The organism is uncultured Anaerofustis sp. (assembly GCF_938029165.1).
Classification (GTDB): Bacteria; Bacillota; Clostridia; order Eubacteriales; family Anaerofustaceae; genus Anaerofustis.
Window position 1 is genome coordinate 1 of sequence record NZ_CALHFB010000041.1, and the last position, 57,671, is coordinate 57,671.

Consider the following 57,671-nt stretch of genomic DNA (forward strand, 5'->3'; position numbering starts at 1 on the left):
TTTGAGATATACGATTGAAGGAAGTAATACCGAATTCAGATGAGAAGGATATTCGAGTCTCTCCTTCACGACCTCGGCGGGTAGTTACCAATATCACACCATTTGCTCCTCGTACACCGTATACGGCAGTTGCGGAAGCATCTTTTAGCACAGAGATGGTTTCAATATCATCAGGATCGATTTGTGCCATAGGCCGTTCTACTCCGTCAATCAGTACCAAAGGACTAGAATCATTCAATGAAGCGCGTCCACGAATAAACATAGTAGCCTGATCACCTCCGGGACGTCCGCTTTCCTGACGGGTTACCAATCCTGGAATACGGCCTCCTAAGGCATTTGTAACACTTGATACAGGCATACTTTTTAAGTCTTCAGTACCAACATTAGAAATAGAACCGGTCAGAGAGACCTTTTTTTGTGTTCCATATCCCACAACAACGACCTCATCCAATTGTGCAATATCTTCTTCCAAAGTGATATTGATAAAAGGATGATTCTTTTTTATGGCAATAGATTGTTCTATAAAGCCGATCATTGAGATAAGAAGTGTTTGCTCTGCTTTGTTGGACAATGTAAGAGTAAATTTGCCATCTAAACCAGTCACTATTCCATTATTAGTCCCTTTCTGAAGGACAGTAGCACCAATCATCTCCATTCCTTGGGCATCTTTAACAATTCCGCTAACTTTGGTTTGGGTACAGACATGCCAGATGGAGGAGGTTAAGCATATGAATAATATTATTATCTTTTTCATGTTTTCTATCTATTAAATAGTTTTGATACCCGTTACCAACCCGGATTCTGTTGGATGGAAGGGCTTTCCTTGATTACTTTCAGAGGAATAGGATGATAATACATGTAATCTTTAAAATTGCGTGCTTCATCTACTGTAATGCGTGTATAATGAAGCCCGGAAGCATTTTCTTCTACTTTCATTCCGATAATAGGTTCTCTTAGTTGATTGCCATCCATCCAACGTCGCAAATCAAAGTAACGATGTTCTTCAAAACAGAGTTCGATACGACGTTCTTGCTTTACCTTTTCCATGAAGTTATCATCTGTTACTCCATTAAGAAATTTATCATCTGTTCCGAATCCGGCTCTGGAACGTATTTTCTGTACGGCTTCTGCTGCTGTCAAACCATAGCCTTCAGGGTCCGCATTCATGCCGTAAGCGTGATGCATGGCTTCTGCGTAGGAAAGCAGGATGTCAGATAAGCGAATCATCGGGAATAAGTGGAAAACGGTACTCACATTGGCCTGTCCGAAGTTCAGTGTTTTGTCCAGGAATTTAGCTAAATAATATCCCGTATTGGATTTGTCGCCTTTTTTAATCTTTGATAGATGTTTAAATGATAGATCTATCAAAGTCGGATATACGAGAGAAGGTGTAGTCGAAGCCGAAGAAAAATATCTGTCTTTAACCGTTGCATTTAAGTTTTCTCCCAAAGCTTCTTTTTGTATATATTCAAACAATGCAAAAACTCTTCCCAGCAAATATGCTCCTTTTATTTCCTTGTTTAAACTCACTTTAAATTCCTCCTCTTTTTTTAAATTCCTGTTTTTTCTATTCAAATAACCCTTTATGATTGCGGCTCTCGCCTGAGTAATATTTCTCTCATTGTTTACTCTGCTGATGACTTCATAGTATAAGCCGATCGGATAATCACGTCCCGTCAGTATAGATCTCATCAAAGCACCTGCGAGTAAGGGATTTACTTTACTGTTTGATGCATTCTGATTTTTTATAGCATATAAAAGCCTATGTATACTCATTGGCTTACCTTCATCAAGTTTACTTCCCTTTATCGAAACATCATCATAATGCTGTTTTAAAACATCCATAAAGAACCCAAAAGTATTAAACAAAAAGTATCTTACAGAAACTCTGCCTGCATTGGGAGATAACCCCAATATATAAAATTTACTTTTTAAATCAATGTTTATATCAGGCATACTTTTATTATAAAGACCATTTCTGCCTTCTTTAAGGATAATATTTACTGCATTTTCTATATTTTTATCTTTTTTAGTCATGTTTTCTTCATGCTCTTCACTATTATGACGAAATGAACGAGCATATATTGCTTCATTATCACAATCCTTTTTTTCTGACCAAAAGACAATAGTGTCTTCACCCAAGACCATTTTTTGTTCTCGGCTTGAGAGAAGATATTTTAAAGCCTGAGCGTATTTAAAAGATGCTTCCACAGAAACATTGGAATTAAAAGACTGATTTAATCCGTAAGATAAATCCGAATCTTTATTAAAACAAACCAAAGATGTACCCGTAGCATTTGCTCCTTTTATTCCCTGAAACTGTTCATGTAGAAGTGCTATTTCGCTTACCTCTCCGGTAATACCGCACTGCGATATCCTTTTTTCTTTATCTTCGTTTTCTCTTTTATTTTCTTCTAACCATACATTTACTATTTCTGTATTTTCATGAAGATAATTGCTTTCTCCTACTAATCTTATTACGATATTTCCCGGAAGCGCATCACCTTTAGAACGTACAGCACTTAAAATATGTTCTTCTTCCCATGCTTTATTTATATCCCATTTTCTAAAATAATTCTTTATTGCTTCAGCTTCTTTAGAATGACAATCTTTTAATATTTGAAGATGAAAACTTTTCGCTGTTTCAAATTTCTTTTCTTCTGTTTTTTGTTTATCAAGACTTCCGGACAGTCCAAATATATATCCCGCATTATCGCATACCAAAGCTGCTTTTATCTTACTGGACTTCCCTCTGGTAGGCATAATAAAATTTCTTTTCTTTGATTTACCTTCGGAGTCGTCTGTAAACTCTGTCAAATTCACTATATTACCGTCTTCATCCAAAACAAGTTCATAATTAGCACCTACTTTTTCATAACCGAAGGGAGGTACTTCACCGAGTTTCAAAAGCTCATCATAATAACTGCAAAGTGCATTTAAAATCATTCCGCCACCTCATCTCTGATTTTCCTAAAATCAAGAATGCCATCATTTAATATCGCTCTTATATATTTAGGTGATACTTCACTTCTTTTTTTATCTTCACTTAATTTGTAATCCAAATCGTATAACATATACCCAAGGTCTTTTTCCCCCTCTAAATGACTTTTGGGTATATCTTTTTCGCCCTCGATAAGTTCGAAATTAGCTCCGAATTCTCTAGTCCCCAAAAACGGAGCGGAGAAATATTGTCCTTTTTTTAGTCTGCGTACAGCAATATTATAATGTTTTTCCTTTGTATCGGTTTCTCCGCATTTATCTAAATTCAATTCAAAATGAGCCCTAATTACGTACTCAACATCTGTAAGTATCATCGAAGCTCTTTGATGTCTTTTCCCAGGAGCATCTATATATAAAGGTACATTCCGGTTCATCGCGCCTTTTACTTGTGAAAGCTTTAGGACTTCGCTTACTTCGTTCCTTCTTACATTGGTAAATTTTATTTCATTTATCACATGAATTTCATCGATTATCCAGCGTATGGCGGGCTTCCAGTATACGCTCTCCAATATCCCCTTCGCGGCAGATGCAGTCATCATATCATAACTTACTTTTTCTACCTTAAGTTCAGGTCTTGTAAAACAGGCATAGTCTCCCCATACTCTAAATGTTACTCCGTATCCCATTTAATCACCTTCCTTCTTAACTATACATTTATAGCCTCTGCATTTTTGTTTTCATTACTGAATATATCAAGCCCTAAATCTTTATCATAATATTTATCGTTATTTAAAATATATATCCCAAATCTAGTTTGAATTAAAACATTATCCTTTAAAAGCCTATTAAATTCAGTTTCATAAATATTTACTATGTATTTATTCATCTTTCTAAAATCACTTTTAGTCAAAATACTATTTTTAATATTATCATTTTCTAATAAAATCAATTTATCTCTTAGGCTCTTGCTTTCATCAATATCATTATTTTTCTCATCGTTTTTCCTATTTGAACTATCCTTTTCTTCACTTTTTACAGAAACAAAAATTGAATATGTATTATCCTCAATTAGCTTAAATTTATCATTTACATATTTATAATCAAACCCAAGATATTGACCGTTTAATTTAAGACTTCCAAGAATATCTTCTTTATCAAGCAATTGTTTCTGTTCTTTATTTAAACCGGAAATATCTGTATTATAAAATTGATATACCATTTTAAAATACTTTTCAACACCATCAAGTCCAAAAGAGCTATCTTTTAATAAGCCAATAATTTCCCTTGATTTATCCGCTTTGGGTTTTATACTGCTTGGACATTTTCCTTCCTTAGAAGTAGATTCAAACACATATACCTTGCCTTTGATTAAATTACCGTTTTTATCTGTAAGCTTTCCTTCTCTGTTTGCTCTTCCCCCGGACTGGACGATACTGTCTATTCCGGCAACGGCTCTAAATACTACAGGGAAATCAACATCTACTCCGCACTCGATAAGCTGTGTCGAAATAACTATAACATCTTCATTATTTTTTAAAAGTTTCTTTATTTCTTCTATTTTTTTTAGTCGGTCATAAGGTCTTAGTAATGTTGAAAGGACAAATACTTTTTTATCTTTTAATACTTTATCTTTTATCATATCGTATAACTTATATGCATGTCTTCTGCTATTCACAATTACTAAAGCACTTTTATTTTCAGTTATCATACCAACGATTTCTTCATCATCTTTTTTATCTATATACTTATAATCTACCCTGTTCAATTTTTCAAAAAGCTCATTTGTATTTGATACGATTTCCGTGATTGGCATATCTTTATATTTATAATTATCAATGACCGGCTTTGTCGCACTGCAAAGGACAGCACTGGAACCATAGTTTTTAATAAGCTCACAAATCGCATAAACGCATGGAGATAAGAAATCAATAGGCAGCATCTGTGCCTCATCAAAGATAATCACACTTCTACTCATATTATGCACTTTTCTCGACTTTGAAGTTTTATTTGAAAATAATGATTCAAAAAATTGGACATTCGTAGTTATAGTTATTGGTATATCCCAGTTTTCGCTCGCCCATCTCATTTTTTCGTCATCTTCTTTGATTTCGGCATTCATATGATGCTCCAAAACAAATTCTTCACCGATAATGTCCTTGATAACTTTTGCATTCTGCTCAATGATAGAAGTGTATGGAATGACATATATTATCCTCTTCATTCCGTTTTCCTTGGCATGTTTTACGGCAAACGCAAGCGATGATATGGTTTTACCTCCTCCTGTCGGAACACATAAAGAAAATAATCCTTTAGGAGATTTTGCTTTTTTTATACATTCATCCAAAATCATATTTCTGATTTTATTTATTTCTTCATCTTTACCCTCTTTATTTCTCAGTTCATTTAAATATGTATCCAAAGTGCTATTTAATTTTTCCATTGAAGCATGTGTGGTTTCTCTTTTTACATTATTACAAAATTCCTCGGTATCTCTCCAGTCAGCATCCACAAGACATGAAAATAACATTCTTATATAAAAGGATATCCCGAAATCATTTACAGTAAAAGGCGCATAAAGCTTTTGAGGATTTGGAAAAGCAATATTTAAATTTTCAAAAAATCTTGATACTTCAAATTCTTTACAACTTCCGTAAAAAGTCCCGCTTCCACCACCATCTTTATTACCGCTGTCTTTAAGTCCGGTATGATGACAACATATAGGATAAGCTAAATAGCTGTAATAGGCGTCCTTATTTTCTTCGCCTTTATCTAACAGCATTTTAGCGCCGAAAGCTGCATGTTTGACCTTGATTTTGCTTTCTCCTCTTATATAATCCTGAAATCCGTCCTGAATCTTACCAAGATCATGAAGAAGTCCGATATATTTACCCATATATCCCGCTGAAAAATCACTTGCATATTCCTCACAGTATTTACTTACCTTTAATAAATGGTCAATAAGATATTGATATTTGATTTCTCCAGTGTCTTTATTTTCTCTTGTATGAGCGATATATTCTTTATATTTCCCCATCATATCACTTCCTTAATTTTTTTATTATATAGACGGTAACAAAAAGCGATAAAAATTAAAACGTTTACTATAATATGTAATTATACTCTTATTTACATATTTTGACAATTAAGAACACTAATATCTTACAAAGTAGTATGGATGTGTAATATAACAAGGATTTACTGATGACATCCTTGTTATATTATCCTCTATCCTTTTGTACATACAATTCTCAATTAAACAAATTAAAATGATAAGTCTAAATCTTAAAATATTAAGTCATACTAATTACCCTCCTATTTATTTTTTTACTTTGTAATATTTAATAGTTGTTGTAATATGTTGCTTTTGCCATGTCAATATACAAACGATAAAAACACGAAAAAAGAGTGTTATCAAAAAACACTCTTTTAATTCGCCCCAAAAAATTTACTGGGGACTCATAATTAACTAATAAATTTTATAGTTTCAACCCTACATACCAGTTCTCAGGTACGACCAATTTTTAAAATTATATCACTGATTATCAATAATTACAACATTTTAGTAAGATATAATACTACTAAATATGATATAAATCTATACAAAATATTACTAATCAATAATATATAATACATATTTTAACTTAAATATTTTATAAAAAAACTACCTCCACAGAGATAGTTACCTTTTAATAAAATGGAGCTGATGATAGGACTTGAACCTACAACCTGCTGATTACAAATCAGCTGCTCTACCGATTGAGCCACATCAGCACCTGCCTATATAATATACTAAATAGGATAAAAAATGTCAAGAACTTTTTTCATATTTTACACTAAATTTTTATTTTATAAATATAATTACTTTTATAATATAAAATGCTATAAAATACTATAAAAATTAATAATTGTCAATAATTAGTATTAAATAAACAACTAAATAATAAGTATCTAATATATAAAGTTTCAATCCATGATATTTTACAAAATCATTTAAATCAATAATCTAAATAACTGTAAAGAAGTGATATATAAATTATTTTTTGCTATTTCTTTTTTCATAAGATTTGACAAATCCATAGGTTTATTTATTATGGAAAAGTAGCCGTCCACAAATTCGGATTTAATTTCCTTATCATCAACACTTCCAGCTAAAATGATCGTCTTTACATTATTATTATGCTCTTTAGCTAATTTGCAAATACTTATAGGAGCTTTACCCATCAAAGATTGCTCATCAAATTTCCCCTCTCCGGTAATTAAATAATCGGCATTAACCAGCTCATTATCAAAATTTAAGGACTGAAAAATAATATCTATCCCTCTTCTCAACTTAGCATTTAGAAATGACATTAATCCAAAGCCAAGTCCACCGGCAGCCCCTGCACCCTTTTTATTTCTATGATCTATATTATATTTTTTACTTACTATATCAGCAAAACAATTTAAATTATGCTCCAAAGTTCTTACCATTATATCATCTGCACCCTTTTGCGGTGCATAAATATAACTTGCACCGTTACTTCCCAAAAGAGGATTATTTACATCACAAGCAACATTAAAAATACATTTATTTAACCCTTTTATTACATTGCTTTCATCTATATACTTTATTTTATTTAAGTGACCTCCGCTTTCTGGAACTTCTTTATTATCTTTATCTAAAAATCTATATCCAAGAGCTTTAAGCATACCTGTACCACAGTCATTAGTAGCACTTCCGCCTATAAATATAACAAACTTTTTTATACCGATTGTAACGGCATCTTCTATCATCTGCCCCAATCCGTAAGTAGAGGTATTCATAGGATTTAGTTCTTCATGCTTCAGTAATTCCAGTCCACAGGTTTTCGCCATTTCTATTATGGCAGTATTATTTTTTATTCCATAATAAGTTTCAATATCTCTGCCCAAAGGATCCTTAGTTACTATTAATTTTTTTTCTATTCTTTTATCACAAAGCATAGCATCAAGACTTCCTTCACCGCCGTCAGCAAGTGGTTTAACTATTACATCGATATTACGATTTGCATTTAATATACCTTCTTTTACAGCATTACCTGCCTCATAAGAAGTCAAGCACCCCTTAAATGAATCCAAAGCTACTATTACTTTCATTTTTTTACCTTATATTTAATTTATTTTACAAATGCGATTTAACACATTCGATTTTACTTATCTCTCCGTTAAAAATATTTAAAAATCCTTCGATAAGTACATTCTTTTTATCGTTACTCTTTAAATAATAAATTATCCTGTCATCAGGAGGTTCGGTAATATTTAAAATCTTTATTGTACTATTTTCATTTATCTTTCGTGCTACGGACATAGGAACTACTGCCCATGTATCTTTTATTGTCAAAAACTCTTCAAGTAAACTCATCTGATCCAAAAATATTTTATAATTTGGAATGTTCCCAAACCAATACTCATGCCATAAATCGAATTCCGGGTTCCATGGAAGCCTTATTTCATTTTTGATGCTAAGCTGTTTGGGATCGATATCCCCTTCATAAACGCTCATTTTACTGCAAACAAATACCATAGGTTCCGAAAACAACGGTATAGTACTGACATTTTTTAAATACATATCATCGGAAATAATAGCTATATCGACAAGTCCTTTTTCTACATATTCATAAGACTCATGAGAATGATAATTATGAAAACTTACTCGTTTATTGGGGTTAGATTTCATAAATTTCACAAATACTTCGGGAAGTATATAAGTGCTTATACTGCCAATCGAAGCAATATTCAAGACTGAGTCGTAATCTATATCACTAAGTCCTTTTGCTTCCTCACATACGCTTATCCACTTCTTGGCTATGGGAATAAAAGATTTACCTTCATTTGTAAGTTCAATATTCCTTATTCCTTTTTTCCTTTTTATTAACTTATATCCCAGTTCTTCTTCCAATGCACTTATCCTCCTGCTTAGTGCAGGCTGAGTTATATGAAGCATTTCAGCCGCCAAAGATAAATTTCCATTTTTTATTACCATTAAAAATGCTTCTATTTCAAATTCTGTCATAATCCCCTCTTAATATAAATATTTATTTATATTTTATCAAATAAATAAGCATTTTACAATCATTTAAATATCAAATATACTTTTATAAGGAGGCAAAATATGAATACTGAAAACTTAACCTACGGAAATATAAAATATCAATTAATCGGTCTTACATTGCCTCTTATACTTTCTAACATACTTCAGGAACTATATAACACCATAGATACATATATGGTAGGGAGTTTTATAAATGATAATGCATTTGCCTCAATAGGGATATCGGGAAGCATTATGAATTTATTTATTTTTATAATAATAGGTGCAAACAATGGTATATCACTGATACTTGCAAGATATTACGGGGAAAAGAATTATAAAAAATTTAGAAAATCAATATTTACATCTATCATAATAGGAGGTGGTATTACAGTTATTTTAAGTATCACATCTATTTTGATTTTAAATTTTATTCTCAATATCATAAATACACCTATGGAACTAAAATCATATGTAATGGAGTATCTAAATATAATCCTAATCGGACTTATATCATGCTTTTTATATAATCTTTGTTCTTCGGTGCTAAGAAGCGTCGGAAACTCAAAAACATCATTATATATACTTTTACTTTCAACTATAGCAAATATAATCATGGACTATATATTTATTAAGATTTTTGGTTTGGGAATTCAAGGAGCGGCTATTGCTACAGTTCTATCTCAAATTTTTTCTGCTGTCATAGCAGTAATTTATATAAATAAAAAATATCCCTATTTGATTTGCAAAAGAGCAGATTTTAAATTGGATATAAAAAATATAAAATCAATATTAGATTACATGACTATGTCCTCTCTTCATCAGTCGAGTTTATATATAGGTAAACTTTTAATCCAAGGTGCGGTAAACGCACTTGGGACAAATTCCATAATCGCATTTACCGCTTCAAGCAGAATAGAAGCTTTCCCAAACTCATTCGCAGAAAGCGGAGGAACTGCGATATCAATATTCATATCACAAAATAAAGGTGCAGAAAAGAATGGGAGAATAAAAAAAGGATTTAAAACAGGACTTAAATTAATGCTCCTTATGGGCATGATTATAATATCTATAGCATTTATATTATCAAAACCTTTATCCGGTATGTTTATCGAAAACAACATCAACGCTGTAAATGAAGCAGCATCTTATTTAAAAGTAATATCAATTTTCTATATCTTCTGCTTTATAGGAAGCTCATTCGTAGGATATTATAAAGGGGTGGGAATGATGAATATCCCGGTAGTAGGTACTATATTACATATTTCTATAAGAACGATACTTTCATATATTCTAATATATAAGTTGTCTTTATCTGCGGTAGCCGTTTCAACGGGATTAGGCTGGATAGCGGTAAATATAATGCAGATGATTATATTTTTTAAAAGGAATTCTGATATAAAAAAAGATGCATATTAATGCATCTTTTTTACATTTTACTTTATCTCATCCAATATCTTCTCTATGTATTTTTTAACTATTTCTTCTTTAGGTGAAGCAGTCATGTTCTTTTTATTCATTCCGGTCGTAACATGCAGTACTTCATATATATCATCTTCAAAAAGCCCGCTTTGTTCTTTAAATTCATTCAAAGATAAATCCTGTAGAAATTTATCTTCATTCACACATTTTCCTACAAGGTTTCCTACGATAAAATGAGCGTCTCTGAATGGACAGCCTTTTTTAACAAGATATTCTGCAACGTCCGTAGCGTTCATAAAACTGTTGACACATGCTTCTTTTAAAACATCTTTATTCACCGTGATAGTAGATATCATTCCCGTAAAAATACTTATACACTGTTTTACTGTATTTACGCTGTCGAATGTAGTTTCTTTATCTTCCTGCATATCTTTATTGTAAGCAAGAGGTATCCCTTTCATCACGGTAAGCATTGCCATCAAGTTTCCGTAAACCCTCCCTGTTTTACCTCTTATAAGTTCAGCAACATCGGGATTTTTCTTTTGAGGCATCATAGATGAACCGGTAGAATATTTATCGGAAACCACAATGAATTTAAATTCATCACTTGCCCAATAAATTATTTCTTCACTGAAACGAGATAAATGCATCATTATTATAGCTAAGTCATTTAAAAGTTCTATTACGTAATCCCTGTCGGAAACCGTATCGAGAGAATTCAAAGTAATGCTGTCAAAATCAAGCAGTTCAGCCACGTAGTCTCTGTCTATATCAAAAGTTGAACAAGCAAGAGCTCCTGCACCCAGAGGCATAACGTTTGTTCTTTTATATGTATCCTGAAGTCTATCTATATCTCTTCTGAACATTTCACTATAAGCACATAAATGATGTGCAAAGGTAACCGTTTGGGCTCTTTGCATATGAGTATACCCCGGCATAATGGTCTTTGTATTATCCTTTGCCATTTCAAGAAGAGTGTATAAAAGGTCTTTAAGAAGTGATATGACCTCTTTGATTTCCTCTTTGACGTACATTTTCATGTCCAGTGCAACCTGATCGTTTCTGCTCCTGCAAGTATGTATCCTCTTTGCACTGTCACCTATCCTATCGGTTAGTATACTTTCAACAGCCATATGTATATCTTCATATTCTTCATTAAAAATAACTTTTCCCTCATCTATATCTTTCATTAAATCATTCAAAGATTTAACTAATTTTTCCTCATCATCTTTAGAAATGATATTTTGCTTGGAAAGCATTTTTACATGTGCTATACTTCCTAAAATATCATATTTATATAAAACTTTATCAAAGTGAAGAGAGTTATTGAATATATCCACTTCCTTTGCATTCTGTTCCGAAAATCTTCCTGCCCACATCTTCATAATAAATTTCTCCTATATTTAAAACATTTATTCTACGCTTTATACAATACCATATTATCCATTTTGTGACAATATTTTAATTATCTAAAAAGATTATACAACCCCAATTAAACTAATTAAAAGCCTTAAAATTAATTTTACTTTTATTCATATATCGAAAATTAAACAGTACAAAATTGCTATATTAAATCAAATTTGGCATTATTTAAAATTTATCAAAAATCCTCTTTAAAATATCAAATATAATTCTTTATATAATATTTTTAATTCTGTTATAAATTGTTATTTATCAACGATGTCTTAAATTATCATCAAGCTATTTTTTATAAACGTTGTAAAAATTAATTTTATTTTATTTTAAATTTTAATTTACTATTTACAATCAATCATTCATATTGAATAAAAAACGTAATAGATACTATAAAGCTTCTACCGTTCCAAAGAATATCAATGCTTCCGCATCATTTTTCTTAAAATATTTTGCCGCCACCAAAGAATCCTTCTTAAGTTTTTCATCATAACATGAATCTTTAAGAAGAGAAAAAATATACATATTTTCTTTTATTATATAATCAAAAGACCTTACCCATATTTTCTCCACGTAACCTTCCTTATAAGGAATAACGATTTCTACATCATCGGGATAAGCCCTGCTTCTTAAATTATCTATCTCTATTCTGTCTCTGACTTTTTCAATATGAGGTTCGCTAAAATTTTCCTTATAATGTTCTTCGATAGCTTTTAACCGCGGGATGTCTTCTATGATTTTTATATCGAAATCCTCTATCAAATCATACCTTACAAGAGATATTTTTTCTTTTATATACTTTTCATGAGCTTCATTTTCAATATTGCCGAGAAGCCTAAAAGTAACTCCTTTATTTGTATCTATATACATATATCCCATAAAAGGCTCCGTAACATCTCCTGCACCCATTTTTGAAAGTACATTTCCTGAATTTGAAACCTCTACAATTTTTTTTTCATATTCTCTGAAATGATGATCTCTTAATTTCATTTTTTTCCTTTCTATTTGACTTTTTACAAATAATAATTTCCAAGTAATTTTATAATAACAATGTTAATTAAACATTGGTTACCTTCATTTATCAATTCTTAATATCCGTTCAAATAATAATCAATATTTTAATCTTATCCTATATATAATATTCAAAGATTTATTATTTCCCTTTATATCAATAATCAATACCAGCCGAACAAACTCTTTTTTGTATCCAATTTTTCTATTCTTTCAATATCTTCTCTGCTTAATTTAAAATCAAAGATATCTATATTTTCCCTTAGTCTATCTTTATTGAAGGATTTTGGTATTACAATGATACCCCTCTCCACAAAATATCTAAGACTTACCTGAGCGGAAGTCTTACCGTATTTAGCTCCTATGGATAATAATATTTCATTTTTAAATATATCTTCTTTACCCGCAGCAAAAGGACTCCATGCATTCATTACGGTACCATGTTCTTCCATTACTTCCTGAAGCCCTCTTTGCTGATGGAATACATGTGCTTCGACCTGATTTACAGCTGGTATTATATCACATTTATCTATAAAGCTTAAATATTCATCCGCATTAAAATTAGATATCCCGATACTTCTTACTGATCCCTCATCATAAGCTTCTTTCAAAGCCCTATACATTTCAACGGCTTCTTTATAAGGCTCATGAATAAGCATTAAATCAATATAATCAGTATTTAAATTTTTAAGGGACTCTTTTATCCCTTCCTTTGCAAGCTTATAACTTCTGCTGGGAGAAAATAATTTCGTTGTTATAAATAAATCTTCTCTTTTTATAATTGAATTTTCCTCCGCACTTTTTACTGCGTCTGCAAGTATATGCTCATTATTATACATCTGTGCGGTATCAAACAAAGTATAACCAAGATTTATCGCTTGCTTTATCGCTTCACATCCTTTTCTACCCTGCAACCGATATATTCCAAGTCCAAGTATTGGCATTTTAACACCGTTATTTAACGTTACTTCTTTCATTTTAATCCCTTTTATAAAATATTTTTCTATATTTACCGATTATACTATAAAACCCTTTAAATCCCAATATATAAAAACACTCCCCATTGTAGAGGAGTGTAAGAAAAATAGAAAGATAAAAATTATTTTAAAACCACCTATTATTTATCTTCAGTGTTTTGTTTCATAAACGCTCTGATTTTTAGAGGAAGACCATAAAGTTTGATAAATCCTGCTGCGTCATTATGGTCATATAATTCACCGGTATCGAATGAAGCAATTTCTTCATTGTATACAGAATATGGACTTTCAATGCCTTTTGTGATCTTGTTTCCTTTATATAATCTAAGTGAAACTTTACCGGTAACAGTTTCCTGAGTCTTGTCAACAAAAGCATCAAGAGCTTCTCTAAGTGGAGAGAACCACATTCCGGAATACACAAGGTCGGCATATTTGACAGCAACGGTCCTCTTATATGCTTGAGTTTCTCTGTCCAAACAAAGCTGTTCAAGTTCATTGTGTGCATAATATAAAATACTTCCTCCGGGAGTTTCATAAATACCTCTGGATTTCATACCTACAACTCTGTTTTCAACCATGTCTATTACACCTATGCCGTGCTTACCGCCAAGCTCGTTTAGTTTGGTAAGAAGTGTAACTCCGTCCATCTTTTCACCGTTAAGGCTTACAGGGATACCTTTTTCAAATTCGATTGAAATTTCTTCTGCTTCATCGGGAGCGTCTTCGACATATGTAGTCATTTGAAGAAGATTTCTATAGTCGGGCATGTTTGCAGGGTCTTCAAGCTCAAGTCCCTCATGAGATAAATGCCAGATATTCATATCTCTTGAATAACTTTCTTCAGCAGACATATTAAGTTTGATATCGTGTTGTATACAGTAATCAAGTGCATCCTGTCTTGATTTTATATCCCAAAGTCTCCAAGGTGCGATTATCTTGATATCGGGAGCAAGCGCCATAATAGTAAGCTCAAAACGAACCTGGTCATTACCTTTACCCGTAGCACCGTGGCAAATACAATTTGCACCCAGTTCTCTTGCTTTATCAACCAAAATTTTAGATATCAGCGGTCTTGCAATTGAAGTACCTAGTAAATATTTGTTTTCATATTTACCCCCTGACTTAAGCATTGGGAATATGTAATCATTAACAAGCTCTTCTGTAGCATCTATTATATCTATACTGTCAGCACCGTACTCAATAGCTCTTTTTTCCAGATCAGGTTTTTCATTATCATCAACCTGTCCTACATCTACACACACTGCATGCACTTCGCAGTCATAATTATTTTTAAGCCAAGGAACTATTGTTGACGTATCAAGTCCTCCGGAATAAGCTAAAACTATTTTATCTTTCATTATATATATACCTCCAAAATAAATCTCTGATTTAAAATACTGACTAATTATACATAAAAATGTATAATTAGTCAACACTTAAATTATATATTTTACTAATTTATCAGTGTATATTTAAGTTTTTAAATCAATTAATTTTTACATAAGTATAAATTACCATATTTTAATAATTATTAATAGTCTTTTATGTTGATATTTTTACTATTTAATCATATAATATATATGACCTTAAAAGGAATGCTGTTATTTTGAACCTACACTTTTATACAGGGATACTGAGTCTTTATGTGGATGTCATGCCTCTATAAGTGGACGGCAGAAGCGGTAAGCAGGTAACCCACCTATCTTTTTAGATAGGATCAAAATTCTAGCACCTTTAAGGTCTTTTTTATTTTACATCTAATTTTGCTCTAAAAACAATCTCTTTATTTTACAATAATTTGATTATTATGACTTATTTCTTACATTATATTCTTAGGTTATACTAATAAATTTAAGTTGAATTTTATCTCATGTCATTATATATATTTAAATAGTAATATATTACTGATAAAATCCCTAAATATTTCTATACAATTATAACCATCACGTTATTATCTTTATTTGACATTTTACAATTATAGCTCTAAAATTTGATTATGGCTGGATTGGCTATAATCAAATCAAATAAAAAACAAATTTACAAAGGAGCTTTATAAATGGGATTTTTCTTACTTATACCTTTTTTCCTTATTCGTTTCACGCTTTTATCCATATTAAATAAAGAAGCAGTAAAACGTGCAGCTTATTTTGCACCATTATTTAACAAAGAAAAAACTGCTTATTATATATATCAAATTTCAAATATTTTAATTATAATATACTTATTTTTTCTTAAAGTAAAAACTACACCGGAGCGGTTATTTTTTCTTGGGATATTTATTTATGCCCTCGGCTCTGTACTCCTTATCATATCTGTAATAAATTTTGCGTATCCTTCCCAAAATGGAATAAATCAAAACGGTATTTATAAAATCTCAAGAAATCCTATGTATTTGTCATACTTTATATTTTTTATCGGCTGTGTTTTTATTACTCAATCATTACTGCTTCTTATATTTGTAATATTATTTATAATAACTTCTCATGTAATAATTATCAGCGAAGAAAGATGGTGTATAAATGAATTCGGCAAAGAATATCTTGATTATATGAAAAAAGTAAGGCGATATTTTTAGCTGGGTTTTTATAAATTATTAATAAAATATCATAAATATATTTATTTAAAATACTTATATTCTATTTCATATAAGTAATAATAAATATCTTTATAAAAGTTAAAAAAACACAAAACCTATCTTTTTTTATTAAATAAGATACATTACTACCAAAAGTTACAATTTAAAAATATTTCCATATTTTCGTAAAAAAATTAAATAAAAGACTTGACTTTTAAATTAGAATGGTTATAATTTAAATATACTTAATTAAAAGGAGAAACGAAAAATGTTAGATAAAAAAGTTGCCGAACTATTAAACGATCAAATAAATAAAGAATTATACTCTGCTTATATCTATTTAGATATGGCAAATTTCTATGCTGATTACGGCTTAGACGGATTTGAAAATTGGTTTTATATCCAAGCTCAGGAAGAAAGAGATCATGCTATGTTAATTAGAGATTATCTAAAAGACAACAGTCATAAAATTACTTCTGAAGCAATCGAAAAACCTGAGTATACATACAGCGACATCAAAGATCCTCTTGATGTAACACTTAAACATGAAAGAATTGTTACAGGTTTAATCAACAACATCTATGCAGCAGCTCATGATGTTAAAGATTACAGAACAATGCACTTCTTAGATTGGTTTGTAAATGAACAAATGGAAGAAGAAAAGAACGCTGAAGATAATATCAGAAAATTTGAATTATTCGCTTCAGATCCAAAAGGTTTATATTTATTAGACCAAGAATTCCTAGGAAGAGCTTATGCAGCTCCTAGTATCGCTGCTGAATAATTACTTTACCAACAAATTTATATTAAATATAACCTAACAATAACCTTACGTATTAAACAAAAAGCACCTTATTAACCTTGGTGCTTTTTTGTTATATTATTAAAGCCATTCATATTCTCTCTTCAAAATCTCTATGACTTCTTTTTTAGATATAACCTTTCCGTAACATACAACTTTCTTATCTAAGACCAATGCAGGTGTAGACATCACACCATATGAAGCAATCTGTACAAAATCGGTAATATGCTCTATTTCATCATTGATATTTAATTCTTTTAAAGCTTCTCTAACATTATTTTCAAGTTCATTGCATTTTGTACACCCTGCCCCCAGTACCTTAATAAAAGCTTCTTCTTTTTGTTTTGCTTTGACATCAGACGTTCCGTCAGATGAAATATCCATAAAAGAACAACAGAAGTTTCTATCCTTATTCTTTTTATATGTTGACATTTTATTTCCTCCTATATTTTATATAAATAAAAATCCTAACAAATTAAACAAGTATCCAATTATAATTATCCCTACAGTCACGATAGTGATAAATATTACAAGTAACTTAAGTTTTACAGCCTTTTTAAGCATTATCATCGACGGCAAAGATAATGCTGTGACTCCCATCATAAAAGATAATACTGTTCCAAGCCCTGCACCTTTGAAAAACAAACTTTCAGCTATCGGTATAGTCCCGAATATATCGGCATACATAGGAACTCCGACAAAAGCAGCCAAAGGAACAGAGTACCATCTATCAGCACCCAGTATATTTTGTACAAAAGCTTCGGGAATAAAGTTATGTATAAATGCTCCTATTGCAACACCCACAAAAATATATGGTGCTACTTTTTTTACAGTTTCAAAAACTTGCTCCTTTGCATAAATAACTCTATCTTTCCTGCTTAATTCAGGAACATCAATATCTATAGCCGAGGCATTCTTTATGAAACTTTCCACATACTTCTCTAACTTTAATTTTTCAATTAAAGTTCCCCCTGCAATAGCAAGAACCAATCCGACAACTACATAAGCAACGGCAATCTTAGCGCCGAAAATACTTATAAGTAATACTAGAGAGCCTATATCAACAAGCGGAGAAGAAATCAAAAAAGAAAAAGTAACTCCCAGTGGTAAACCTGCACTTGTAAATCCCATAAATAACGGTATTGATGAGCAGGAGCAAAAAGGTGTCACAGTTCCAAGTAGTGCAGAGAGAGTATTAGCCCAAAGCCCATGAAACTTCCCCAGGATTTTTTTTGTCCTCTCGGGAGGAAAGTAGCTTTGAATGTATGAAATCATAAAAATCAATACCGATAATAAGATAAAAATTTTTATAGTATCATATATAAAAAATTGTAAACTTCCCCCCAAACGAGTAGTTAAGTCAAATCCAAGTTTTTTTAAAATCTCTCCCAAAAGTATATTTAACCATTGCATTCCAAGAATTTGATCTTGTATAAATAACCAAATATTTTCAATTGCAATCATAAAATCTTCCTTTCATATTTATAAATTTACAAGTATCGATATATAAGTCTTTTAAAAACCATCTAAATGATGGCATTATTACTTAATTATTTAAAAAAACAGATATTTCCCAAAAAATCAATTATATTTTTTACTCCGTCTTCATTGATACGATAATGCATCCACTTACCTTCTTTTCTAAATATAACCAAGCCTGCATCGCACAATATTTTCATATGATGTGATAAAGTTGATTGACTTATATTTAATTCATCCAATAATTTGCATGCACATTTTTCACTATTTTTAAGAGAATGTAAAATTGTTAATCTATTTTCATCGCTTAGTGCTTTAAATTTTTTGATTTTATCTTGAAACATTTCAATACCTCATATTCATACTTGTCAATATAATTATATTTTATATATTGATAGATGTCAATGTATAAAATATAATTTGCTTAAATTAAAAGCACCGTGGAGATCCTTTATTTTATCTTATTTATAAAATTTTCCAAACTCTGTCCGTAATTCATTCTAACTCTATTTAATAATAGAGGGTCGTCTCCGGGATAAACTTTTCCGTAAATGGTTGTTACCGCACATAACACCCCTGCATTTCTTAATGCATTTTCGCAGCTTTCACTGTAATCGCCAAATGGATAAGCAAATGCATCGCTATGTCCGCATATTTTAAAAGAAGTTTTCAAATCTCGTATTATATCTTCTTCGGTGAGTGCAGTCATAATTCCGCCGTGACCTATTGTACCACCAGATCTATGCATATCATGTGAATGAGATTGAAATGTGATATATTTACTTTTATAGCTTCGTACCTTTTTCTTACCATCGTGAGAAGTTATTATGAACGAAGTTGCAGGGATCTTAAGTTCATTCAAAATCGGGATGCCATTATCAAGAAAAGACTGAGCGGCATCATCAAAGGTTATAACGATATTCTTTTCCGGAAGTAACAATCTTCCTTCAGAATATTCTTTTACTTCCTTCCATGTAGGGAAATAATAGTCATTATCTTTTAGATACTTCATTTCATCCCTTAAATCATTTACTTCAATGAAATTACCCCTATTGGCAGAATTCATATTAGCAGGAACATTATTTTTATTATAAACATAGTGATACATACAAATACTAAGCCCATTTGTTTTATAATCAGTATTTTGTATTACCCTTACTTTTCTTATTCTCTTCGTTGTATTCCCTTTTTTATCAGTCAGAGTATAAGTAATATTATATACCCCTACCCTTTTTAAATCAGGAATGCTGACTTGTACATCTTTAGTTAAACTGTTTCCGTCATCATCTTTAGCACTGTAGCCCTCTTCATTATAATTTTCTCCAAGCTTTAATGTTATATCATCACTGCCTTTAATATTAAGCGCGGGACTCATTTTATCCAAAACCCTTACTTTTCTGACAGCACTTTTTTTATGATATCTATAAGTTATCAAATAATTCCCGGGAATATTAGTATCTACTCTCCCCTCTGTTTTAATATCCTTGCTGACATCTTTATTGTTGTTCAGAGCTTTCGCACCCTTATCCTTATAAGCAGAGTATCTTCCCACGGTTATTTCACTTTCGCCGATTATCGTAAGCTTTGCTAAATTTGTATAATAAACATTTATGACTCCGAATATAACAACAGCCAAAAGTACAATACCTATTATAATTTTTATAAAGTTTTGTACATTTAATTTCCCTCTCATAATATTTCTCCAAATATGTAATATATTGTAATATTATATCATTTTTTTAGTTATTTTAATATCTAAAAAATCATAAGAAAGCACCATGAAGGTGCTTTCACTAATTTTATTTATTATATTTTTATATAACTATGAAGGATTTCACTTAATTTTATATGTATTTTATTTTATTACTAAACCAATGATATTGCCAAATCCATATATCTGTTCTTTAGTTTCAAGATAGTATTTTTTATTTTGAAATATCTTTTATACATATTTATTATGTCAGTATTCATAACATCACAATTTTTTTCCAGTTCATCTTGAATTCTTTCTCTTAATTTTACTCCCTTTTTTTCATAATAACCTATTAAATATTCAAGTATAAATAGCTGTCCTCTTTTCATTTTAACGTCCTCCTGTTGTTTTTTGTTCTTTGTTGTCTAAATTATAGAACAGCTATTATGTAGAAATTTGTCGAAAAATAGAACTATAAAGCATATTTTTGTAAAAATTAGTATTTATATGCTTAATTTACTTTAATTTAACTGAGTAAAATGGTAGAATATTGTCAGATATAGTCGAAAAAGAAGCTTAAAAGGATTTCTTAAATTAAAAAGGAATGTTCAAATGATTAAAATTAACTACGAAAATTTAGGAAAACAAATAAAAAAATATAGGAAACAAAAGAAATATTCACAGTCAGATTTAGCAAAAAGGATAAATAAATCGGTTCAGCATATAAGTAAGATTGAAAGAGGAATAAGCAAAGCTTCTCTTCAAACGCTCGTTGATATAACCAATGCCCTAGATATCAGCATGGATGAACTTTTAAATATGAGTGTAAAAAAGAGTTCGGATAATTTTTTAAATAAAGATTTTTTAAATATATTTTCCGATTGTTCTTTAAAAGAAAGAACTTTTTTAATGGAGAACTTATTATTTTATAAAGCTCAGTTAAAAAGAATAAAAAATGAAGATAATGAAAATTCAATAAAGCAAATATAGATAGATGTATACAACAAAAAAACAGCACATATGCGCTGTTTTTTTATTCATATCGGGGCACTACGCCGACTAACGTCGATTCCGCGCCCCTGACTCTTCAATTTATTCGCTCCTAAGAGTAACAAGGTTTATTTCAAAAGGATTAAACACCCTAAAATTCACAGTATAATTCCCAAGTCCGGCACTTACTATCATCTTTGTATCATTCAAAGTATATAAACCATGATAATACTTAGGGAACCAATCCTGATCGGGAGAAAGAAGTCCGCCTTTAAAAGGGATCCTAACTATCCCTCCGTGAATATGTCCCGTCAAAATCAAATCAACTTTACTTTTCTCATATACTTCAAAATACAGCGGGTCGTGAGTCAAAAGAACATTAAATTTATCTTTTTCAAATGTCTTTTTATTTATTGTCTTAGCAAAATTCCTCTCTGTATACTTGATATTGGAATTTTTTAAATCATTTTGAGTAGAGTAATAAATCAAATCTACGTTAAGTCCATACATATTTATATATGAAGAACCTTTTCTTACTTGAACCTTTTCATTTTTAAGTACATGGACCCCAAGACTTTTAAGTGAATCTGTATAATCATCATATACACTTACATTATTATACTGAACCAGCTGTTCGTGATTTCCGTCTATATAGTAAACCGGATAATTTTTAGTGAGTTTTCCCGCTAAATTTATAAATACATTCCCTTCATCATCGGTGGAATTCATCATATCCCCGGTGCAGACTATTATATCGGGGTCTATCTTATCGATTTTCTTGATTAAATTTTTATTATTCTTTCCATACTTTCTCGAATGTAAATCGGAAAGCTGCAAAATTTTATATCCGTTGAAACTGCTGTCTATCTTATTAGAAACTATATCTGTCTTATCCACGGTAATCAAAGAGGTATTTTCAAAATATAGATATACAAAAAGCAGTAAAATAGCTATTAAAAAACAAATTTTAAATTTTCTCAATTGAAACCTCCTTAATATAGTTTATCAATTATTATATCATAATATGTTTTTTTACCCAATGTTATATAAAATTTTTATGAAAGTAATTTTTATGATATAATATAGACCGTACTTTTTAAAACAAAAAATACCAAAAATTTTCGCTCAAGCCACAAAGGCTAAAGCAGTTGCTAAAAAAGATCTAATAGTTTCTTTGAAACATTCATCGAGGCGGCATTATATTGAGTGGAAATACGTATTTATAATTACAAACTTATTTAAAATGATAATTTAATTAATATATATTTAAACATTAAGGAGAAGATATGAAAAAGGAAGATTTAAAAGATATAAAACTGTTCGTACTCGATATGGACGGAACGATTTATTTGAGCAATACTTTGATAGAAGGCTCACTGGACTTTATAAATCATCTAAGAAAAACAAATAAAGGTATCCTATTCTTTACAAACAATTCTTCAAGAACAGGTGAAACATACGTCGAAAAACTCAATAATATGGGATTTAAAGTAGAGGATAAAGATGTAATGACTTCAGGAGATGTGACCATTAAATATCTTCAAACAAAATATAAGGATAAAAAAGTTTATCTTGCAGCCACACCTAAAGTCTATAAAAGCTTTAAAGATGCAGGAATTGATCTTGTTGACGAAAAGCCGGATATCGTTGTTATTACTTTTGATACCACGCTTACATATGAAAAACTGGATAAAGCCTGTCATTACATCAGAAACGGAGCACTGTTCTTAGCAACGCATTTAGATATAAACTGCCCTACCATAGACGGGTTCATGCCCGACTGCGGTGCTATGTGCGAACTTATTACCAAATCTACCGAAGTAAAACCCAAATATCTGGGAAAGCCTTTTAAAGAAACGGTAGATATGATAGTTGAAAGCACCGGATACAAAAGAGAAGAAATCGCTTTTATAGGAGACAGGATTTATACTGATGTTGCAACGGGAGTAAATAACGGAGCAAAAGGGATTTTGGTTTTAAGCGGAGAAACAAAAAAAGAAGATATAGTAAAATTTGATACTGCTCCGGATTTAATTTTCGATAAAGCCTTTGATATGATACCTTATATAAAATAAAAAGAATGATTATATCATTCTTTTTATTTTCTTTCTTTAATTGTTACATGAATAACATCCCCTGCCTGCTTACCTATCTTTGCTCGGATATCTTTTCTTATCCCGATTATATGACATGGGGTTTTCATTTTTACAAGACTTCCGTCATAAGGAAAATCATCAAATGTAGCATGAACTTTAACTCTGCCTTTATTAAATTCCACTTTAACATCATAAGGAAATTCAATATACGCCCCGTCAATGCCTTCTACTTTTTTTATCATAGCATTAAATTTATATGTTTTTTCATTCATAATCATATTATTTTCTTAATTTTTATTTATATTCTCATTATATTCATCTACAAATATTTTTGCATTTACACTATCGGATATATAATCTCTTGATATACCATTATAATTCTGACTGGTCTCGGAGCCTTTACCCAAAATAGATATTATCGTTTCTTCATCTCTATAGGTATTTAACGCTTCTTTTATGGCTTCCGTCCTATTTTCTATTACTTTGATTTTTTTATGATTTGGAATAAAATCCATGATCCCCGAACATATATTATCAAAACTTTCATAAAAGGGATCGTCTGAAGTAAGGATTATTTCGTCGCAGTTTTTATGACACAATGTTCCTATTTCTTCTCTTCTATTGAATGCCTTTCCTCCCGGAGCACCTATTATACATATATGCTTTTTATCTTTAAATTCATCTTTGATAAATTCAAAATACCTTTTAAGACTGAGTTCATTATGAGCATAATCAACAATCAAAGTCTTCTTCCCGTCTTTGGTTTTATATATCTCTCCCCTGCCTTTTACGGCAGAACCCAAGATACCTTTAAAAATATATTTATAATCTATACCTAGTATTTCACAAACTATAATCGCAGCTATCGCGTTCTCCACATTATATAAACCTTTCATTAAAAGGCTGTAGCTTTTTACTTTATCTCCATGGACTAAATCAAAAGAAGTAAATGTATTGTTTTTCTTTATATTTACCGCCTTATAGTCAGCTTTATCATAAATTGAAAATGTAAAAATCTTATCTTTTTCTTTATTGTCTAGCACTGATTTTATTTCATCATACCTTAACAAATCTTTATTGATAACTATATATTCGCTGTTTTCAAGAAGTTTTATTTTTGAAGAAAAATAATCATTAAAATCTTTATGTTCAACCTCTGAAATATGGTCATATCCAATATTCAAAAATACTCCCACATTAAACTTTGCTCCATGAACCCTATTATATTTATATGCTATTGAAGAAATCTCACATACAAAATATTCAAGGTCATTATTTACTGCACTATTTAATAACTTATAGAATTCCAAGCTCTCGGGAGTAGTCAGTGAGGATTCACTGACTACACTTCCGTCATAAGTATCAATAGTAGAATTTATCCCTGAAAGCATTTTGCCCTTACTTTTCAAAAATAAATCAAGGATGTTTTTAATAAAAAAAGAAGTTGTACTTTTTCCTTTTGTTCCGGTTATACCAATTAGCTTAAGCTTTTCCGATTTATCTCCATAAAACAATTTAGATATGAGTGCCAGAGATTTTCGTACGTCTTTTACTATAATATAAGGTATATCATCGCTATACTTCTTTTCGCTTATATAGAGCCTGCAGCCTCTCTTTATGGCATCTGTTAAGTACTCTTCTTTAAAATTCAGACCTTTACAGATAAATACATTTTTATCTTTTACCGCTTTTGAATTATAAGTCACATCACTGACGATTTCACTTATACTTAAAATATTTAAATTAACTATTTGACTTTCTTTGTTTAAGATATTTATAATATCTGCTACTTTTATTTTCATTACATTTATTCCCTCTTAAAAAATATGTTATAAACATTATACACTAAATAATATCTTCATAGCAGCATTTAATCATATATTAAAAGTATCTTCATTTCATCTTAAGAATTTAAAGCATTTAAAAACATTTCATGAAATTTTGGAGCATGTTTCTTTAGATTTACAATCTTCCCTCTATGTAAAAAACAATGTTTGCTGTAACCGATATTTACTATTTCACCGCTTTCTTTATTTGTGATGATATACTTAAGCTCCAGCCTTATACCATTATATTTTACTATATCCACATGAATTATTACTGTATCATCGAAATATACCATATTCTTATATTCACTCCTGACTTCAAGCACGGGAGATATGATTTGAGCTTCTTCCATCTTCTTATAGCTTATTCCAAGCTTATCCATAAAATCTATCCTTGCATCTTCATACCACCTTATATAGTTTGAATGGTGTATTATACCCATTTTATCAGTCTCGTAATATCTTGCTTTATGTTCATAATCCTTCATTTTATACTCCTTATGTTTTAAAATTATTTTTTAAAATTTTAATTGATATATTTATTATAACTATAATAATTTCAAATTGAAAGAAATCGAGTTTTAAATATATTTTAAATAATAAATCATTTACACCAACATTCATGATGATTATCATTTTATAATTTATAACAATATAAAAATCATGGGAATTATAATGATTGATCCCAAACAGATTTATAACTGATATTATAAAAATAATGAAGGTAAAAAATGTGGGGGATATAAAAATAATGAATATCAAATAACTTTACTATAAGACTTTTATAATACAAAGATATTAAAATATTACAAATAAAGTTATTGACAATGTAAATTTTAGATAATAAAATGCAAATATATTTATAAAAACTGATACAAAAAAATATTATATACACAAATATTAAAACTAATAATTTAATAAATAAAACACTTATAAAATCAGATTATAAATTAGAAATTAATAAAAATTTAAATTATATCAATAATAAAAACATTATAATAATTAAGGAAACATATGAAAAATTATAAAAGAGATTACCCCCTATTATCACTGTGCGGATTGAACTGCGGATTATGTATCATGCATATTGACGGATACTGTCCCGGATGCGGAGGCGGAGACGGTCATCAGTCATGTAAAATAGTAAAATGTGCTATTAAAACAAGTTCACCGGAATTCTGTAGCTTATGCAGTAAGTATCCATGTAAACATTATGAGCACATAACAGATTTTGATTCATTTATAACACACCAAAATATGTTTGATAATCTAAAAAAGTTAAATAGAATAGGAATAGAAGAATATAAAAAAGAATTAGAAGAAAAAATCAAAATATTAAATCTATTATTAAATAAATATAACGACGGAAGGAAAAAATCATTTTACTGCCTTGCGGTAAATTTACTTGAACTTATTGATATAAATGAAATTATTTTAAAATTAAATGAAAAAACAAAAAATGAAACCGATATAAAGAAAAAAGCAAAAGTTGCACAAGAATTATTTAATTCATCGGCAAAAAATAGAAATATTACTTTAAAACTTAATAAGAAAAAGAAATAATTTTATTAAAAATATAACAAACATTATAAATGATATTGAAGCTAAAGATAATAAAAACGAATTAAATTTAAGCAAGGAAGCTTTATCAATACTAAAACATGCTTCAAATGCTACAGGCAGAATAGTTAAATTAAATCATTTAGGAGGACTTTCTATATCGGCTGATAATATTCAATTTAATAATCCTGCAGATAATAGAGATACCGCTAAATGGAAAAATGCGTTTAATGAATTATTACAAAATAATTTAATTAAAGCTACAGGTAATAGTAATCAAATTTTTGAAGTTACAAATAACGGATATGTATATATAGATAATCTTAATTAATTTGACTTTAACAAAATATGATTTACTAGTTCAACTCGTCTCTACAAATAAGTATTTTCTTTTTTTTAAGAAAATAAAAAAAATACTTGCATTTGCTCCTTTTTCGTGTATAATAAAAAAGGACTGTTCACAAGGCCCCTTGGTCAAGCGGTTAAGACGTCGCCCTTTCACGGCGAAAACAGGAGTTCGATTCTCCTAGGGGTCACCAAGTTAGAATTATAACTACCGATTAGGTAGTTTTTTATTTTTTAGAGTTTATAAAAATACTTTATTTTATATTATAAGTTAAAATGTGATAATAAATTAGTTATTAGATTTTATTACAAATAAAAATAACTATAAAGTAAAAGATAATTAGATGTAATAGTAAATAGAAAAGACTGCTTATAGCAGTCTTTTTTTATCTTATTGGTATTTGTAATTCTGTCAGCCATTCATCTTCACTGTCTTTGTTCCATATCCCGTCTATGTAACTAAGCCTCGGATAATCAATTATTTCATAATTATTTTCGTTTATCCATTTAAACAAGAAATTAAATACATTTGAAATACTCTCATAGCTTCCTTTATGCATAGCACTTACGACTTTTACGCTTTCGATTTTTTTGAATTCTATACCATCTACTTCATTACCATAATCCGTTACTGCTTCACAGTATTCGATATTTATGTTTTTCTCTTTGTATTCTTTATCCAATTCTGCTACGAAACAATATTCCGGATTTAAACATTTAAGGTTAGGGTTTGCTTTTTGTACTTTTTCTCCAAGCTTAGGAATTAAAGTAAAAAGTGCATCATAGTTTGGAAGCAGCATTTTTTTAGAGTAGACGATACATTCCGGCGTGTTCTTGATTACAGCTTGATATTTCATTAAAACTTCCTCCTCTTTTTTATCTAGAATAAAATTAAGTTTGGAAAGTTTATTGTTTATTTCGATAAGTTCACTTTGCAGCTCACTTTTTTTACTGTTTAAGATAAGTCCCATGTCATGCCCGGACATCATTGATTTGATTTCTTTTATTGAAAATCCTATTTGTTTTAATGAGTTGATATAATGTATTTGAATCAGTTGGTTTGTGGTATACAATCTATAGCTTGTACATTTATCCACTTTTTCGGGCTTTAAAAGATTTATTTCGTCGTAATATCTTAAAGTCTTTATCGGTGTTCTGCAAAGTATTGAAAATTGACCTATCTTGTACATAACTTTCCTCCCTAACTAAATTCTATTCCCTCCAGTTACGGGAGAGTCAAGAGGTTTTAGTATTTCTTTTTATAATATAAGTAAGATCCTAAATATAAAATTAATATTATTACCATTGGAATACTTAAAAATATTGATATTTCCTTATATTCCATAAGTCCTGTTATAAAGCATCCGATCGCAAGTATATATATACTTAAATTTAAAGTCATGGATTTTGCATTGTTTTCTATAAAAATTAGTCTTTCGTCTTCAAATTCGTTTATCATTGCTTCAAATTTTTCTTTGTTTTTTTCTTTTATTTTATAACTTATTAGTAATATTAAACTACATAATGAAATCGAAGTCGTAAATCCCATGATGTAATAATTTTGTTTTATAATACTAAATATCAAGAATATAACAGCTGTTAAAAATAAAATGATAAATAATTTCTTCATATTGTTGTATTTTTTCATTCTTCTTCCTCCTCAAAAATAAAAACATCCTCTATAGTTAAATCAAATACTTTTGCAATTTTATATGCAAGCATTATGGAAGGGTTATATTTTCCATTCTCTAAAGATATTATCGTTTGTCTGGATACATTTAATTTTTTCGCCAGTTCTATTTGTGTCATTGAATTTTTCTTTCTTAGTTCATTTATTATATTTTTAATGGTATTTCCCTCCTTATTTATGATGTTAAGTATACTTTACATTTTTATAATACAATATAATAGATAATATGTCAAGCATGCTTTACATAGTTTTATAATAATAATTTAATTATCATATAACTTAAAAATAATAAAGGGGGCATATACTTACTTAACAAACTAGCGGAGGGCATAATGAAAAGAGTAAAGATATTAATTATGATACTTTTAATTATGGGGTTATTTACAGGGTGTTCTAATTTAAAATCAGAACATGTTGATTTATCAAATATAACTGTAGATAATATAAAAATTGGCACTGATATAAGTAATATAGATTTTTCAAAATATACCAAAAGCAATAAGTATTCGGGGGACTATAGATATAAGTTTGATGAACTTTTATTAAATACAAATAAAGACAAAGTATCGTTTATATTCACTAGGTTAGACGAAAAGAAAACTGAATTTAAAATTAATTCTAAGGGGAATATTAAAACCATAAGTGATGTTACAAATATTCTTGGAGCGGATTTTAAAGATGTATCTCAGGATAAGGAGCAGTCGCTGAGAAAACGTACTTATTATGATAAGATCAACAACATAAAAGCAGATTTTATTTATCTCGATTTGGATCAGAGTATTTCCTGGGTAGAAATATATTATGCATAATATTATTTTGATTTAATATAATTAAATAATCAAAAAAAGACAGAATATCATCTGTCTTTTTAAGTTTAATATAATTACTGAAACATTCCAAAACTTATAGAAAGCCCTTCGTTTACTTTATTCATCGTACTCATATCCACGTGACCTATTTTTTCTCTAAGTCTTTGTTTATCAATTGTTCTGATTTGTTCAAGAAGTATCACACTGTCTTTATTAAGTAATTCGCTGTTTGCCGAAAGGGAAATATGTGTAGGTAATTTTGCTTTATCCATTGATGAAGTTATTGCCGAAACAATAACTGTCGGACTGTGTTTGTTTCCTACATCATTTTGAATAATAAGGACAGGTCTAAGCCCCCCCTGTTCGCTGCCTACAATAGGGCTTAAATCTGCGTAATAAATGTCTCCTCTTTTTACACCCATATTTCTATACTCCAATTTTAGCTATATTTTAATTTATTTTGTCTTTTTCAAATTTATAAGGTTCATATTATAATATTTGAAAAAACTTAACTATGTTACTAATAAAATATTTGCCATGAATAGAAATTTTTATACATTTATAATTTAAATTTTTGTAAATAAGTAATATTTTTCTTTTATATAAATATATTTTACAAGGAGTATATTTAGGAGGATTAAAATGGAATTTGAACAAATGGTAAAAAAGATAAATTTAACTAGTAAAGAAGACAATATCGAAGTAGTCACAGAGGTATTTGAGAACGTTAAGATATTGGACAATATGTCTAATATAGAAAGAATATTACTTAGTAATACCGAAGCGGTAATAAAAAATATTTCCCTTAAAAACGGGAAATTTGTTTTAAAAGGGGTACTAAAGCTTAATATTTTATATTTGGGCGAAAACGAAGCTTTAGCCTCAGTAGATAAAAATATTGAATTTTTCGTTAACCTCGGCGAAGGGGAAAAATGGGATAAGATATTTAACTTAAGGGCTAGTATTGCAAGTATTGAAACGAGAGTCATTAAGAAAAGAAGGATAGAAGTAAGTGCAAATGTTAAAATAAGCGGAGTCAGTATAATTCCCGAAGATATAAACGTAATGAGCGATAATAATATAGGTGGTCTTGAAATAAAAACCAACACCGATGTATGTTCGGTATTTGATTTAAACAGTACCAAGGAGACTTTTACATTTAAAAAAGACGTACCTTTATCCGACAGCGTAAATGTTTTATTTGTATTTGCAAAACTCAGAGATGTCAATACAAACGCTTCGGGGGTTGGTGTATTATACAGTGCTAAAGTAGAGGTCACATTGATTTATAAGATTGGATTTGAAGATGACAGTGATACAAAAATTGAAAAACTAATTTATCCTATAAATCATTTTATAGAAAAAGATCCTAAACTGAAATGTGATTATTATAATATAGTTCCAAGCGTAGAAAGTGTGAGCGGAGAATACGTTATGGATGATGAGGATTCGTATATCGAAATAACTATGGAACTGATTTCAAGTACACTTTTCTGTGAAAAGAAAGAAGTAAACATTATTGAAGATGCTTACAGTACAAACAGAAATACTCTTCCTGTTTTAAAAGAACATAGTATCGTAATGCTCGGAAGTGACTTTGAAAAGAAAATGAAAATAAGTAACAGCAAGACTTTGATTGATACCGATATGATCGGCGGCGTTATCGGTGATATGGAATATGTAAAATTTGATTATTCCGTTGAGGAAAGTATACTTTCCGTAGAGGGCAGTGTGGTTACTCAAGTAGTTACATATATAGATAATGACAGCAGATATTATGTCGACACTATAAATGTGCCTTTTGAATTAAAAGAAGAGATAAGCGGCGGAGAAAATCTTGATTTGTTCGTAGATGTAAATGTGAATAATCTTGTGGTTACAAGTTTAAATCAGACTATCAGCATTGACGGTGAGGTTGTAGTAAGCGGATATATGTTTGATACAAAGGAAGTAAGCGATATAGCTTCAATAGAAAATATTGAAGCCGAAGAGGAAACCGTAGACAGTATCAAGGTCAAAGTATATTATAAAGAAAAGAATGAAAGTCTTTGGGATATAGGAAAGAAAAACCTTATAGCGAAAGAAGACATTTTAAAGATGAATGACTTTGAAAGTGAAGAAGATGTTTTGGAAAGCTGTCCGTTGATAATAAAATAGGTATGACCGATTTATTTACTTTTTGATATTATCTTGATATAATATGTCATAATTTAACGCTATAAGAGGTAACTTATTTGGGATATACGATTTATGAATATTTATGTTTTTTTATGATATATAGTTTTTTAGGCTGGGTAACGGAAATAATCTTTCAAACCATAAAAGAAGGTCATTTTATCAGCAGAGGATTTTTAAGGGGGCCGGTATGTCCGATATACGGATTTGGATTATTACTGGTAATACATTTTTTAGAGCCCTTAAAATCCAACTTGCTAATATTATTTATCGGTTCTGTTATATTTACCACATTGCTGGAATTAGCAACGGGATTCGTTTTGGAAAAAATTTTTTCGATCAGATGGTGGGATTATTCAAAAGAAAAGTTTAACTTAAATGGTTATATATGTCTTGGCTTTTCGATTATATGGGGGCTTGCATGTGTATTTGTTATAAATATCATTCATCCTTTAATATATACTTTTGTTACATTTATTCCCGAAAAAGTTGGGATTATAGCAGTTATTGTATGTTCGTTAATATTTATTTTAGATACGATCCTTACTGTGGCTACAATACTTAAGTTCAAATCCAAACTAAAAAGATTATCTCAAATCGGCGATAAACTCCTTGAATTTTCAGATGGGATTGGTAAGCATATTTCCGATGAAACCCTTATTGTTGCCGGCAAAACCGATAGGCTAAAAGAAGATATGTATCTTGAAAAGCTTGCATTTAAACAGCTTAGTGAAGAAAGAAAAGATATAATTGAAAATTATTTGATGAAGTTCAGATATTTAAGTTATTTAAAAACGCATCCTAAAATTCAAACATCAAAGTACAGAGATTTACTTGATGAAATAAAAGAGAATATCAAAAAAAGAAAGCAATAGATCTTGCTTTCTTTTTATTTATACTAAAAGCTTTTGATTGACACCTTTTTAGAATGAATATATAATTTAATTAATAGTACGTTTTATTAATTATTTATAATTTTTATACTACTATGATTAAGTATAAAAGGAAGGTAATTCCAATGCCAAATAAAATAAATAATGAATTGTTTAGTCCCGAGTGGATGAGTGAAGTATTATCTACTTCCAAGACAGGACTTTGGATGATGTCAATAGACATGAAAAATAATATTAATAAAATGTATGGCGAAGATGTTATGCTCGATTTGCTCGGACTTAAAGAAGCTTTGGAACCCGAGGCTTGCTATGCCCATTGGTATGATAGGATAAATGAAAGTTATCTCGACGATGTATGGGAAGCTGTTGAAAAAATAATAACAACAGGAAAGCTCGTTGAAGTACAGTATCCATGGAATCATCCCATTTTCGGTGAAATTTATGTTAGATGTGCAGGTAAGGTAGAGAGTGAAGATAATGGTGTTTACACTATAAAAGGATATCATCAGAATATCAGCGATTTAAGAAACTTAAAAGAAGATATTTTAAAAAAAGAGCAAAGACTGAAAGAAATAGAAGAAGAGAAAAATAGATATAATGATTTATTGCAGTCCGTTTTATGCGGAATCGCTCAGTATAAATATATCGACGGGAAAATTCAATTTAAAAGAATAAACAGAGAAGCTATAAAAATTCTTGGTTATTCTGAAGAAGATTTTTATAAAAAGAAAATTTGGACATTAGATGATATATATGTTAAGGAAGATAAAAACAGAATTTCCAAAGAAAATAGTAATTTAAGGAATGCAGGGGATAAATCCATTATTTTTGAATGCAAAATAAAACGTCCAAACGGAACGACTTGCTGGGTTCTTAGAAATGCACAGATAATATTAGATGAAAACGGCGAAAAAATTATCCAAAGTGTTTTCTTGGATATTGATAAGCATATAAAAGCCGAAAAAGAAAACAGGGAACTATCCGATAAAATCGCAGCAAACAATGCTCTTCTTAGGGTTTCTATGGAAAATACAAATATATGTGATTTTACATATTATCCGGATGAAAAACTATGTGTCATGCCCAAGCGAACCAGCGAAGTTTACGGATGTAAAGATAGATATGATAATATGCCCAAAGATTTTGCAGAAGAATATATAGATAAAGGCTATTATGATGATTATTACAGAATGTATGATGATATTCACAAAGGCAAAAAAACCGCCGTTTCTATTTTTAAGGCAAAAAACAGAGATCTATGGTGCAGGGTCACTTTGTCTACGGTTAGGTTTGATGAAAGTGGTAAACCTAAACTTGTGGTAGGTATTGTAGAAGATGTTACCAAAGAAAAATCTACGGAAATTCAAAATATTGAACTTAATGCAATAAGTGAGTTTATGATACGTTCGGATTATGAATTTTTAAGTATAGTAGATTTGGATAAACAGCAATATTCAATAAAATATTCAGCATTGGAAGATGCTATGTTAAAGCCTATAAGTTATAAACCGCAAATTGATAAAGGTCTTCGTGACGATTGGGTTTATGATGAAGATAGAGAAGAGTATAGAAGACAAATGAGTCTTTATAACATATTAGATGAATTAAACAGCGGAAAAGAAATGATAAACGTTTATTTCAGATCGAACCAAAACCCTCCTAGACATAAAGAATGCAGAATATGCTATTTTGAAAATAATAAGAAAATACTTATAACACTTCGTGATATTCATGATATGATACAAAAAGAAGAAAACAATAAAATAGCTCTAAAAGAAGCTTACGAATCAGCGGCAAGAGCAAACGAGGCAAAGAGTGAATTTTTATCAAGAATGTCTCATGATATAAGAACGCCTATGAATGCTATTTTTGGTATGACTTCTATAGCAAAAAGTAATTTAAATAATCCGGTTAAGGTACTCGAGTGTTTGGATAAAATCACAATTTCCAGTGATCATTTATTAAATCTTATAAATGAAGTTCTCGATATGTCTAAAATCGAAAGCGGAAAACTTTCATTGACATCGGAAAAAATAGATTTATTACACTTGATAGAAGATGTTGTTACTATAATTTCTCCTGATATAAGTAAAAAGGAACAAAATTTATCTTTAGATACGTCGGGAGTAATTCATTCTGATGTCATTAGTGACTCGTTAAGATTAAGGCAGGTCCTTTTAAATATCTTATCAAATTCTATGAAATATACTCCAAAGGGCGGAAATATAGAATTAAAAGTTAATGAAGTAAATTCTACTTTAGAAGGTTATGGCAGATATGAGTTTATTTTTAAGGACGATGGTATCGGAATGGATGAAGAGTTTATAAATAAAATTTTTGCTCCATTTGAAAGAGCCGATGACAGCAGGATAAATAAAGTCCACGGCACAGGACTGGGAATGGCGATTACAAAAAGTATAGTTGATTTAATGTCCGGAGATATTATAGTAGAAAGTAAAAAAGGCAAGGGCTCCAAGTTTACGGTTATAGTAAATATTAAACTTCAGGATGCAAGTGAAATATATAATAAAAGATTTATAGATAAAAATATATTAGTAATAAGTGATGATAGTAATTTTATAAATGATATAAAAAATATATTGGAAAATGTAGAGTTAAACGTAGAAAATATCAGTTCAAAAGAAAGATTATTATATATATTCAAGGAAATAAGAAATAAAGAAAAATCCTATTTTAATATTATAATTGATTGGGATTATAAAGATATAAACAGTGTTGAGGATATAAAAAATATAATAGAAATAACAAATCATAAGACGCCTATTACCGTTTATTATAACGGAAAGTGGACAAATAAAGAGAACGAGGCAAAACTCGCAGGTGTTTCTATGTTCAGCTCCAAACCGGTGGTCAAATCAAGGGTTTTGTATCAGCTTGATTACTTCCTTAAAAATGATGTAGATAAGGATAATAGTAATAGAAATATAAAAGTAGATTTAAGTACAAAAAGAGTTTTACTTGTTGAAGATAATGAACTTAATATGGAAGTTGCAAAAGAACTATTAAAAATAACAAAAGTTGATGTAGATACTGCTGAAAATGGTAAAGTAGCTTATGAAAAAATAAAAAATACAAGTCCAAACCATTATGATTTAGTGTTTATGGATATACAAATGCCTGTAATGAACGGATATGAGGCAACTAAGAAAATAAGAAAATTAGATAGAGACGATGTAAAATCTCTTCCTATCATAGCAATGACGGCAAATGCATTTTTGGAAGATATAAGAGCCGCAAAAGATGCAGGGATGAATGAGCATATCGCAAAACCATTGAGTATAGAAACATTTGTTAATACAATGGAAAAATATTTAAAAGACCGCTAGTAATCAGCGGTCTTTTTATTTGACGGGCACTGCGCCTGCTTACGCAGATTCCGCGCCCTCTTTATATTCAATCATTATAATTTTAATAGTTTTTCAAGTGCTTTTACATAAACTTCCGTAGCTGTAAGTAAGGTAGAAACTTTAAATGTTTCATTGCTTTGATGAGCATTTTCATCGTCGTCCGGAAGCAGTGCTCCAAATGCAACTACATTATCGAATGCTCTTGCATAAGTTCCTCCGCCAAGTGTATATGGTTTGTTTTTACTGTCTCCGGTTACTTCTTCATATGCACTTTGAAGAGTTTTAACCAAAGGAGAATCCGGCTCAACATAAAGAGGAGCTTTATGTTCTATTACTTCGAACTCATATCCTGTTTCACTGAATGACTTCTTAAGTATATTAAATACTTTTTCAAAATCTTCTGTTAATGGATAACGGATATCTATGGTTAATTTCAATTCTCCGTCCTTTGCTTCCACCACTCCTGTGTTTAATGTAAGAGGTCCGTATTCATCTTCCATTTTTAGCCCGCAGTTTTCACCCAGATAACCTTTTCCTATAAGATCGTTGTAATTATTTACTAAGGTATTATCTTTCATTACAGAGCCTAAGAATTCCATTAAATAGCTTCCTGCATTTTTACCTTCCCATGGAGTTGATGCATGGGCAGACACCGCATTGAGTCTGAGTGTTATTTTATTATCTTTCTTTTCTAAGACTTCTCCTGTTAATTTATGTTCATTTATATATTCATAAAATTTTTCTTCGATATCAATATCGCTGTTGTTTTCTAATGTAACGATCATTTTAGGGATAACTACATTTGCGGCTTCCCCGCCTTTTAATTCTATTATTTTTATTTTTTCATCATCTATGTATTTACCTTTTATATTTATTTGGCAGATACCTTTTTCTCCGAATATTACAGGGAATGCTGCGTCGGGAGAAAATCCCATTGTTAAGTCTTCTTCAACTTCTTTGTAGTGTTCCATACATTTAAATCCCGTTTCTTCATTTGCACCAAATATTACTCTTATTCTTTTATTGAGTTTTGTGCCCATGTCCATAAGTACTTTTACGGCATACAGTGAAGCTATAACCGGCCCCTTATCGTCATTTGCTCCTCTTGCGTAAATAACTCCGTCTTTTACTACGGGGATATATGGATCGCTATCCCATCCGTCACCTTCAGGGACCACATCAACGTGTCCCAAGATACCTATTAAATCTTTGCCTTCTCCGACTTCTGCATATCCGCAGTAGTTATCTAAATTTTTTGTTTTAAATCCCAGTTCTTCAGCTATTTTAAGGGCTTCGTTAAGCGCTTTGGCGGGACCTTCACCGAAAGGCATTCCTTCTTTTGGTTCTTCCTCAACACTTTTGATGCTTACCAGTCTTTTAATATCGTTTACCATATTTTTTTCATATGATTTTACTTTTTCGTTTATATTCATTTTTATCCTCCAACTATCTCATGAATTAATAACATTGTATCACACGTAAATTATAAAGCAAAGTTTTTATTAATAAAAGAAATGGTAAAAGAATACATTTAAATAAAGACTTTTTAAAGGAGAGAGATGTGAAATTACAATGCTTACATTTTAATAATAGGAAGCTCTACAGTTATATTACTCATTTCGACAGTGAGTATTATTTATTTTGTGAAGACGATGAAAATGATATTTATTCTTTGGTAAAATATGATAAAGAAAAGTCAATTGCCAGGGATATTCTTGTGTTTGATAACTACTTTGATTTTAAAATAGATGACTACGACAAAAGTATATATATTATGGGTAGAATGATGAATAAACTCGCCGTTTATAAAATCAAGAAAAATGTCATCATTCATGTTTTTGATTTTAAAATCAAGACTTATGATAAAATCATAGATTTTTTTGTAATCAAGGGATATGTTTTTTTCTATTTAAGATCGGTTGATTACAGTGAGCTTGTACTATATATGTATGATAAAAAAGATGATTTTATATTAGTTGAAGACATAGTTTTGAAAAATTTATTGAATGCTCCCTTGCTTTTCAGTGATGAAAACAGAGATATAGTTGTTATAGAAGAATTCTACATAAAAAACTTTTTTACTTCTTTTGATTTAAATGATGAAAATAATTTTAAAAATAATATTTATTTGATACCTCTAAGAGAACTTATACATAGTATAGTAAGTAAAAAGAATATTTTTTATGATATTTTAAGGTCAAATAAAGGTTTGAATTATATAACAATAATAGGACAAACGATTAATGAAGTAGTTTTATTTTTATCTAAACCATTTTATGAAAATGAGATTTTATATTATGATGTTTTAAATGGAAAAATAAGTAAAAAAGTTAAAACAACTAATATATTTTTAAACAGCATTAATCTAGGTAAAGATATATATTTTAAAGCTACCAATAATTATGATAATGAAATAATTTATGATAGTGAAATAAATAAAGTTTTTTCGTGGCAAAAGAATGATTTGCTCAGTGCATTTATGTTTCTCGGAGAGGTTGAAGGAAGGTATTTGGTATTTAAAAAAGAAAATATTTACGCACTTGAAAATGTGTATAATATTTTTGATAAAAAAAGCGGATTTACCAAAACTTTTTCTTCAAAACTGGTTATTATAAACGACGATATTCTTCTTTAACATTAAGAAAAAAATAAATTTATTTTTACATCATAATATGATAAACTATAGGAAATGGGGTAATTCGTATGTCAAAAGAATTTGTTGTAGAAACATATTTATTTTGTGAAAATTGTTTAGAAGATACGATGCACAGAGCCGTTTATAAAGATGGGGAAATAGTAAAACTTACATGCCTTCAGTGCGAAAATGAAATCATGCTTCATAGACCTTCACCTCGCATAAAGAAAGAAAAAGGCTTTACTAAATTTTTTACAAGACTGCTCGTGCCGAAATCGTAAAAATAAAATAAATAAAGAGGTAAAAAAATGCGTATAGGATTTGGATATGATGTTCATAGGCTGGGTAAGAATGAAGATCTTATCTTAGCCGGAGAGAAAATTGATTATCCGGAAGGGCTGATAGGACATTCCGATGCGGATGTTTTGGTTCATGCTTTAATGGATTCTATCCTTGGCGCACTTGCTTTGGGCGATATAGGAAAGCATTTTCCGGATACTGATGATAAATATAAAGGCATAAGCAGTATGCTTTTATTAAAAGAAGTTTGTAATCTTATTGATAAAGAAGGTTATGAACTTTGTAATGCTGATGTCACGCTGGTCATGCAGGCACCTAAAATAGCACCTTATATAGAAAAAATGCGCGAAAATATTTCTTTTATTATGAATACTCCTGTTAAAAACATAAGTATAAAAGCTACCACGGAAGAGAAACTAGGTTTTAGTGGCAGAAAAGAAGGTATAAAAGCCTACAGTGTATGTTTGCTTAAGGAGAAGGAATAAATGAAATTATATAATACGTTAACGAGAAAAAAAGAAGAATTTGTACCTATTAATGAAGGGGAAGTAAATATGTATGTATGCGGTCCTACCGTATACAACTTTTTCCATATCGGAAATGCCAGACCCTTCATTATTTTTGATACTTTGAGAAGATATCTTGAATATAAAGGCTATAAAGTCAATTATGTTCAAAACTTTACTGATATCGATGATAAAATAATCAATAAAGCAAAGGAAGAACATACGACAAGCAAGGCGGTCGCTGATAAATATATAAAAGAATACTTTACGGATGCCAAAGGGCTTGGTATAAAAGAAGCTACCGTTCATCCTAGAGTAAGCGAATGTATATCGGATATCATCGATTTGATAAGCGATTTGGAAAAGAACGGTTACGCTTATAATGTGGACGGAAACGTATATTACAGAGTAAGCAAATTTGAGGATTACGGAAAGCTTTCAAAGAAACCTATCGATGAACTTGTTTCGGGAGCCAGAGTCGAGGTGAATGACGAAAAAGAATCTCCGCTGGACTTTGCTCTTTGGAAAAAACAAAAAGAAGACAGTGAGATTGCATTCGATTCTCCTTGGGGAAAAGGTAGGCCCGGATGGCATATAGAATGTTCAGCAATGAGCAGAAAATATTTAGGTTCAACTATTGATATCCACGGAGGAGGAGAAGATTTGATTTTCCCTCATCATGAAAATGAAATAGCTCAGTCCGAAGGTGCTAACGGTAAAGATTTCGTACATTATTTTGTTCATAACGGATATATAAATATAAACAATGAAAAGATGTCTAAATCTAAAGGTAACTTCTTTATGGTAAGAGATATTGCAAAGGATTTTGATTTGGAAGTCGTAAGATTATTTATGCTGTCGGCTCATTACAAAACCCCTGTAAACTTTTCATTTGATATATTAAAACAGACAGAGAGCGGTCTTAACAGGCTATATAATACAAAAGAAAATCTTTTGTTCTTACTTGACAAGGTAAAAGATGAAGAGTTAAAAGAAGATGAAAAAGAATTTATAAGTGCTCTTCCAAAATACAGAGAAGAGTTCAAGGCTGCAATGGAAGATGATATAAATACTGCAAATGCGGTAAGTACCATTTATGAACTCAGTAAAGATATAAATTCAAATGTAAATGAAAACTCATCTAGAGAAATGATAAAAAAATCTTATGATATGTATATGGAGCTAAACGGAGTTTTGGGCTTACTTACAAAAGAAAAGGAAGATGAAATCCTTGAAGATGAGATCCTTGAACTGATTGAAAAAAGACAGGAAGCAAGAAAGAATAAAGACTTTACTCTTGCGGATAAGATAAGAGACGATCTGCTTGATAAAGGAATAGTTTTAAAAGATACCAGAGAAGGTGTAAAGTGGCACAAAGAGAAATAGATAATAAGAAAGATATTTTATCTATTGGAAGCAAGGAACTTGCTTATCTCGGGGACAGTGTCTACGAAGTAAATATAAGAAAGACATTAATCAGGCTTGGTATAAGAGGCGTAAAAGACTTGAACAAAATGAGTATGAACTACGTCTCTGCCCTTTATCAAGCCGATATTTTTTCTTTTTTAAAGGATTATTTAACCGAAGATGAAATGAAAGTAGCCCTAAGGGGAAGAAATACAAAAATTAAACATTCATCAAAGAGTGTAAATATTTCTACATACAGACTTGCTACGGCTCTTGAATGTGTTTTCGGATATCTGTATTTACTCGATGATATGGATAGGATCAAAGAGCTTATGGATAAAATATTTGAGTACAAAAAGGCAGAGGTAATATAATGAGCTACACTGTTTTGTATAGAGAATTCAGACCTAAAAATTTTGAAGAGATTATAGGTCAGGACAATATAATTAACATTTTAAAGAATCAGATAAAAAATGATTCTATTTCTCATGCCTACCTTTTCAGCGGTATAAGAGGAACCGGAAAGACCTCTACAGCAAAAGTGTTTGCTAAAAGCATATGCTGCTTAAATAATAAAGACGGCGAAGCCTGCAACGAGTGTGCTTCATGCAACGATATCAATATCGGAGACGGTGCGGATATAGTTGAAATAGATGCTGCTTCAAACAGAGGTATCGACGAGATAAGGGACTTAAAAGAAAAAGTAAATTATATGCCTAACTTCGGCAGATATAAAGTTTATATCATCGATGAAGTCCATATGTTAACGACAGAAGCCTTTAATGCGCTTCTTAAAACTTTGGAAGAACCGCCTTCCCATATAGTATTTATATTTGCAACCACGGAACCAAATAAAATATTACCTACTATACTATCTAGATGTCAGCGTTTTGACTTTAACAGGATAGACAGCGAAGTAGTAGTAAATCATCTTGCCAATATACTGGATAAAAAAGAAATAGAGTATGAAAAAGAAGCTTTGGCGCTTATTGCACTCAACACCGAAGGTGCTTTAAGAGACGCTTTAAGTTTACTCGATAAAGCTATTTCCGTAGTGAAAGACAATAAAATCACAAAAGAAATAGTAGATGATATATTAGGTTTGATAAGTGATGAGGAAATATTCCTTTTAGCTAACGGTATCCTTGAAAATGATGTAGATAAGAGCCTTAATGCTATACATGACTTTTTAAATAAAGGAAGAGAAGTCGGAAGTATAATAACTCAGCTTATGGAATATTACTCCAATAAAATAATAGCTGTAAATGTTAAAGAGCCCGAGAAGATAATAAATAAAAGCAGTACGTATATTGCTTCTTTAAGAGAAAGTTTTAATGGTTCTAAAGACAGTAAAAGGATAAGTGATATTCTATATTCTCTGGCTAAGCTTAAAAATGACATGAGGTTTTTCAGCGAACCGGAATTCTTATTTACCGCAAAGATAATAAATCTATGTTCGGGTGAGACAGATAATACTTTTAATAATAAAATCAGTGAAAATACTTCTGTAAATATTGATAACCAACAAATCGAAATCTTGAATGATAGGATAAGGTCTCTTGAGAGAGAAGTAAACAGTTTATCTTATTTAAAATCCGAAGTCGAAAAAATCAAGAATATGGATTTTTCCGGCGGGGTTATTCCTGTCAAGGAAGAAGTCATAGAACTCAAAGATAAACCCAAAAAGACGACACCAGACAGTAATGAAATCGTGGTTGATAAAAAAGATATCAAAGAAGCTGATAAGATTTTATCTCTCACACAGCGTTATATAATTAACAGTGCCAAAGATCCGCTTGTCGGTATGAGCGTAAATAAATTTAAAGTCGTCTCTCTTGAAGGTAATGTGCTTACTGTATATCCCGGTGAAGCACTTAATATGATGGACTTTTATTTTGACAATGACGGAGATAAAATATTTAAAGATATATTAAAAGAGAAGTCCGGCAGAAATTTAGATGTTGTTTATATTGACAAAAAGATAAAATTAAGATATAAAAATGATAGCAGTAAAAACAGTCTTAAAAGTTTAAAAAAAGATTTAAACATTAAAAATGATATCAAACCGGAACCGGAAGTAACTTCGAATACTCCTGTAAAAGAGGATGAGGTAGTTTCTAAAGCTTTGGAAAATGACAATATTGCTTCTGATTACAATCTTGACGAGATCATGTCGAGCAGCGAAGAAGAATATATATCGGATGAGGAATTATCGCAAATCAGTAATGAGATAGTTGTGGATGATATCATGGATGTAGAAGAAGATTATGATGCATCGATAATGGAAATATTCGGTGCCAGTGAAGAATAATGGAGGTAAATTTAAATGGCTAAAGGAAGAATGAATGGAATGGGCGGCGGCAATATGCAGGGTATGATGAAACAAATGCAGAAAATGCAGGCTGATATGGAAAGAATGCAGAAGGAATTGGAAGAAACAAATTATGAAGCAACAAGCGGCGGGGGTGCGGTTAAAGCCGTTGTAAGCGGAGAAAAACTTGTACAGTCTATAGAAGTAGATCCTGATATGCTAAAAGAAGAAGATGCCGAAATCATATGTGATATGATCGCTGCTGCCGTAAATGAAGCTTTAAATAAAGCGTCAAGCGATGCGAACAGCAAAATGGGTTCTTTGACGGGAGGACTTGGCGGACTTAATATTCCGGGATTATAAAATGAGTGTTTATTCTAAACCTATACTCAATTTAATAAACGAACTTTCAAAACTTCCCGGTGTAGGGAGGAAAACCGCAAGCAGGCTTGCTTATTATATAATCAATATGGAGCAAAGTGATGTGGATAGTTTATCCGAAGCTATCAAAGTAGCAAAGAAAGAATTAAAGTATTGCTCTATTTGTTACAATATAACGGATAAAGATCCTTGTGATATATGTTCAAGTAATAAAAGAGATAAATCTACTATATTGGTGGTAAGCGAGTCGAAAGACCTTATAGCCATTGAAAAAACAAAAGAGTATAATGGGCTTTATCATGTCCTCGGTGGGGTTATATCTCCTATGGAAGGGATAATGGTAGAAGATATAAGGATAAAAGAGCTTATAAGCAGGATAGGCACCAGTGATGATGTTGACGAGGTCATACTTGCTACAGGTTTTAACGTAGAAGGTGAAACTACCGCTATGGTAATCAAGAAACTTTTAAAGCCTTTTGATGATGTTAAGGTCACAAGGATAGCCAAGGGGCTTCCGCAGGGGGCAGACCTTGAGTATACCGACGGAGCTACACTTGCAAATGCAATCATAGGAAGAAATGAAATATAAAAGAATCGTCTGATATCAGACGATTCTTATTTTTTATCCAGTAATATCAAAAGTAATTCTTTTTTATCTTCCACACTCCAGCTTTTATAATCCTGAAACGCAACCATTGTAGAATCCTTTAGAAGATTTTTAAGAGTAAGGTTTAAATACTTTTCATCATTTAATAAACTTTCATCGAGAGAAGTATAATTATCCTTGATTTTTTTATTGTCTTCTCCTTTTGTTATATAATCAACACTTACATTAAATATTTCGCTTAATTTATTTGCCATTTCAGCAGATACTTTTCTGTTTCCCTTTTCGTACATACTAATTGTGTTAGAATGAACTCCGAGTTTTTGTCCCAGTTCCTGCTGTGTTAAACTATTATCTTTTCTAAGCTTCCTAATTCGATCTCCTATAGTATCCATTTTACTTCTCCGTATATGGGATTTATTATTTATTTTCTTTTATCCACCTTAATAATATCACAATTTGTTATTATTTTCAATACAGAAATCAACTAATTGTGTGAAAAATATCAATAAAATCACACAAAATGAATAATTTCGCTTGACAATCACACATATAGTGTGATAATCTACAAGTGTAGAAAGAACGTTCGATTTAGTAATGATTGTTGCAGGAGGCTTATTATGAAAACAGATTTATATAAACAAACAGAAAAGAGATTATATGATTATCCTTTTTTGATTAAGAGGATTGAAATGATACAAAAGAGGCTGGAAGAGCTTGAACCGGGCTCTCTTCCCTCAAGGTCGATTTATATCGCGACTAATTCAAACAGGATATATAATGATTTTGTCGCTGCGGAAGCTACAAATATTGCGGATTTTAAGATACTTCTTCAAAAAGAGTTAAAAGAAAAACAATCACTTGTTTTTGAAATAGAAAAGGCTTTGGAGTGTCTCACGGATTTGGAAAGAAAAGTCATCGTCATGAGATACTTCAAAATGCAGAGGATGACTGAAATAAGTGATAATCTGGGATATTCAAGAGAATATGGAAGCAGAGTCAGGAAGAGAGCCGTGAATAAAATCGGAATGGTTTTATGGGGCGTGACCAGTGAAGAAATGGATGAAACAAGAAATAATAACAGAAATAAGAAAAATTGATTTATCATAGACTTTGAATATTTTCAAAGTCTTTTTTTATTTGACAAAGTATATCAATTTTTATATAATAAGACCTAATTGTTTACTTTGTGAACTAATTTGGAGGGTATATGGAGACTGTAAGCGAAGATTTTTTGGATTCATGGATAAATCTTTCAACAATATTAAGAAATAAAAGGTATATGGTAAACTTATCTTTTAATGAGGGTGTATTATGCCATATTTTATATAAAGAACTTACAGTTCAAAACAATAAAAAAGGGCTTGCGATAAAAGAAATATGTGTAAGAACTGGTTTACTTAAGTCACAGATAAATAAAATAATAAACGGGCTTGTAGATAAAGGGCTTGTTAAAAGAACAAAAAGTGAAGAGGATAAAAGAGTTATTTATATATCCTTAAACGAAGATAAAATTGATGTATATAAAAAAGATTATAATGCGATTTTAAAGCTGATAGATAAGCTGGTATATAGTTTGGGAAAAGATAAGGCTAAGAACGCGACCGATATTTTCAATGAGATATCAGGGTATGTCGGTTTATTGCATAGGAGGTAAATATGGGAGTAAGAATATTAACAGATTCATCATCGGATTATGAACAAAATGAAATTAAAGAAAAGGGCATATTATTCGTACCTATAATGGTTTCTTTTGATGAAGAACATTATTATGACGGGGTGGATATTGATAAAGATACTTTTTATGATAAATTATTGAATACCGATATTTTCCCTAAGACCGCTCAGCCTGCACCGAGAGAATTTCTTAAATATTTTAATGAAGCCAAAGAAGCTGGAGATGATATAATAGCGATTTTACTCTCAAGCGGTTTAAGCGGAACGGTTCAGAGTGCAAATATTGCAAAGCAAATTGCAGATTATGATAATATATTCATCATTGACAGTGTACATGCCGTAACGGGGGTAAGATTATTGGTGGATACCGCCGTGAAGTTAAGAGATGAAGGTCTAAGCGGTAAAGAGATATACGAAAAACTATCTTATTTGGTTACGAAGCTTCGTTCCGTGGTAATGGTAGATACTTTGGAATATCTACATAAAGGCGGAAGGCTCACAAAAGCTCAGGCTGCTTTGGGAGAGGCAGTAAATATGAAACCAATCATAAGTATTGACAGTGAAGGTAAGCTTTTTATGAAAGATAAATCACTTGGTAAAGCCAGAGCTTATAAGAAAATGGTAAAAGAATATCAAAAAATAGACAGAGATATTAATTATCCCGCATATTTCCCTTATTCAAACGAGAAAGAAAACTGTGAAGAACTTATAAAAAGATTAAAATCAATAGATAAAAATATAAATGAAAATGATATATATAATATAGGACCAACAATTGGAGCTCATTTAGGCAGCGGAACGTTTGGGTTTACTGTGGTAGAAAAATAAAAGAAAGTCTAATGACTTTCTTTTTTAGTATAATGATATTATATTAATTATATTTAATTATTGATTACATCAAAAAATGTATTTATAAATAAAAAACATCGGTACTTAACCGATGCTATACATTTATCTTAATTCATATGTAAGAAGTGAATTATCGCTTTCTGTAAAATTTGTTAAGAATACTGTATTATATTCTTTGAAAAATTCTTCATATGCATATTGTGCTTTTTCAAGACTGTCAAATAAAGCAAAGACACTTGGTCCCGAACCGCTCATTTGTACACCGACCGCGTCTAATTTTTCAAACTTGTCTTTTATATATCTGATTTCGGGATACTTTTCTAAAACAAAAGGTTCAAAAACATTTATAAGTCCTTTTTTAAGTTTCTTTTTATCAGAGTTCAACAGTCCGTTCATCAAAGCTGTGAAATCCGGTCTTTTTAAATCAGTGGCATTATCAATAAGGTCATATGCAAATTTTGTACTTACACCAAAATCGGGTTTGCATAGTACGATATAACTTGGGATATATGGATAAATAGGTCTTATTTTTTCACCGATCCCCTCACACATCCCCGCTCCGCTGTGGATCAAAAACGGGATATCAGCACCGATCTTTCTTCCTATTTCACATAACTGATTTCTGCTTAAGCCAAGGTCATAGATTTTATTGTAAGCAATTAAAGCCGCTGCGCCGTTTGCACTGCCGCCTCCAAGTCCCGCACATACCGGTATTCTTTTTTCTATATGCACAGATAATAAATCTCTGTCACTTTTAAGTTTGGAGATTTCTTTTATACATTTATATACTATGTTATTTTCATCTCTTGGGACTTCGTCATTATTGCAGGTAATAACAATTTTTTCTGATTTTTCGAATGTTAGATAATCGTAAATATTGATTGAATGCATTACTGTTTTGATATCATGATAATTATCTTTTCTTTTACCCACTACATCCAATCCAAGATTGACTTTTGCGGGTATCTTGATTTGTAATTTATCCATGTTTTACCTTCGCTTACTTTTAAAATTATAACATCTTAGGTACGTTAATACATCTGCCGTCTTTATCCGGTGCATTTTGTAAAGCTTCTTCTATGTTAAGTCCTTCTTTTACTTCATCTTCTCTGACTACATTTTCAAGGTCTAATACATGTGCTAAAGATTTTACGTTTTCAATGTCTACATTATCTAAAGATTTTGCGTATTCAAGTTGCTTTGTAAGAGTATCTCTGTATGCCTCAACATCTTTTTCGTCTATATCAATCTTGGCAAGAGATGCGGTATATAGTACATCTTCTTTACTTACTTTCATAATATACTCCTTTATCCTATGATTTATATTATTCTATATTTTACTTTTTTTGGATTGAATAGTCAAGGAAGTATCTGAAACTAACCTTTAAATCTATTTATATTAATGTTTTCTTAATCAAAAACAATTATAATTTTAATATAAACTGTGCTATAATGTTAAATAATTAATACAGTATGGAGGATTAGACGTGAAAGTTATATTACTTGAAGATATAAAAGGTATAGGTAAAAAAAGAGAAATTAAAAATGTAAAAACCGGATATGCAAATAATTTCTTACTTAAGAATGGTAAGGCAGTTGAAGCGACAAAAGCAAATATAGAAAAACTGGAAGAAGAAATAAGGCTTGAAAATGAAAATAGAGCTAAATTGATTGAAGATGCTAAGAAGGCAAAAGCAGACCTTGAAAAAATATCTGTTGATTTAAAGGCAAAATCCGGTCCTGACGGAAAGCTTTACGGTTCCGTTACATCAATGGACGTGAGTGATGCAATAAAAAAAGCAAGCGGAGCAGATGTTGATAAAAGAAAAATAGTAATGGATAACATCAAAACCGAAGGCGAATATAAGGTAAAAGTAAAACTTTTTGAAGATATCGAAGCGATGGTTAAAATCAACGTAGTAAGTGAATAATTAAAATAGATAGTATTGAGTAAGGAGTCGGGAAGTGGCAGATAAACTAAGCTTAAAAGTTATGCCCCATAACAGTGAAGCGGAAAGATGTGTTCTTGGGTGCACATTGATAAACAGTGAAACTATAAGTGTAGTAAGAGAAGTTTTAAGTGTAGATGATTTTTATGATGACCAGCATAAATGGGTTTATAAATCAGTTTTGGCTCTTTCGGACAGAGGTAAAGCTGTAGACGCGCTTACTCTTTCAAATGAACTTAAAGAAAATGGTGTATTTGATAAGATTGGCGGTTATGAATTTTTAACTAAAATAGGTGACAGTGTAGTATCGACAAATAATATAGAGCACTACTGTGATATCATAAAAGAGAAATCTATAAGGCGAAGGCTTATAAGGGAGCTTGGAGATGTTATAGATAAATGTTATGCAAATGAAGATGATGCTTCTTCAATGATAGAAAGAGCTCAAAAGTCGGTTTATGATATATCCATGGATAATAATACCACTGATTTTACAAAATTATCGGATGCGGTCAGTGATGCCGTTAACGAACTCAACAGGATTCAAAAGCTGGATGAGAAAGTCATAGGGGTACCTTCAGGTTTTGAAGCGATAGATGATATTACATCCGGATTTCAAAAAGGGGATCTTGTACTTATTGCCGCCAGACCTAGTATGGGTAAGACCGCACTTGCGGTTAATATAGCTCAAAATGCCGCTATAAGACATAAGCAAGCTGTAGCCATATTTTCACTTGAAATGCCTACAAAACAGCTGGCTAACAGAATTATGTCCGGAGAAGCAGAGGTCGATTCTTCAAGACTTAGGATAGCTAATATATTCCCAAGCGAGTGGTCAAGCCTTTATGATATGGTAAGGACTATAAGAGAAAATGATGTAAAATTATTTATCAATGATACCTCAGGTATTTCCGTGGGAGAGCTTAGAAGAAAGTGCAGAAAACTTAAAGCTACCGAAGGCTTAGATTTGATTATCATAGACTACTTACAGCTTATGACCATAAATGAAAGAGTTGAGAGCAGGCAGCAGGAAATTTCTACTATTTCAAGAACTTTAAAGGGAATAGCAAAAGAACTTGGATGTCCTGTGATTGCACTCAGTCAGTTATCCCGTGGACCGGAAGCAAGGACAAATAAAAGGCCTATGCTTTCAGACCTTAGAGAGTCGGGGGCGATTGAGCAAGATGCCGACCTTGTAATGCTTTTATACAGAGATAAATATTATAACCCTGAGAGTGAGGATGATTCTACGGAAGTTATAATAGCAAAACATAGAAATGGTAGTGTTGGAACTGTTAAGCTCAAGTTCCATGGAGAATACACAAAATTCATCACTGTTGAAGATGATCCTACGAGTTCTGAAGCATATAGTGATGATAATTTAGTATAGGAGATGAAAATAAATGAGAGATATTTTTGAAAAGGACTTTATTTTAAGAGTGCTGGTTCCTTTGGCCGGTACAATGCTGGTTTCCGGAGTGCTTTACATCTTAGGTAATGTATTTCTTATACTTGTCGCTCTTATTGTATTTGCTGGACTGTTTTTCTTCACAAAATATTCAAAAGATAATCTTGAAGAAGAAATATATTATGAAGAAGAAGATACCAGCCCTATTGAGGAAATAAGAAAAGAAATCAACAAACCTGTGGATTATTATGAAGAATATGATTCAGAACCCGTAAAACCTAAGGTAAATACTTATGATGATATGCTGGATGATTACGGCTCTGCACTTTTGAATGTAGAGGATGAAGATGGGGAAGCTCTTCATTTTGAAAAAGCATCGTCTTTAACGCAACAAATCAGGACCAGTGTAGATGAAGATTACCCTGAACCTGTTAGAAGAAGCGAGAAAAAAATAAGTAAACCAAAGCAAAAGAAAAATGTAAATGTGGTTTCCAGATCCATGAATAATATAAAAAGAAAAAGAGAAGTTCCTGTTAAGAATGAAATCAATTATGATGATGATTTTGAATTTGAATATGGTTCTTATGACGAATAAAATATTAACAAGAAAACAATAGTGATGTTGTATTTTTGTATATAGTGATTATAAAATGTAATCATTATGTTGTAAAATGTGCTGAGTATCTAATTGATTTAGACGGTTTTTAAAGAAAATATTATATATGTAAATAACACCCCAATATTATTTGGGGTGTTATTTATTTTTTTGTTTATAATATTTTATTCTTTAACTTTTTAATTGTTTTTAACCATATAAATATAATATAGCTATATACTGACCTTAACAGATATGTATTGTGTGTTATAAATTATATTTGTTATAATGAAAAAAAACATTTAAATATTATTTTTAACAAGACGTTACAAAAAATATACAAAATGTATATAATTGGGAAATTAAAATCAAACTTAATATATGGATTTTCGATGTGTTTCGTTATGGTATTTATGATGAATTTATTGGAGACATTTATAAATATTGGTGAGGTCAGCTTAAATACATTTTTGTTAAGTTTTAGAACTTTGCCTTTTGTTTTTATAGCGGCTTATTTGATTCAAAATCTTGCTGTGGGTAAAATAAAGGATAGAGCTATAGATTTTTTCTTGGACGAGAAAAAGTGAGACTAATTTTATATTGTTCAATGTGATCTTTATTGTTACGGCAATGTCTCTTATCATGACTGTGGTCGGCGCAGTAATTGCGGGGGAATATGTAAATGAGATATTAAGTAATTATTTTTTGATATGGACGAGGAACTTTTGTGCGACATTTTTTATAAATATTATTCTTGCGGAACCTATCAGCCGATTTGTAGCAACAAAAGTAAATAACTTATTTAACGAATAAAAAAACACCTGATCGGTGTTTTTATTTTAATAAATATTCATTTATCATTTCCGCTACCGCATTTTCATTGTTAGTCCTTTTAAGTACATAATTAGCTGCTTTTTTGGTAAATTCATCCGCATTTTGTACTGCAAAAGAATATTTGGTATTTTCAAGAAGCTCTACATCACTTGCCTGATCCCCTATGGTCGCGGCTTCATTTTTATCTATATCATAATGTTTCATCAATGCTTCAAGCCCTGTAAATTTATTTACTTTTGTTGGTCTTATATCATAAACATTTCTGTCGACTGTCCCATAAATACTTTTAGGTAAATAACTTTTTAAATATTCAAGATCCTTTTTGTCTTTGAAGTGTACCGATATCCTATAACAGTCTCTAAGGGAAGTTAAATCCCCTTTAAAAAGACCTTCATCATCTATCCAAGTCCTTACATCATCAAGAAGTTCTCCTTCATTTTTATAAAAATAACCTTCTCTGTTAAGAGGCATAAAATCTCTGTTGTCTAAGGTGAATTTTTCTACTAAATAATCATATATATCATTATCTATAGTAACAAGCTCTTCATGTCCGTTTATGAAGTCCAAAAGCAATGCTCCGTTTACACCAATGTGCTTGTTTTTTATGATTTTTAATTCCTCGACGATGGGTTTTATAGACGCGTCGTTTCTTCCTGATATAATGCTTACTATTATTCCCTTGTCGATACATTTTTGAATTGCTTTTTTATCTTCCTTTGATATGGTGTTATCATCTCTTATTAATGTTTTATCAAGATCCAGTGCAAGTAGTTTAACCATTTTAATCTCCAAGAACTATATTCAATAAATCAAGCGGTTTATCAATATAATAATCTGCATTGCAGGTTTTAATTTCTTCTTCGTTACCGTATCCGTATTTTACCATTACGGAGTCCAATTTATTTAAATGCCCGCCTTCTATGTCGGTAGGTTTATCCCCTATCATCAATGTTTTTTTAGTATTATTTATATTTAATACTTTCATTGTTTCTCTTACCAAATCGGCTTTGTTTCCTCTTGTTTGCAAATCATCCTGTCCGTTAATAAATTTAAAGAATTTATCGATTTTAAAGTATTCAGCCTGGCATACGACATTTTCAAGAGGTTTGTTCGATGCAATGGCGAGTGTTACTCCTTTATTATATAGCGTTTCTATAAGCTCATAAACTCCTTCAAATAAACTCGCTTCATAAACTCCTTTTTCTCTGACGTATTTTCTATGTATCATTATGGCTTTCGCACCTTCTTCTTTTGAAAAACCATATTTATCCACAATTAGATGTGCAAAAGGCGGTCCAATCATTTTTTTTACATTTTCTATCGTTTCTTCTATCCCATATTCGCCAAGGCACTTTACAAATCCTTTCGCTATGCCCAGCCATGAATCCACTATTACACCGTCAAAATCAAAAATTACTGTATCGTATTTCATATAAAGCCTCACTTTCAATAACTATATATTAATATAATGATATAAATAATTCAATTTAAAAATACTTTTTAAAAGAAAGAAATAAATAATATTAAAATTAAAAAATAGAAGAAATTACTTTCTTCTATTTTTGTTATTTTTTGCTTTCTGCTCACTTTTATTGATTTTATGAAGTATCAATAACATCAGGTATATCAATAAGACATTAAATCCCACAGATAAAGTAGTATTTACCACTTGATCTTTTTTTTCTCTTTTTAAAATAATTTTTTCATCATTATCTTTTGAATTATCCTTACTCTCCTCTTTTACTTTTGTCCCTATTTTTTTTATCTTGTTTAAATGAGTCAATATTTTTTTACCATATCCTTTTCCCGGATATGCCCAGCCTTTTTTATATGGATTATCCGAATAACCCAAATATTCGACATACATAGCTTTTCCCCTCAGAGAATCATTCCATCTCGGGTCTACGCATTTTCCCTTTAGAGGTTCTTTAGAAGCATAGCATTTAAGATGCTGGACGACTGCTCTTATACCTATCGTCATTGTTTTGAATTTAGCGCCTTTAACACCTCCTCCGGTCGTTCCGAGCCCCGCAAAGTTATTTTGTTCTTTTGTTACATCTCCTCCGTAATTTAAACATCCGGTTTCGTGCATCATTACACAAAATGCGATATCAGGTCTAACACCTTCTTTTTTTGCTTCTTTGATCGTTGTTTTGACGAAGCTTAAAGCATACTTTTTTGTGATTGAATTTTTTGTGTTCGGTTTATTGTTTTTTATTAAATATGTATACATTTGTTCAGCTGTGCAAGCGGAGTTTTCCCCCATTATTTTAGTGAGCTTTTTTTCTTCCTTCCCATTTACTAACGACGGAAAACATGGTAATATTAATAACGTTATAATAATAGATATAATAAATAAGCGAAAATTATTAATTTTTTGTGAATAATTCATGAAAAGCCTCTTTTTTTACATTTTTTATACTATTATTATTATAAATTAAAAAAAACAGTTTTTTTGTAAATTTTAATATAAATAAAATAAAAATATTATTGTAACGGAAGGTAGTACATTGAAAAAGTCTTTAACAAAAATATTAGGGATATTATTAATAGGAATTATTTTAGCCGGTGCTACATTATTTATGTATGTATCTCTTACATTACCGGATATTTCCGGATATACATATTCGCCTAAGCTGAAAACTCAGATCTTAACCAGCGATAAGAAGTTGGTAGGTGAGATTTATGATGAAAATAGGACACTTGTATCTATAGATGATATGCCGGAAGATTTGGTTCATGCCGTGGTTGCAATAGAAGACAGAAGATTTTATAAACATCACGGATTTGACCTTAAAGGGATATTCAGAGCAATTGCGGTAAACCTTAAGGGAGACGGCATTCATGAAGGTGCATCAACCATAACTCAGCAAGTTGTAAGAAGGCTATTCTTATCGGATGAGCGTACATATACAAGAAAGATAAAAGAAATTCTCCTTGCCGTTAAATTTGAGCAGGAATTCAGTAAAGATGAGATAGTAGAGATTTATTTAAATGATGTATTCATGGGACAGGGAACTTACGGTGTAGAAGAAGCTTCAAAGAGATTTTTCGGAAAGCATGTAAAAGACTTGACTCTTGAGGAATGTGCACTCCTCGCAGGTATACCTCAGGCCCCTACAGTATATAATCCAACTACCAAGACAGGATATAAGCAGTCTAAAATCAGAAAAGAAGAAGTTTTGGATGCTATGGAGGACAGCAGATATATAACTCATGAAGAAAATGAAAAGGCAAAAGCCGTTAAAATATCTATCAGAAAAAGTGATTCTCAAAAGAACTTTAACGGAAGAACAAGGAAAGGTTGCGGTGCTTATTCACAAAGAGTATTAAGCGAAGCTCAAAATGTTCTTGTAAACAGTTTTACAAATAAAAATCAAATGAGTAAGAAAAAGGCTCAGGAAAAAGTTGAACAAATGATAAATCAGGACGGTATAAAAATTTATTGTTCTCTTAATATGAGTCTTCAAACTGCAGGGGTAAAGAGTGTAGATAGTTTTATGTCTGCTTACGGACTCAAAGACAGTGCGGATATGGCTTTTGTAACTGTAGACGGCTCGAACGGGAAAGTTCTTGCCTATTATGGAGGCTCATCTTCAATAGATATGGCAAATACACCTCGTCAGCCCGGAAGTACGATAAAACCACTATATGTATCTAAATATTTGGAGCAGCCTGACAAGACCATATATTCAACCGTTCAGGACGGACCGATAAACCTTTACGGATATTCTCCTAAAAATTACGGAAATAAATATTACGGAAGAGTAACTATACAAAAGGCAATAACAAATTCACTAAACACTGCTTGTTTAAGATTATACGATGAACTCGGTGTTAAAGAAAACGGGGACCTTGCAGGATATGATGCGGTAAAAGAATTTGGATTTTCAACGCTTGTCGATGTTAAAGACGATCCGGTATATAACGATAACAACTATGCATTCGCACTTGGCGGACTTACTTATGGATTTAAGCCTTTGGAACTTGCCAATGCCTATTCTGCTTTTGCAAATGACGGAGAAAAGTATCCTTATTATTTTGTTGATAAAATCACTACCAAGGACGGAAAAGTACTATATGAAAGAGAACCTTCAACTTCAAAGAGGATAAGAACAAGTGAAGCAAATTCCGCAATAGTTGAATGTATGAAAGGCGTTGTCAGATATGGTACCGGTACTCTTGCGCAGACTCAGTACGAAACTTTTGGTAAGACAGGTACCACACATGATAATAAAGACTTCTGGTTCTGCGGTGTGACCGGAAACCTTGCTACAAGTATTTGGGTCGGAACTCCGTCCAATAAAATATTATATGGAATAAGTTCATCCGGTGTTGCTTCATTCTACAATAGATACGTAAATAATACCAATGAAATAGACGATTTTGGCAAAATTGCGAATGTAAATACTAATAATACTTCGGATAAAGAAGTTGAGTATAAAAATATATTAGTTGTAAAAGATAATATAGATGTTACAAACAGAGAATATTTTACAAGACTTGAAGTTGAAACTGTTTCTGTTCCCGAAGAAGATGTAAGTAAGTATTCTGACAGAATGGTTACCAAAGCAACCGTTGATGCTTCAACAGGACTTTTATTCAATAAAGAGAAATGTGATAAAGAAAACAAAGAAATAAGATATTATATCAGCGGAAAAGAACCTAAACAGTTGTGTAACAAACTTCATATATTTTAAAGGTATATAATGGAAGATATAAAAAAAGAGATAGAAAAATTAACCGAAGAGTTATTAGAACATAACAGAAAATATTACGAAGAGGATAATCCAAGCATATCTGATTATGATTATGATATGCTTATTAGGAAGTTAAGTAAACTTGAAGAAGAATATCCTCAGTACAAAAAAGAATATTCCCCTACCGACAGAGTAGGGGGAAAGGCTCTTGATGCCTTTGATAAAGTAAAGCATGAGTATAAGCAGCTAAGCTTAGCTAATGCTTTTTCTTATGATGAACTTTTAGATTTTGACCAAAGAGTAAAGAAGGAGATTGAAAATCCAACGTATACTTTGGAAAATAAATTTGACGGTCTTACAATAGTCCTTACTTATAAAAAAGGACTTTTATCGGTGGGGGCTACAAGAGGTGACGGTGAAGTAGGCGAAGATGTTACTTTAAATGTAAAAACCATTAAATCAATTCCTCTGAAACTCAATGAAGAAGTCGACTTGACGGTCAGAGGCGAAGTCCTTATATATAAAGACAATTTCAAAAAGATAAATAAAGAAAGAGAAAAAGAGGGGCTCAGTCTTTTTGCTAATCCGAGAAATATGGCAGCGGGTTCCATAAGGCAGCTTGATTCAAAAATAGCGGCAAAGAGAAATCTTGACTGTTTTATATTTAATCTTGAACATATCGATGGAAAGACATTATCATCACATAGTGAAAGTCTTGATTATTTAAAATCTTTAGGATTTAAAGTAAGTGAATATAAGATATTTAATAATATAAAGGATATCTTTGATGAGCTTATCAAAAAAGAAGACAGCAGAAGATCCATGCCTTATGAAATAGACGGGGCTGTTATAAAATTGAATGATCTCGAACAGAGAGAACTTTTAGGTTCTACAAATAAAAATCCTAGATGGGCTATAGCATATAAATTTTCCGAAACAAAAGTCAAGACAAAACTTACAGATATCATTGTAAATGTGGGTAGGACCGGTACTCTTACACCTGTTGCAATTCTGGAAGGCGTTAGGATAGACGGGTCGTTCGTGAGCAGGGCTACTCTTCACAATGAGGATTATATCAATGACAATGATATAAGGATAGGTGATAATGTAATCGTGAAAAAAGCCGGCGAGATTATCCCACAGGTCATAAGCTCTGTTAAAGAAGACAGAAACGGCGATGAAAAACTATTTGAAATGCCTAAAAACTGTCCTGTTTGCGGCAAGGAAGTAGTACGACAAGAAGGAAACAGTGCGGTCAAGTGTATCAATGTTGATTGTCCCGCTAAGGTTTCCCGGGAAATAATTCATTTTGCTTCAAGGGAAGCTATGAATATAGATACTCTCGGAGAAAGAGTCCTTGAAACTTTGATTGAAAAAGATTTGATTCAGGATGTAAGTGATA

General features: G+C 30.9%; 58 protein-coding genes, 2 tRNA genes and 1 other RNA gene (1 of these 61 running past the window's edge). 30 read left to right on the forward strand and 31 right to left on the reverse strand.

Annotated features, from left to right (window positions below; translation table 11 throughout):
* The 7 genes from Q0516_RS07125 to Q0516_RS07155 all read right to left on the reverse strand — a co-directional run.
* On the reverse strand, positions 1–754 hold a 754-nt coding region (locus tag Q0516_RS07125), incomplete at its 3' end, for a TonB-dependent receptor plug domain-containing protein (protein WP_294466934.1).
* A 32-nt stretch (positions 755–786) separates the two neighbouring features.
* A complete protein-coding gene (gene cas8c, locus Q0516_RS07130; RefSeq protein WP_294466936.1) occupies positions 787–2,946 on the reverse strand; it encodes a type I-C CRISPR-associated protein Cas8c/Csd1 in 2,160 nt (719 codons plus the stop codon).
* Complete coding sequence (gene cas5c / locus Q0516_RS07135; protein WP_294466938.1) at positions 2,943–3,626, reverse strand: type I-C CRISPR-associated protein Cas5c; 684 nt, start codon at positions 3,624–3,626, stop codon at positions 2,943–2,945. The genes cas8c and cas5c overlap by 4 nt, the downstream gene beginning before the upstream one ends.
* 20 nt (positions 3,627–3,646) lie before the next feature.
* The gene (gene cas3, locus Q0516_RS07140) at positions 3,647–5,977 is read right to left on the reverse strand and encodes a CRISPR-associated helicase Cas3' (protein WP_294466941.1); all 2,331 of its coding nucleotides are present in this window, start codon (positions 5,975–5,977) and stop codon (positions 3,647–3,649) included.
* 658 nt (positions 5,978–6,635) lie between these two features.
* A tRNA-Thr gene (locus Q0516_RS07145) sits at positions 6,636–6,711 on the reverse strand.
* A 219-nt stretch (positions 6,712–6,930) separates the two neighbouring features.
* On the reverse strand, positions 6,931–8,055 hold the full coding sequence (locus Q0516_RS07150; protein WP_294466943.1) for a glycerate kinase: 1,125 nt from the start codon (positions 8,053–8,055) through the stop codon (positions 6,931–6,933).
* A 25-nt stretch (positions 8,056–8,080) separates the two neighbouring features.
* Complete coding sequence (locus Q0516_RS07155; protein ID WP_294466944.1) at positions 8,081–8,971, reverse strand: LysR family transcriptional regulator; 891 nt, start codon at positions 8,969–8,971, stop codon at positions 8,081–8,083.
* A 99-nt stretch (positions 8,972–9,070) separates the two neighbouring features.
* Between Q0516_RS07155 and Q0516_RS07160 the strand changes: the two genes are divergently transcribed.
* Positions 9,071–10,408: an MATE family efflux transporter gene (locus tag Q0516_RS07160; protein WP_294466945.1), complete on the forward strand. Its 1,338-nt coding sequence runs from the start codon at positions 9,071–9,073 to the stop codon at positions 10,406–10,408.
* Between the two features lie 17 nt (positions 10,409–10,425).
* Here the strand turns inward: Q0516_RS07160 and argH are convergent, their stop codons facing one another.
* The 4 genes from argH to Q0516_RS07180 all read right to left on the reverse strand — a co-directional run bounded on the left by argH (position 10,426) and on the right by Q0516_RS07180 (position 15,170).
* Positions 10,426–11,796, reverse strand: coding sequence for an argininosuccinate lyase (gene argH, locus Q0516_RS07165; RefSeq protein ID WP_294466948.1), 1,371 nt, complete (start codon positions 11,794–11,796; stop codon positions 10,426–10,428).
* 418 nt (positions 11,797–12,214) lie between these two features.
* Positions 12,215–12,814, reverse strand: a complete 600-nt coding sequence (locus tag Q0516_RS07170) for a hypothetical protein (RefSeq protein WP_294466950.1) — start codon at positions 12,812–12,814, stop codon at positions 12,215–12,217.
* Positions 12,815–12,999: 185 nt separating this feature from the next.
* A complete protein-coding gene (locus Q0516_RS07175) occupies positions 13,000–13,812 on the reverse strand; it encodes an aldo/keto reductase (RefSeq protein ID WP_294466952.1) in 813 nt (270 codons plus the stop codon).
* A gap of 140 nt (positions 13,813–13,952) precedes the next feature.
* The gene (locus Q0516_RS07180) at positions 13,953–15,170 is read right to left on the reverse strand and encodes an argininosuccinate synthase (RefSeq protein ID WP_294466953.1); all 1,218 of its coding nucleotides are present in this window, start codon (positions 15,168–15,170) and stop codon (positions 13,953–13,955) included.
* A 221-nt stretch (positions 15,171–15,391) separates the two neighbouring features.
* Here Q0516_RS07180 and ssrS point away from each other — a divergent pair.
* From ssrS to Q0516_RS07195, 3 genes are all read left to right on the forward strand, one after another.
* Positions 15,392–15,558, forward strand: a non-coding RNA gene (ssrS, locus tag Q0516_RS07185) — 6S RNA.
* A gap of 310 nt (positions 15,559–15,868) precedes the next feature.
* Complete coding sequence (locus Q0516_RS07190; RefSeq protein WP_294466955.1) at positions 15,869–16,387, forward strand: methyltransferase; 519 nt, start codon at positions 15,869–15,871, stop codon at positions 16,385–16,387.
* Between the two features lie 268 nt (positions 16,388–16,655).
* A complete protein-coding gene (locus Q0516_RS07195; protein ID WP_294466957.1) occupies positions 16,656–17,171 on the forward strand; it encodes a ferritin in 516 nt (171 codons plus the stop codon).
* Between the two features lie 99 nt (positions 17,172–17,270).
* Here Q0516_RS07195 and Q0516_RS07200 read toward each other — a convergent pair whose 3' ends face one another.
* The 5 genes from Q0516_RS07200 to Q0516_RS07220 all read right to left on the reverse strand — a co-directional run bounded on the left by Q0516_RS07200 (position 17,271) and on the right by Q0516_RS07220 (position 20,750).
* The gene (locus Q0516_RS07200) at positions 17,271–17,573 is read right to left on the reverse strand and encodes a thioredoxin family protein (RefSeq protein WP_294467065.1); all 303 of its coding nucleotides are present in this window, start codon (positions 17,571–17,573) and stop codon (positions 17,271–17,273) included.
* A gap of 66 nt (positions 17,574–17,639) precedes the next feature.
* Positions 17,640–18,653 carry a permease gene (locus Q0516_RS07205; protein WP_294466959.1) on the reverse strand — a complete coding sequence of 338 codons (1,014 nt, stop codon included), beginning with the start codon at positions 18,651–18,653 and terminating at the stop codon, positions 17,640–17,642.
* Positions 18,654–18,739: 86 nt separating this feature from the next.
* Positions 18,740–19,012: a metalloregulator ArsR/SmtB family transcription factor gene (locus Q0516_RS07210; protein WP_294466963.1), complete on the reverse strand. Its 273-nt coding sequence runs from the start codon at positions 19,010–19,012 to the stop codon at positions 18,740–18,742.
* 107 nt (positions 19,013–19,119) lie between these two features.
* On the reverse strand, positions 19,120–20,361 hold the full coding sequence (locus tag Q0516_RS07215; protein WP_294466964.1) for an immunoglobulin-like domain-containing protein: 1,242 nt from the start codon (positions 20,359–20,361) through the stop codon (positions 19,120–19,122).
* 173 nt (positions 20,362–20,534) lie between these two features.
* A complete protein-coding gene (locus Q0516_RS07220) occupies positions 20,535–20,750 on the reverse strand; it encodes a hypothetical protein (RefSeq protein WP_294466967.1) in 216 nt (71 codons plus the stop codon).
* A gap of 223 nt (positions 20,751–20,973) precedes the next feature.
* Between Q0516_RS07220 and Q0516_RS07225 the strand changes: the two genes are divergently transcribed.
* Positions 20,974–21,351 carry a helix-turn-helix transcriptional regulator gene (locus Q0516_RS07225; protein WP_294466969.1) on the forward strand — a complete coding sequence of 126 codons (378 nt, stop codon included), beginning with the start codon at positions 20,974–20,976 and terminating at the stop codon, positions 21,349–21,351.
* Positions 21,352–21,453: 102 nt separating this feature from the next.
* Here Q0516_RS07225 and Q0516_RS07230 read toward each other — a convergent pair whose 3' ends face one another.
* Entirely contained in the window at positions 21,454–22,332 is an 879-nt protein-coding gene (locus Q0516_RS07230; protein ID WP_294466972.1) for a metallophosphoesterase, read from the reverse strand.
* A gap of 305 nt (positions 22,333–22,637) precedes the next feature.
* Here Q0516_RS07230 and Q0516_RS07235 point away from each other — a divergent pair, with 305 nt between their 5' ends.
* Positions 22,638–23,426: an HAD-IIA family hydrolase gene (locus Q0516_RS07235; RefSeq protein WP_294466975.1), complete on the forward strand. Its 789-nt coding sequence runs from the start codon at positions 22,638–22,640 to the stop codon at positions 23,424–23,426.
* A gap of 23 nt (positions 23,427–23,449) precedes the next feature.
* Here the strand turns inward: Q0516_RS07235 and Q0516_RS07240 are convergent, their stop codons facing one another.
* From Q0516_RS07240 to Q0516_RS07250, 3 genes are all read right to left on the reverse strand, one after another.
* Positions 23,450–23,719, reverse strand: coding sequence for a DUF1905 domain-containing protein (locus Q0516_RS07240; RefSeq protein ID WP_294467066.1), 270 nt, complete (start codon positions 23,717–23,719; stop codon positions 23,450–23,452).
* 15 nt (positions 23,720–23,734) lie between these two features.
* Positions 23,735–25,249 (reverse strand): Mur ligase family protein, encoded by a 1,515-nt coding sequence (gene murE, locus Q0516_RS07245; protein ID WP_294466977.1) that lies wholly within the window; start codon positions 25,247–25,249, stop codon positions 23,735–23,737.
* A 101-nt stretch (positions 25,250–25,350) separates the two neighbouring features.
* The gene (locus Q0516_RS07250) at positions 25,351–25,761 is read right to left on the reverse strand and encodes a YbgC/FadM family acyl-CoA thioesterase (protein WP_294466980.1); all 411 of its coding nucleotides are present in this window, start codon (positions 25,759–25,761) and stop codon (positions 25,351–25,353) included.
* Between the two features lie 526 nt (positions 25,762–26,287).
* On the opposite strand from Q0516_RS07250, the gene Q0516_RS07255 reads away from it, so the two are divergent.
* Together Q0516_RS07255 and Q0516_RS07260 are read left to right on the forward strand one after the other, a co-directional pair.
* Positions 26,288–26,836: a DUF3795 domain-containing protein gene (locus Q0516_RS07255; RefSeq protein WP_294466984.1), complete on the forward strand. Its 549-nt coding sequence runs from the start codon at positions 26,288–26,290 to the stop codon at positions 26,834–26,836.
* A 461-nt stretch (positions 26,837–27,297) separates the two neighbouring features.
* A tRNA-Glu gene (locus tag Q0516_RS07260) sits at positions 27,298–27,372 on the forward strand.
* A gap of 192 nt (positions 27,373–27,564) precedes the next feature.
* On the opposite strand, the gene Q0516_RS07265 is transcribed toward Q0516_RS07260, so the two are convergent.
* From Q0516_RS07265 to Q0516_RS07275, 3 genes are read right to left on the reverse strand one after another with little or no spacing between them, the layout of a single operon-like run.
* Positions 27,565–28,368 (reverse strand): MerR family transcriptional regulator, encoded by an 804-nt coding sequence (locus Q0516_RS07265; protein WP_294466987.1) that lies wholly within the window; start codon positions 28,366–28,368, stop codon positions 27,565–27,567.
* A 56-nt stretch (positions 28,369–28,424) separates the two neighbouring features.
* Entirely contained in the window at positions 28,425–28,826 is a 402-nt protein-coding gene (locus tag Q0516_RS07270; protein ID WP_294466990.1) for a hypothetical protein, read from the reverse strand.
* On the reverse strand, positions 28,823–29,026 hold the full coding sequence (locus tag Q0516_RS07275) for a helix-turn-helix transcriptional regulator (RefSeq protein ID WP_294467068.1): 204 nt from the start codon (positions 29,024–29,026) through the stop codon (positions 28,823–28,825). Before Q0516_RS07275 ends, Q0516_RS07270 begins: the two co-directional genes overlap by 4 nt.
* Positions 29,027–29,200: 174 nt before the next feature.
* On the opposite strand from Q0516_RS07275, the gene Q0516_RS07280 reads away from it, so the two are divergent.
* A complete protein-coding gene (locus Q0516_RS07280) occupies positions 29,201–29,677 on the forward strand; it encodes a hypothetical protein (RefSeq protein ID WP_257480845.1) in 477 nt (158 codons plus the stop codon).
* Positions 29,678–29,751: 74 nt separating this feature from the next.
* Here the strand turns inward: Q0516_RS07280 and Q0516_RS07285 are convergent, their stop codons facing one another.
* Entirely contained in the window at positions 29,752–30,099 is a 348-nt protein-coding gene (locus Q0516_RS07285) for a type II toxin-antitoxin system PemK/MazF family toxin (RefSeq protein ID WP_007050443.1), read from the reverse strand.
* A gap of 220 nt (positions 30,100–30,319) precedes the next feature.
* Between Q0516_RS07285 and Q0516_RS07290 the strand changes: the two genes are divergently transcribed.
* The 3 genes from Q0516_RS07290 (at position 30,320) to Q0516_RS07300 (ending at position 36,092) form a co-directional block, all read left to right on the forward strand.
* A complete protein-coding gene (locus Q0516_RS07290; RefSeq protein WP_294466991.1) occupies positions 30,320–31,834 on the forward strand; it encodes a DUF3794 domain-containing protein in 1,515 nt (504 codons plus the stop codon).
* Between the two features lie 113 nt (positions 31,835–31,947).
* Entirely contained in the window at positions 31,948–32,727 is a 780-nt protein-coding gene (locus tag Q0516_RS07295) for a putative ABC transporter permease (RefSeq protein ID WP_299237540.1), read from the forward strand.
* Between the two features lie 143 nt (positions 32,728–32,870).
* Positions 32,871–36,092, forward strand: coding sequence for a response regulator (locus Q0516_RS07300; RefSeq protein WP_294466995.1), 3,222 nt, complete (start codon positions 32,871–32,873; stop codon positions 36,090–36,092).
* A gap of 74 nt (positions 36,093–36,166) precedes the next feature.
* Here the strand turns inward: Q0516_RS07300 and pepV are convergent, their stop codons facing one another.
* The gene (pepV, locus tag Q0516_RS07305) at positions 36,167–37,546 is read right to left on the reverse strand and encodes a dipeptidase PepV (RefSeq protein ID WP_257480849.1); all 1,380 of its coding nucleotides are present in this window, start codon (positions 37,544–37,546) and stop codon (positions 36,167–36,169) included.
* A gap of 128 nt (positions 37,547–37,674) precedes the next feature.
* Here pepV and Q0516_RS07310 point away from each other — a divergent pair, with 128 nt between their 5' ends.
* The 8 genes from Q0516_RS07310 (at position 37,675) to recR (ending at position 44,242) form a co-directional block, all read left to right on the forward strand.
* Positions 37,675–38,748: a hypothetical protein gene (locus tag Q0516_RS07310; RefSeq protein WP_257480850.1), complete on the forward strand. Its 1,074-nt coding sequence runs from the start codon at positions 37,675–37,677 to the stop codon at positions 38,746–38,748.
* A 68-nt stretch (positions 38,749–38,816) separates the two neighbouring features.
* Positions 38,817–39,029, forward strand: coding sequence for a zinc ribbon-containing protein (locus Q0516_RS07315; protein ID WP_257480851.1), 213 nt, complete (start codon positions 38,817–38,819; stop codon positions 39,027–39,029).
* A 27-nt stretch (positions 39,030–39,056) separates the two neighbouring features.
* The gene (ispF, locus tag Q0516_RS07320) at positions 39,057–39,533 is read left to right on the forward strand and encodes a 2-C-methyl-D-erythritol 2,4-cyclodiphosphate synthase (protein ID WP_257480852.1); all 477 of its coding nucleotides are present in this window, start codon (positions 39,057–39,059) and stop codon (positions 39,531–39,533) included.
* Positions 39,534–40,940 (forward strand): cysteine--tRNA ligase, encoded by a 1,407-nt coding sequence (cysS, locus tag Q0516_RS07325; protein WP_257480853.1) that lies wholly within the window; start codon positions 39,534–39,536, stop codon positions 40,938–40,940.
* Positions 40,922–41,335 (forward strand): ribonuclease III domain-containing protein, encoded by a 414-nt coding sequence (locus Q0516_RS07330; RefSeq protein ID WP_257480854.1) that lies wholly within the window; start codon positions 40,922–40,924, stop codon positions 41,333–41,335. The genes cysS and Q0516_RS07330 overlap by 19 nt, the downstream gene beginning before the upstream one ends.
* Positions 41,335–43,272 (forward strand): DNA polymerase III subunit gamma/tau, encoded by a 1,938-nt coding sequence (gene dnaX, locus Q0516_RS07335; protein ID WP_294466997.1) that lies wholly within the window; start codon positions 41,335–41,337, stop codon positions 43,270–43,272. The genes Q0516_RS07330 and dnaX overlap by 1 nt, the downstream gene beginning before the upstream one ends.
* A 15-nt stretch (positions 43,273–43,287) precedes the next feature.
* On the forward strand, positions 43,288–43,635 hold the full coding sequence (locus tag Q0516_RS07340; RefSeq protein ID WP_007050431.1) for a YbaB/EbfC family nucleoid-associated protein: 348 nt from the start codon (positions 43,288–43,290) through the stop codon (positions 43,633–43,635).
* A gap of 1 nt (position 43,636) precedes the next feature.
* Positions 43,637–44,242 carry a recombination mediator RecR gene (gene recR, locus Q0516_RS07345; protein WP_294467004.1) on the forward strand — a complete coding sequence of 202 codons (606 nt, stop codon included), beginning with the start codon at positions 43,637–43,639 and terminating at the stop codon, positions 44,240–44,242.
* Between the two features lie 26 nt (positions 44,243–44,268).
* On the opposite strand, the gene Q0516_RS07350 is transcribed toward recR, so the two are convergent.
* On the reverse strand, positions 44,269–44,652 hold the full coding sequence (locus Q0516_RS07350) for a helix-turn-helix transcriptional regulator (protein WP_294467005.1): 384 nt from the start codon (positions 44,650–44,652) through the stop codon (positions 44,269–44,271).
* Between the two features lie 225 nt (positions 44,653–44,877).
* Here Q0516_RS07350 and Q0516_RS07355 point away from each other — a divergent pair, with 225 nt between their 5' ends.
* From Q0516_RS07355 to Q0516_RS07365, 3 genes are all read left to right on the forward strand, one after another.
* The gene (locus Q0516_RS07355) at positions 44,878–45,357 is read left to right on the forward strand and encodes a sigma factor-like helix-turn-helix DNA-binding protein (RefSeq protein WP_294467006.1); all 480 of its coding nucleotides are present in this window, start codon (positions 44,878–44,880) and stop codon (positions 45,355–45,357) included.
* 110 nt (positions 45,358–45,467) lie between these two features.
* Positions 45,468–45,914, forward strand: a complete 447-nt coding sequence (locus Q0516_RS07360; protein ID WP_294467007.1) for a MarR family transcriptional regulator — start codon at positions 45,468–45,470, stop codon at positions 45,912–45,914.
* Positions 45,915–45,916: 2 nt separating this feature from the next.
* Positions 45,917–46,762: a DegV family protein gene (locus tag Q0516_RS07365; protein ID WP_257480860.1), complete on the forward strand. Its 846-nt coding sequence runs from the start codon at positions 45,917–45,919 to the stop codon at positions 46,760–46,762.
* 123 nt (positions 46,763–46,885) lie between these two features.
* Here the strand turns inward: Q0516_RS07365 and ispE are convergent, their stop codons facing one another.
* Positions 46,886–47,770 (reverse strand): 4-(cytidine 5'-diphospho)-2-C-methyl-D-erythritol kinase, encoded by an 885-nt coding sequence (ispE, locus tag Q0516_RS07370; RefSeq protein ID WP_117531095.1) that lies wholly within the window; start codon positions 47,768–47,770, stop codon positions 46,886–46,888.
* A gap of 25 nt (positions 47,771–47,795) precedes the next feature.
* On the reverse strand, positions 47,796–48,080 hold the full coding sequence (gatC, locus tag Q0516_RS07375; RefSeq protein ID WP_294467020.1) for an Asp-tRNA(Asn)/Glu-tRNA(Gln) amidotransferase subunit GatC: 285 nt from the start codon (positions 48,078–48,080) through the stop codon (positions 47,796–47,798).
* A gap of 190 nt (positions 48,081–48,270) precedes the next feature.
* Here gatC and rplI point away from each other — a divergent pair, with 190 nt between their 5' ends.
* The 5 genes from rplI (at position 48,271) to Q0516_RS07400 (ending at position 51,548) form a co-directional block, all read left to right on the forward strand.
* Positions 48,271–48,714 carry a 50S ribosomal protein L9 gene (gene rplI / locus Q0516_RS07380; RefSeq protein ID WP_117531099.1) on the forward strand — a complete coding sequence of 148 codons (444 nt, stop codon included), beginning with the start codon at positions 48,271–48,273 and terminating at the stop codon, positions 48,712–48,714.
* Positions 48,715–48,748: 34 nt separating this feature from the next.
* Positions 48,749–50,122, forward strand: a complete 1,374-nt coding sequence (gene dnaB / locus Q0516_RS07385; protein ID WP_117531101.1) for a replicative DNA helicase — start codon at positions 48,749–48,751, stop codon at positions 50,120–50,122.
* Positions 50,123–50,135: 13 nt separating this feature from the next.
* Complete coding sequence (locus tag Q0516_RS07390) at positions 50,136–50,735, forward strand: TipC family immunity protein (RefSeq protein ID WP_294467028.1); 600 nt, start codon at positions 50,136–50,138, stop codon at positions 50,733–50,735.
* Between the two features lie 344 nt (positions 50,736–51,079).
* Entirely contained in the window at positions 51,080–51,322 is a 243-nt protein-coding gene (locus tag Q0516_RS07395) for a hypothetical protein (RefSeq protein WP_299237541.1), read from the forward strand.
* A 22-nt stretch (positions 51,323–51,344) separates the two neighbouring features.
* Positions 51,345–51,548 (forward strand): hypothetical protein, encoded by a 204-nt coding sequence (locus Q0516_RS07400; RefSeq protein ID WP_299237542.1) that lies wholly within the window; start codon positions 51,345–51,347, stop codon positions 51,546–51,548.
* A gap of 21 nt (positions 51,549–51,569) precedes the next feature.
* Here Q0516_RS07400 and Q0516_RS07405 read toward each other — a convergent pair whose 3' ends face one another.
* The 3 genes from Q0516_RS07405 to Q0516_RS07415 all read right to left on the reverse strand — a co-directional run bounded on the left by Q0516_RS07405 (position 51,570) and on the right by Q0516_RS07415 (position 53,835).
* A complete protein-coding gene (locus tag Q0516_RS07405) occupies positions 51,570–52,349 on the reverse strand; it encodes an HAD hydrolase family protein (protein WP_294467034.1) in 780 nt (259 codons plus the stop codon).
* A gap of 1 nt (position 52,350) precedes the next feature.
* Entirely contained in the window at positions 52,351–53,001 is a 651-nt protein-coding gene (locus Q0516_RS07410) for an HAD hydrolase-like protein (protein ID WP_294467037.1), read from the reverse strand.
* A 114-nt stretch (positions 53,002–53,115) separates the two neighbouring features.
* Positions 53,116–53,835, reverse strand: a complete 720-nt coding sequence (locus tag Q0516_RS07415; protein WP_299237543.1) for a glucosaminidase domain-containing protein — start codon at positions 53,833–53,835, stop codon at positions 53,116–53,118.
* Between the two features lie 244 nt (positions 53,836–54,079).
* On the opposite strand from Q0516_RS07415, the gene Q0516_RS07420 reads away from it, so the two are divergent.
* Complete coding sequence (locus Q0516_RS07420; RefSeq protein ID WP_294467041.1) at positions 54,080–56,269, forward strand: transglycosylase domain-containing protein; 2,190 nt, start codon at positions 54,080–54,082, stop codon at positions 56,267–56,269.
* Between the two features lie 9 nt (positions 56,270–56,278).
* Positions 56,279–57,671 carry the 5' portion of an NAD-dependent DNA ligase LigA gene (ligA, locus tag Q0516_RS07425; protein ID WP_294467043.1) on the forward strand. It continues 587 nt past the right edge of the window, so 1,393 of the gene's 1,980 nt are visible here — the first part of the coding sequence; the start codon lies at positions 56,279–56,281; its stop codon lies beyond the right edge, outside the window.

Bases quoted from the DNA above. Each gene is read 5' to 3' on its own strand.
- Q0516_RS07295 (WP_299237540.1), top strand. From the start codon at position 31,948: ATGATATATAGTTTTTTAGGCTGGGTAACGGAAATAATCTTTCAAACC.
- Q0516_RS07240 (WP_294467066.1), bottom strand. From the start codon at position 23,719: ATGAATGAAAAAACATATAAATTTAATGCTATGATAAAAAAAGTAGAA.
- Q0516_RS07280 (WP_257480845.1), top strand. From the start codon at position 29,201: ATGAAAAGAGTAAAGATATTAATTATGATACTTTTAATTATGGGGTTA.
- Q0516_RS07285 (WP_007050443.1), bottom strand. From the start codon at position 30,099: ATGGGTGTAAAAAGAGGAGACATTTATTACGCAGATTTAAGCCCTATT.
- Q0516_RS07390 (WP_294467028.1), top strand. From the start codon at position 50,136: ATGAGAGATATTTTTGAAAAGGACTTTATTTTAAGAGTGCTGGTTCCT.
- Q0516_RS07405 (WP_294467034.1), bottom strand. From the start codon at position 52,349: ATGGTTAAACTACTTGCACTGGATCTTGATAAAACATTAATAAGAGAT.
- Q0516_RS07355 (WP_294467006.1), top strand. From the start codon at position 44,878: ATGAAAACAGATTTATATAAACAAACAGAAAAGAGATTATATGATTAT.
- recR (WP_294467004.1), top strand. From the start codon at position 43,637: ATGAGTGTTTATTCTAAACCTATACTCAATTTAATAAACGAACTTTCA.
- Q0516_RS07175 (WP_294466952.1), bottom strand. From the start codon at position 13,812: ATGAAAGAAGTAACGTTAAATAACGGTGTTAAAATGCCAATACTTGGA.
- Q0516_RS07195 (WP_294466957.1), top strand. From the start codon at position 16,656: ATGTTAGATAAAAAAGTTGCCGAACTATTAAACGATCAAATAAATAAA.
- Q0516_RS07395 (WP_299237541.1), top strand. From the start codon at position 51,080: ATGTATATAATTGGGAAATTAAAATCAAACTTAATATATGGATTTTCG.
- Q0516_RS07155 (WP_294466944.1), bottom strand. From the start codon at position 8,971: ATGACAGAATTTGAAATAGAAGCATTTTTAATGGTAATAAAAAATGGA.
- Q0516_RS07250 (WP_294466980.1), bottom strand. From the start codon at position 25,761: ATGAAGGATTATGAACATAAAGCAAGATATTACGAGACTGATAAAATG.
- Q0516_RS07415 (WP_299237543.1), bottom strand. From the start codon at position 53,835: ATGGGGGAAAACTCCGCTTGCACAGCTGAACAAATGTATACATATTTA.
- Q0516_RS07235 (WP_294466975.1), top strand. From the start codon at position 22,638: ATGAAAAAGGAAGATTTAAAAGATATAAAACTGTTCGTACTCGATATG.
- Q0516_RS07255 (WP_294466984.1), top strand. From the start codon at position 26,288: ATGAAAAATTATAAAAGAGATTACCCCCTATTATCACTGTGCGGATTG.
- Q0516_RS07360 (WP_294467007.1), top strand. From the start codon at position 45,468: ATGGAGACTGTAAGCGAAGATTTTTTGGATTCATGGATAAATCTTTCA.
- Q0516_RS07300 (WP_294466995.1), top strand. From the start codon at position 32,871: ATGCCAAATAAAATAAATAATGAATTGTTTAGTCCCGAGTGGATGAGT.
- pepV (WP_257480849.1), bottom strand. From the start codon at position 37,546: ATGAATATAAACGAAAAAGTAAAATCATATGAAAAAAATATGGTAAAC.
- Q0516_RS07350 (WP_294467005.1), bottom strand. From the start codon at position 44,652: ATGGATACTATAGGAGATCGAATTAGGAAGCTTAGAAAAGATAATAGT.
- gatC (WP_294467020.1), bottom strand. From the start codon at position 48,080: ATGAAAGTAAGTAAAGAAGATGTACTATATACCGCATCTCTTGCCAAG.
- Q0516_RS07315 (WP_257480851.1), top strand. From the start codon at position 38,817: ATGTCAAAAGAATTTGTTGTAGAAACATATTTATTTTGTGAAAATTGT.
- Q0516_RS07200 (WP_294467065.1), bottom strand. From the start codon at position 17,573: ATGGATATTTCATCTGACGGAACGTCTGATGTCAAAGCAAAACAAAAA.
- Q0516_RS07205 (WP_294466959.1), bottom strand. From the start codon at position 18,653: ATGATTGCAATTGAAAATATTTGGTTATTTATACAAGATCAAATTCTT.
- Q0516_RS07150 (WP_294466943.1), bottom strand. From the start codon at position 8,055: ATGAAAGTAATAGTAGCTTTGGATTCATTTAAGGGGTGCTTGACTTCT.
- Q0516_RS07210 (WP_294466963.1), bottom strand. From the start codon at position 19,012: ATGTTTCAAGATAAAATCAAAAAATTTAAAGCACTAAGCGATGAAAAT.
- Q0516_RS07160 (WP_294466945.1), top strand. From the start codon at position 9,071: ATGAATACTGAAAACTTAACCTACGGAAATATAAAATATCAATTAATC.
- Q0516_RS07180 (WP_294466953.1), bottom strand. From the start codon at position 15,170: ATGAAAGATAAAATAGTTTTAGCTTATTCCGGAGGACTTGATACGTCA.
- Q0516_RS07290 (WP_294466991.1), top strand. From the start codon at position 30,320: ATGGAATTTGAACAAATGGTAAAAAAGATAAATTTAACTAGTAAAGAA.
- Q0516_RS07170 (WP_294466950.1), bottom strand. From the start codon at position 12,814: ATGAAATTAAGAGATCATCATTTCAGAGAATATGAAAAAAAAATTGTA.
- Q0516_RS07365 (WP_257480860.1), top strand. From the start codon at position 45,917: ATGGGAGTAAGAATATTAACAGATTCATCATCGGATTATGAACAAAAT.
- Q0516_RS07410 (WP_294467037.1), bottom strand. From the start codon at position 53,001: ATGAAATACGATACAGTAATTTTTGATTTTGACGGTGTAATAGTGGAT.
- dnaX (WP_294466997.1), top strand. From the start codon at position 41,335: ATGAGCTACACTGTTTTGTATAGAGAATTCAGACCTAAAAATTTTGAA.
- Q0516_RS07225 (WP_294466969.1), top strand. From the start codon at position 20,974: ATGATTAAAATTAACTACGAAAATTTAGGAAAACAAATAAAAAAATAT.
- Q0516_RS07220 (WP_294466967.1), bottom strand. From the start codon at position 20,750: ATGAAAAGAGGACAGCTATTTATACTTGAATATTTAATAGGTTATTAT.
- ispE (WP_117531095.1), bottom strand. From the start codon at position 47,770: ATGGATAAATTACAAATCAAGATACCCGCAAAAGTCAATCTTGGATTG.
- Q0516_RS07270 (WP_294466990.1), bottom strand. From the start codon at position 28,826: ATGAAAAAATACAACAATATGAAGAAATTATTTATCATTTTATTTTTA.
- ispF (WP_257480852.1), top strand. From the start codon at position 39,057: ATGCGTATAGGATTTGGATATGATGTTCATAGGCTGGGTAAGAATGAA.
- cysS (WP_257480853.1), top strand. From the start codon at position 39,534: ATGAAATTATATAATACGTTAACGAGAAAAAAAGAAGAATTTGTACCT.
- murE (WP_294466977.1), bottom strand. From the start codon at position 25,249: ATGAAAATAAAAGTAGCAGATATTATAAATATCTTAAACAAAGAAAGT.
- cas3 (WP_294466941.1), bottom strand. From the start codon at position 5,977: ATGATGGGGAAATATAAAGAATATATCGCTCATACAAGAGAAAATAAA.
- Q0516_RS07265 (WP_294466987.1), bottom strand. From the start codon at position 28,368: ATGTACAAGATAGGTCAATTTTCAATACTTTGCAGAACACCGATAAAG.
- Q0516_RS07340 (WP_007050431.1), top strand. From the start codon at position 43,288: ATGGCTAAAGGAAGAATGAATGGAATGGGCGGCGGCAATATGCAGGGT.
- Q0516_RS07190 (WP_294466955.1), top strand. From the start codon at position 15,869: ATGGGATTTTTCTTACTTATACCTTTTTTCCTTATTCGTTTCACGCTT.
- argH (WP_294466948.1), bottom strand. From the start codon at position 11,796: ATGAAGATGTGGGCAGGAAGATTTTCGGAACAGAATGCAAAGGAAGTG.
- cas8c (WP_294466936.1), bottom strand. From the start codon at position 2,946: ATGATTTTAAATGCACTTTGCAGTTATTATGATGAGCTTTTGAAACTC.
- Q0516_RS07215 (WP_294466964.1), bottom strand. From the start codon at position 20,361: ATGAGAGGGAAATTAAATGTACAAAACTTTATAAAAATTATAATAGGT.
- cas5c (WP_294466938.1), bottom strand. From the start codon at position 3,626: ATGGGATACGGAGTAACATTTAGAGTATGGGGAGACTATGCCTGTTTT.